The following is a 57,671-nucleotide window of genomic DNA, read 5'->3' as shown; positions in this document are numbered from 1 at the left end:
GGACCTGGCGCCCAACCTAAGCCGTCGCATGGCTTACCAGCAAAACGCTTTGGTCCTGGGTGCAGGCGATTTGATCAGTGACCTGGTGCAATTGCCGCCTGCGTTGCGTCAGCAGTTGACCTCTCCGTATCGAGGGATTGCCTACTCTGGCGGTCCGCTGGCCGCGTGTTACGCCCATGCTGAGACAGCCGAGCCGGTCACTTCGCTGTTTGACCGCAGGGAGGATGCGCAGACGGAGCTTGATCGAGTGATTGCTTTGTACAGCAAGCCTCGGCGCTTCTACGCGGGTCGCATCACCGGTCGCACGGATCTCCAGTTCCGGCCCGGTCAGATTGGCCGGATCACCTATACGAGGTACGGCCTGCAGGCCGGCCGCAAGGTGCTTGTTACCAGCGTGCTGAGCAATCGCGTGACGGGTGACCACACCATTCGTTTCTGGGGGGCATGATGATCATCGGCTATGGGCAACCACAACTGCGAGTAAGCATCGACGGCGCAAATATGGTGGGTGCTTCCGCGCTTGTTGACGGGCGGCCGTCCAGCCTGGCGCGTGTCACTGACGTCACGGAAAGCGCCCGACTTCGCATTGACTGGGACGGCAGTGCCCCGATACGGATTGTCGGCGTCCTGGGTCTCACGTGTCCGGCCGGAACGCTGCTTGTGCTTACAGGCCGCCTGGAAGGCCAGGTTGGTTATGCTCATGACCTTGGGGGCAGCTCTCGCACCCAGGCCGTGACCGAGCTGCCAGATGGGAGCCGGGCCGCCTGGTGGGTGCTGCCCACGGCCGTTGCCGGCCTTGCTGGATTGCAGCTGGAGGTGATGAGCGCGGGCGCCGGCTTCGATGTTGGCGAGTTCGTCGCCATGCCTGCTGTCGAGATACCGCATGAACCGGGTTCCTCGGCTGAACGAATCGACCCCAGCCTGGTCGAGAGGACCCTGGGCGGTGGTCTGAATGTCGTGGCCCGGCGCACTTACCGGCGCATCCGCGCCACGCCGACTGCTGACTATGTCTCCGCCGTAAAAGGCGGCGCACTGGCTGGCGGCATGGATTGGGCCAGGCTCACCCACCGCCTTGCGGGCAGCGCGCGGGTGGCGATGGCCCTGCACTGGCACAATCCCAGTGAGCTGCACCAGGACGCGCTCTACGGCCGCGCAGTAAGCGGTGCAGCTACTCACCGGGCCGGCATCCTTTACGGCTCGGGAGAGTGGGTCTTCGAAGAAGTACCGCCCCAGTAGAGACAGGACGGAGCCTGGTGCCGGGAAGCGCCAGGCCCCGCCATTCACCGCGTGTTGCGTCACGCGTTTCAAGCCGAGGCCCTGCCGCTCTCGCGAGAGCGGGGCAAGCATAGGCACAACCCTTCGCAATACCTGAGACTCTATGACGCTACCGATCATTCCTTGGCCAGGCGGCAAACGCCGACTGATCAAGCACCTCTATCCCCATTTCCCATCCCACGACACCTACGTCGAGGCCTTTGCTGGGGGCGCGGCTGCGCTGCTCATGCGCCCCGTGCCTGCGAAGCTGGAGGTCCTGAATGACATCAACAGCGATCTTGTGACCTTGTATCGCTGCGTCAGGCACCATCTGGAGGAGTTCGTCCGCATGTTCCGGTGGTCCCTCGTAAGCCGGCAGATGTTCGAGTGGGCGGCGATGGAGCGGCCTGAGACCCTGACCGACATCCAGCGGGCGGCGCGCTTCTACTACCTCCAAAAGCTGTCCTTCGGCGGCAAGGTAGAGGGGCAGAGCTTCGGCTTGGTGGCAGGCGGCCACGCCCCTCGCCTCAATCTGCTGAGGATTGAGGAGGAGCTGAGCGCTGTGCACCTGCGCCTGGCCAACGTGGTGATTGAGCGCCTCCCCTGGCAGGAGTGCATCCAGCGGTATGACCGCCCGGAGACGTTGTTCTACCTGGACCCGCCGTACTGGGAGACAGAGGGTTACGGGGTGGACTTCCCGTTCGATCAGTACCTGGCAATGGCCGACCTGATGCGAAGCTGCAAGGGCAAAGTGATCGTTTCGATCAACGATCACCCCCAGATCCGGCAGGCCTTCGCCGGCTTCGACCTGGTGCCGCTCCAGCTGAACTACACCATTGGCGGGGGTAATGGCCGGGACAGACCCTTCGGTGAGTTGATTATCAAGAGCTGGGATGACCGGCAGGCTAGCCTGCTGTGAGGGGCGTTCAAATGGTCTGAGAAAGCCGGACAAGCGGCTTTAGAGCGCCCTTTGAAGCGCGCTAGGGCCTAGGGGTTGGGGTGCCGGATTGGCCCCTCAGCCCTTGTTTCAAACCATCTGTCCGCGTTTCGCAAACCCCGAGTCCGCCTACACCCAGCCCTGCACCCAACAATGACGAGATCCATTCTCATCCACTGCCGGGCCCGCTTCGCCTTGCCGCCGGAACCGCCCGCATGTTGAAGACCTTTCTTTTCCAGCTGCATTGGCTGCTGGGCATCACTGCCGGCACCGTGCTGGCGGTGATGGGCCTGAGCGGGGCCACGCTGGCCTTTGAAGACGAGATCATGCGCGCGGCCAATCCTGCGCTTGCGCAGGTCGTGCAACGCCATGCGGCCGGCGAGCAGCCAGTGGCGCTCACCGAGCTGTTGCCGCGGTTGCAGCAGGACATGCCAAAGCCGTTGCAGCGGCTGCGCGTGGATGCGACCGGGCAGCGCCTGTCGGTGGCGCGTTTCGAAGGCGGCCAGGCGAACTGGCGCTACTTCGATCCGTACACCGGCAACGTGCTCACCGAACTGAGCGGACTGGATTTCTTCGCCTTCGTCGAAGACCTGCACCGCCACCTGGTCAGCGGCGAGCGGGGCAGCCTGATCACCGGCAGCTGCGCGATCGCGCTGGTGTTCTTCTGTCTGTCGGGGCTGTACCTGCGTTGGCCGCGACGCTGGTGGCACTGGCGCACCTGGCTGGCGGTGGAGTGGTCGCGCAGCGGGCGCAGTTTCCTGTGGAGTCTGCATTCAGTGGTCGGCACCTGGGTGCTGCTGGTGTACCTGATGATCGCGTTGACCGGGCTGTGGTGGTCGTTCGACTGGTACCGCAAGGGCGCAACTGCATTGCTGGGCGGCCCCGCCGCCGAGCAGAACCAGCCGCGCACCAGCGGCGGCCCTCTGGATCTGGGCAAGGTGCAGGCCACCCTGTACGGGTTGGAGGGCGTGCGACGCGGTTACATCGACCTGCGCTTCCCGGCCAAGCCAGGCCGTGCGCTGACCGGCCGCGTGCAGGGAAGCAACACGGCGCACGACCGCGCGCAGGACATCCTCCAGCTCGATCCGTCCACAGGCGCCCTGCTCTCCTACGAGCCTTACCGCAGCAAGACCGCGGGCGGCAAGATCATCGTCAGTGTGTTCGCGTTGCACTCGGGCAGCTTCTTCGGCCTGCCCGGGCGGATCATCGTGATGCTGTCCAGCCTGGGCATGCTGGTGTTTTTCATCACCGGCTGGATGTTGTACCTGGACCGCCGCCGCAAGAAGCGCGAGGTGCGTGCCTCACGCCTGCCTCTCGCCGCGGCCATCGGCACCGGACAGCCGTGGCTGGTCGCGTTCGCCAGCCAGAGTGGGTTTGCCGAGCAGCTGGCCTGGCGCGCTGCCGCCCAGTTGCAGGCGGCCGGCCTGCCGGTGCAGGTGCGTCCGCTCGCGCAGGTGGACGCGGCACTGCTGACCACCACAGACAAGGCGTTGTTCGTCATCAGCACCTTCGGCGATGGCGAAGCGCCGGATGCGGCGCGTACGTTCGGGCGACGGGTGTTGGCGCAGTCCACCTCGCTGCAGGGCCTGGCGTACGCCGTGCTTGGGCTCGGCGACCGCGAGTACACACGCTTCTGCGGTTTCTCGCGGCAGGTGGACAGCTGGCTGGCGGCGCAGGGGGCGCAGCGGCTGTTCGCCAGCATCGAGGTGGACCGCACCGACGCCGTGCCGCTGGCGCACTGGCAGCAGCAGCTGGGTGTGCTGACCGGGGTAGAGGATCACACCCCCCTGCCGGCACCCGTTGAGCTGCACCCCTGGGCGCTGGATGCGCGCGCGCAGCTCAATCCGGGCAGTGCCGCCGGGGCGATCTGGCAGGTGTCACTGCGGCCGCTGGCGCACGCCCACTGGCAGGCCGGCGACATCCTGGAGATGGCGCCGCGCCACGCGCGTGCGCATGTGCTGTCGGTGCTGGCCCGCAACGGTCTGGATCCGCAGGCGCCGGTGACGGTCGATGGACGGATCACCGCATTGGTCGAGGCGGCTGCCGCGCGTGTGCTGCCGGAGACAGCGGAAGCGGTGGACGCCGCTGCAGCACCCGATGCTGCCCGCTGGCTGGCGCGACTGCCTGCGCTGCCGCATCGCGAATACTCGATCGCCTCGGTGCCCGGCGATGGTGCCGTGCAGTTGGTGATCCGCCTGACCGATCTGCCCGATGGCCGCCACGGACTGGGCTCGGGCTGGCTGTGCGTGCATGCCAGCGAGGCAGACAACATTCATGCCCGCGTGCGTCGCAACAGCGGCTTCCATCGCCATCCCGAGCACGCCCCGATGCTGCTGATCGGCAACGGCACCGGCATCGCGGGTCTGCGCAGCCTGCTGCGTGAAGCCGATGCGCAGGGCGATCGCGGGCATTGGCTGGTGTTCGGCGAACGCACCCGCGCGCACGACTTCCTGTACCGCGAGGAGATCGAGGCGTGGCAGGCGCAGGGTCACCTCAGCCGTGTCGACCTGGCGTTCTCGCGCGATCCGGACGGCGGCGGCTATGTGCAGGACCGCCTGCGCACCGCACCGGACGCACTGCGTGCGTGGGTGGACCTGGGCGGCAGCCTCTACGTGTGCGGCTCGCTGCATGGCATGGCCGAAGGTGTCGATGCCGTGCTGCGCGAGGTGCTGGGCAACGATGCGGTCGATGCCCTGCTCAACGACGGACGCTACCGCCGCGACGTGTACTGAGCAACGCCGCGCCGCTCAGGGAAACCAGCGGCGCAGATAGCGCGCGGTGGCGCCGTGCCTGGCGCGACTGACCTGGGCCGGCGTGCCTTCGGTCACGATCCTGCCACCCTCCTCACCCGCGCCCGGTCCCACATCGATCACCCAGTCCGCATCGGCCACCACCCGCAGGTCATGCTCGACCACCACCACGGTGTTGCCGGCGTCGACCAGGCCGTGCAGCTGCGTCATCAGCTTGTCCACATCGGCCGGGTGCAGGCCGGTGGTCGGCTCGTCCAGCACATACAGGCTGTTGCCGTGCTGGCTGCGCTGCAGCTCCGTCGCCAGCTTGATCCGCTGCGCCTCACCGCCGGACAGTTCCGTGGCCGGCTGGCCCAGGCGCAGATAGCCCAGGCCGATATCCCGCAGCAGTTGCAGCGGCCGCTGCACCGGCGGCTCGTCGGCAAAGAACGCCAGCGCCTCCTCCACCGTCATCGCCAGCACCTGCGCGATGTTGCGACCGTTCCACTGCACTTCCAGGGTCTTGGCGTTGTAGCGCTGCCCATGGCAGGTGGGGCATGGCGCGTAGACGCTGGGCATGAACAACAGTTCGACGTGGACGAAGCCCTCGCCTTCGCAGGTCTCGCAGCGGCCGGCGGCGACATTGAAGGAGAAACGGCCCACGCTGTAGCGGCGTGCCTTGGCCGAGCGCGTGCCGGCAAACAGACGGCGCACATGATCGAACAGGCCGGTGTAGGTGGCCAGGTTGGAACGCGGCGTGCGCCCGATCGGCTTCTGATCCACGTTGACCAGACGTTTGATCGCCTTGGCCCCGTTCAAGCGGCCACGGGTGCGTTCGATACGGCTGGGCTGCGGCAGGTCGCTGTCGGTCTCTTCGATCACCGGCTCCTGCCCCAGATGCTCGCCGACCAGTTCAACCAGCGCCTGGCTGACCAGACTGGACTTGCCCGAGCCGGAGACACCGGTCACCGCCGTGAACGCGCCGAGCGGGAAGCGCGCGTCCACGCCACGCAGATTGTTGCGATGGACGCCCTGCAGGCCCAGCCAGCCGGACGGCGCGCGCGGCGTGCGGCGCGGGCCGTCAGCGTTCTGGAACAGATACGGCGCGGTGACCGAGGCCTCCACCGTACGCAGCCCCTCGGGCGGACCGCTGTAAAGCACCCGGCCACCGTGCTGGCCCGCACCCGGGCCGACATCCACCAGCCAGTCCGCACGGCGCAGCATTTCCAGATCATGCTCCACCACGAACAACGTGTTGCCGCCGGCCTTGAGCTGGGCGAGCGCGTCGTACAGGGCCTCGCCATCGGCCGGATGCAGGCCGGCGGTGGGTTCATCCAGTACGTACACGACGCCGAACAGGCTGGAGCGGATCTGTGTCGCCAGGCGCAGGCGTTGCAGTTCGCCTGGCGACAGCGTCGGGGTCGCGCGGTCCATCGACAGATAGCCCAGGCCCAGCGACTGCAGCGTGCCGATCCGTTCGACCAGATCGTGCGCGATGCGCTGGGCCGCGATGCGTTTCTCCTCGGAAAGATCCGGCGTGCGGCGCACATCGCTGCCGCCCGCATGCGCGTTGCCACCGGCGGCCACCCGCTTGGCCGTGGCCTGGCGGCCGGCGCTGCGGCTGCGTGTGGCGGTGGCGGCCGCTACCTGGAAATGCCCTTCCGCCGCCGGACGCAACGCCTGCGCCATGGCACTGAGCGGCAGCCGCGACAACGTGCCGATATCCATGCCGGCAAACGTCACCGAGAGCGCTTCGCGCTTCAATCGACGGCCATCGCAGACCGGACATTCGGCGCCGATCATGTAGCGCGCCACCCGCTTCTTCATCATCGCGCTCTGCGTGGTCGCAAAGGTGTGCAGCACATAGCGCCGGGCACCGCTGAAGGTGCCCATGTAGCTCGGCTCCTCCTTGCGCCGCAGCGCGGCACGGGTTTCGGCCGGGGTAAAACCGGCGTAGACCGGCACCACCGGCTGCTCCTCGGTGAACAGGATCCAGTCGCGCTGTTTCCTGGGCAGATCGCGCCAGGGGATATCCACGTCGTAGCCAAGCGTGACCAGAATGTCGCGCTGGTTCTGTCCATGCCACGCCGGCGGCCACGCAGCGATGGCGCGTTCGCGGATGCTCAGCGAGGGATCGGGCACCATGGACTGCTCGGTCACTTCATACACGTAGCCCAGGCCATGGCAGTTCGGGCAGGCGCCCTGCGGTGTATTCGGTGAGAAATCCTCGGCATACAGCATCGGCTGTCTGGCCGGATACGTACCTGCGCGCGAGTACAGCATCCGCAGCAGGCTGGACAGCGTGGTCACGCTGCCGACGCTGGAACGCACGCTGGCGGTGCCGCGCTGCTGTTGTAATGCCACGGCCGGCGGGAGACCTTCGATCGCATCCACATCCGGCACGCCGACCTGATCGATCAACCGGCGCGCATACGGCGACAATGACTCCAGGTAGCGCCGCTGCGCCTCGGCATACAGCGTACCGAACGCCAGCGAGGATTTGCCCGAGCCGGAGATGCCGGAGAACACCACCAGCGCATCGCGGGGGATATCGACATCCACGTTCTTGAGGTTGTGTTCGCGTGCGCCCCGAACGCGCACGAAGGCATCCGGAGCAGTGGGGAGCGACGGCCGGCGCGTGGATTTGTTCATAGATGAACAATAGCGAAGCACAGCGCCGGCTCATTGCCGGTGAAGACCGGTGAGCGCGGCGTTGACGCGCCTGTCAGGCCATGGCCCGCACGCGCGGCGCCGACGGCGGCGGAGTGACGACGAAGGCATCCACCGCCTCGCCCAGCAGCGAGGCCTGGCGATCCAGTGCGCGCGCCGAGGCTGACGCTTCCTCCACCAGCGCCGCATTCTGCTGGGTGCTGCCATCCATCTGCAGCAACGTCTGGCTCACCTGCTCGATGCCCGCCGTCTGCTGCTGCGAGGCCGCGGAGATGCTCGCCATGATGGCGGTGACCCGCTGCACACTGCCGACGATCTCGCCCATCGTCGCACCCGCGCTGTCGACCTGCCGGGTGCCCGCATCAACGCGCTCGACCGAGGCTTCGATCAGCTGCTTGATCTGGCGCGCGGCGTCGGCACTGCGTTGTGCCAGCAGGCGCACTTCGCTGGCCACTACCGCGAAGCTGCGGCCCTGCTCGCCTGCGCGCGCGGCTTCGACGGCGGCGTTGAGCGCCAGGATGTTGGTCTGGAACGCGATCCCGTCGATGACGCTGGTGATCTCCCCGATCCGGTGCGACGACAGCGCGATGTCGGCCATGGTGGTCACCACCTGCGCCACCGATTCTCCACCCCGCGCCGCGACCTCGGCCGCGCGGATCGCCAGCTGGTTGGCCTGCTGCGCCGAGTCCGCATTCTGCCGCACCGTGGCCGCCAGTTCCTCCATCGAGGAGGCGGTTTCTTCCAGATGCGCCGCCTGGCGCTCGGTGCGGTCGGAGAGATCGTGGTTGCCGGCGACAATTTCGCCGGCGGCATGGTTGATCGCCAGCGACGCCTGCTGGATGCGCGCGACGATGTCGGTCAGCTGCATCACCGTGGCGTTGGCGTCGTCACGCAGGCGCGCGAACACACCGTGGAAGTCGCCCTGCATGCGTACGCGCAGATCGCCCTGCGACAACGCCGAGAGCAGCCCCTGCACTCCGGACAGGTTGCTCTGGAAGGTATCGAGCAGGTGGTTGATGCTGAGCGCGAGCGTCTTTACGAAGCCCTGTTTGTCCTCGACCGCGATCCGTCCATGCAGTTCGCCCCGCGCGGCCGCATCGACCAGCGCGGCCACCTCGTTCTCCACAGTGGTTTCCAGCGCGCGGCTGCGCCACTCCACCGCCGCGCCCAGCAGCTGGTCGTGCTCCACGATCGGGGTGATCACCAGCTGATAGCGGATGCCGGCGTGCTCGATCTCCCGGCTGGCACGCTGGCCGCGCTGCAGCATCGGCAACAGACTGGCGAAGGCCGGATGCAGGGCGGCCGCGGGTTGGCCGCTCCAGTCCGCGTGCGTGAGCTGCAGTTCGGTGAGCAGCGCGTGGTTGAGGAAGCCGATCCGCCCTTCACCGTCGAGCACCATCACGCCGGTCTGCGCACTGTCCAATGCCTGGCGGGCGCGGGTGTTGTCGCGTGCCACCGCGCGCTCGGCCTCGATCCGCTCGCGCAGCCGTTGCTGCATGTGGCGCAGGCGCGCGGCGAGCTGGCCGATTTCATCGTGCGGGTTATGGAGCGGCAGGACGGTGTCCAGTCGATCTTCGGCAATGTCCTCGGCGAAGCGGAGCGTATCGGTGATCGGCTGGCGGACCGCCCGCAGCACCAGCAGCAGCGTGGCGATCAGCACGGCCGCCACCAGCAGCAGGGTCAGCGCGAACACGATGCCCATGGTGCTGGCCCGCGCGGCCTGTCGCTCGCGCGCCGCCGCCAATGCCTGCGCCTGCGCCTGTTGCAGCGCCTGCAGCCCGGGGCCGATCTGCGCGGCGCTCTCGGCCAGTGACTGCGCTTCCACATCCAGCCCGATGCGGGCGGCCGTGTAGGCCAGCAGCGCCCCTTGATATGCCTCCATCTGCGTTCGCAGTGCTTCCTGCGTCTCTGCATCCAGGCGCGCCTCTGCCAGGGACAGATCGAACGGCAACTTCTGTTCGCTGGCACGATCGGTGTGCGCCGCGTCACCGGTGAGCAGCAGCAGGCTTTCCTCGCGCCGCATCTTCTGCAGCTGGGCGATCAACACCGGGCGCGCGCCGGCCTCGACACTGGCCTCCAGCGTGGCAGCCGCCGCCTCCAGCTGCGCACGCAGGCCGGCATCGCCACGCCCCATCTCATCCACCCGGGCATTCAATGCGGTGATGCCCTCGGCGAAATCACCCGCGCGCGCGGCCAGCTCGCGTAGTGCCCCGGCGCTACCGGCGTCGTGGGGATCGCGCTGCAGCTCGGCCAGGGTCGCCTGCAGGCGCTGCTGCGCGGCCTGCAACGCCTCGCGATCGCTGCCATCGAACGTGCTGGCATAGCGGGTCTGCAGGCGCCGCGCATCGGCGATCTCGGTCGCCAGCGTGGCCGCCAGTGCGGCCTCCTGCTGGTGCGCGGCGAAGGTTTGGGCTGCACGCTCGGTATCATGGCCCGTCCAGCCGTAGACCACGGCGACCGCCAACAGGCCCAGGCCGCAGATCAGCAGGCTGGCCCTGAGTTTCTGTGCCACGCTGAGGCGACCGAGCGCGGCCAGCCGGGGCGGCTGAGCGAGACGGAAGCCGAACCGATCGCCCAGACGGGCGACGAACAAGGACAGGCGGCGGGGGACGACCGACATCACGTACTCCAGGCGGAAGGACGCACCGGTATCGGCGGGATCACGCTGAACTTGAGGGCCGATCTCAGCGAGCGGCCAGAGCTTCGCCAATGGATCCCGTTGTACCGGCGCCAGACGACGAAGGGATGACGATCAGGGCCCCCGTGCTCACATGGCGCGTGAACGTGCGACAGTGAAGGACGGGACAGCACCTTCACGGCGACTGCGCTGAACTAGGACTGGGATCGCGGCCGGGGGCCGCTGCAGGACCCGGGGTGCGTTACCGCACATCCGGTCGACCACGATGCATGACGCCATACCGCACGGAGAGAGACCGCCATGAATGCCGCCTTCAAGATCTTTCTGCTCGCCGGTGCACTGCTGTACGGCCTGCCGGGGCTGGTGTGGTGGGTGAACCATCGGCGCGCCAAGCGGGCGCGGCTGGCCCAGGGCGTGGTCAGCGTCGAGGCCCGCGCGCCATGAGCGGCGGAACCGGTACGAGCGCGGCAACGCACCTGACCGACGAACAGCGGCAGATCCTGCGCGACATCAACGCCACGCGTCCGGTCAGCGATGAAGCCGCCAACTGGGCCGTCAAGGCCGGCTACGCGGCCCAGGCGGAAGACGGCGACATCGATTTGACCCAGGCCGGTCGCCACGTGGTGGACTCCAGCACGCTGTAGCGCGCTGAACCATGCACAGTGCGTTGACGTGCGCTGAGCAAGCCACGGGAGGGAAAACTGGCGCAACGCCGGTCTTGTATGACAGCAGCACTATCGCCTTGCCCGCTTGAGCCTGTCGGGCTCCCGCTCCGTCCATTCCATCCGGCGGCCAGCAAGGCATACCACCCCTGCTGCGACCGCGAAGCCACCGGTGAGCCAGAGATTGGCGGTCAGACCGAGCCGATCCAGTGCTTGGCCGCCCACCCACGCCCCGGATGCGATCCCGACATTGAAAGCACCGACATAGAGTGCGGAGGCGATTTCCATCGCCCTGGGCACGGCCTTCATCATCCACGTCATCAAGCCCACCGATACCCCGCCGTAGGCCAGCCCCCACGCCAGCAGCGCCATGGCACCGCCCAGGCGCGACTCCCCGATGGTCAGGAACAGCGAGGGCGCCAGCACCAGACCCGCCGCGATCAGCGACACCGTCAGCCTGGTACGTCGTGCTGCCGCGATGCCGGCAAGGAAGTTGCCGGCCATGCCCGCGGCGCCGTAGCCGAACAACAACAGCCCCACCCAGCGCGCGTCGAATCCCGAGACCGACATCAGCAGCGGCCGAACGAAGGTAAAGGCGATGAAGTGCCCGGCGACCAGCAGGAAGGTCAGCAGCAACCCAAGCTGCAGCCCGCGGTTGCCCAGTTGCTGAGCGAACTGGCGCACGCTGGTCGTGCCGGACGGCGGCAGCCCGGGCATCACGGCCAAGTGCAGGGCAAGGACGGCGGCCCCCAGCAGCGCCATGCTGACGAACGCCCAACGCCATCCCAGCAGCTCCCCGATCAGCGCGCCAAGCGGAACGCCCAGCACGGAAGCAGCCGCCACGCCGCCAAAGATGAGCGATGTGGCCAGGCCGACCGATCGCGTTGCCACCAGCCGCACCGCCAGCCCGCCGGCAATGGCCCAGATGCCGCCCATGCACAGCCCGACCAGCACGCGGGCCGCCAGCATCCAGCCCAACGTGGGGGCGAAGGCCGCACCCAGATTCGCGATCACCAGCAGGCCCAGCAGCCCGCACAGCAGCGAGCGTCGATCCACGCTGCCGGCGCTGATCACCACCAGCGGTGCGAACAGCGCTGCCAGCAGTGCGGGCAGCGAGATCATCAGCCCCGCAGCGCCGGTGCTGGTGTCCAGCGCTTCGGCGATCGGGGTCAGCAGGCCGACCGGCAGCATCTCCGTGGTGACGACCGAGAAGGTGGCCAGACTGACCGCGGTGACCGCCCACCACGGGTGGCGCGGTGTGGATTGCGCCTGCATCAGCAGATCCCCGGGTTGCGTGGCTCACGCGAACGCAACACGCAGTGCGCGAACGCCGCCGCCAGCAGCACCGCTCCTCCCGCACACAAGGCAACCAGGTACCCGGCGCGCGGCCCGTGTGCATCCACCCCGTAGCCGCCGATCGCCGCGCCCAGCGCCACGCCCACGTTCAGCGCCGCCAGCAGCCAGGTCATGCCCTCGGTGAGCTGGCCCGGCGGGACCTGTTGCTCGATCAACGACATCGCCACGATCATCGTCGGGGCGAAGAACACACCCGCCGCGAAGACTGTGACGGCGAGTGCGGCGATGCTTCCCACCAGCAGCAGCGGCAAGGTGGTCAATGCGGTCGCGATCCCGCCCAGCAGCAACAGGCGGCGCAGTGGCGTCTGCAGCTTGAGCGCACCGAACAGCACCCCGGACAGGCAGGAGCCGGCGGCATACGCACACAGCACGACGCTGGCGGCGGCGGGCTGCCCCACGTGCGCGGCGAAGGCGACGCTGACGATATCGACGGTGCCCACGATCACGCCCATCGCGACCATCAACACGGCCAGCCACCGCACGCCCGGCAGACGGATGACGGACGCAGCAGGCGCGGCGTTGGGTACCACTGCCTCGATCGGGGGCTCGGTCCTGCGCTGCGCGATCAACGCAAGCGCGCCGATCGGCAGCAGCACAGTAGCGGCGAGGACACCCGCCTGCGGAAACAGCGAGACCGCCAGGCCGATCGATAACGGCGGCCCGACGATGAAGGTGACCTCATCGAACACGGTTTCCAGCGCGTACGCGGTCTGCAGGCGCGGCTGCCCGCGATAGAGCGCGGTCCAGCGCGCGCGCACCATGGCCGACATGCTGGGCATCGCCCCGGCCAGCAGTGCCCCGAGGAACAGCACGGCCGCCGGCGCTTCCCACCATGAAGCCGCCAGCAACATCAGCAGGCCGATTACGCTGACGCCGGTGGCCATCGGCACGACACGGCGCTGTCCATGCCGGTCCACCAGACGGGATACCTGCGGCGACAGCAACGCATACGTCAGCACGAACGTCGCGGCCACCGCGCCGGCCAGTGCATAGCTGCCGCGCACCTGGGCCAGCAGCGTGATGATGCCGATGCCGGTCATCGGCAACGGCAGCCGCGCCAGCAGCCCCGCCAGGGCAAACCCGGTGGTACCGGGCGCAGCGAACAACTCTCGATAGGGACCGGTCACAGCGCGTTTCACTGGCTTTTCCACCTTTACATACACAACGTATGTTTAAAATCCTATATACATACGCTCCGGATGTAAACAGAGATCCGCCCCACCACCAAGGAGATATCGATGGTCCGTCGCACCCGCGCCGAGATGGAGCAGACCCGCGCCACGCTGCTGGCGACGGCCCGCGTGGTCTTCAGCGAGCGTGGCTACGCCGGGACCTCGATGGACGACCTCACCGCGCAGGCCGGGCTCACCCGTGGCGCGCTGTATCACCACTTCGGTGACAAGCAGGGCCTGCTCGCGGCTGTCGTCGATCAGATCGACGCCGAGATGGACGACCGCCTCAAGGCGATCTCCGACGCCGCCGAGGATCCCTGGGCGGGCTTTCGTCTTCGCTGCATGGGGTATCTGGAAATGGCACTGGAGCCGACCATCCAGCGCATCGTCCTGCGCGATGCGCGGGCGGTGCTCGGCGGCGCCTCGCCGGAATCGCAGCGCCACTGCATCGATTCCATGCAGCGCCTGCTCGAACATCTGATCGAGCAGGGCTTGGTCGCCGCGGCCCATCCACAGGCCCTCGCCTCCCTGGTGTACGGCAGCCTCGCCGAGGCGGCGTTCTGGATCGCCGATGGCGACGATGGCGATACCCGCCTCGCACAGAGCGTGGCTGCGCTGGACCTGCTGCTGCGTGGGTTGCGGGCCACCGCGTAGCACTGACCGCTCATCCGGTCAGGCCGCCATTGGATCCGGTCCCTGACCGCAGGTCATATATCGCTCCCTGTGACCGCGAGGCCGACGCGTTCTTCAAAGGCGCGTCCGGCACCGGCGCTTCACTCGGTCGCGCAAGGAAGGCGATCAGCGCGAACAGCGACCAACCCAGCACGTGCAGGAGCCAGAACCTGAGGGTCACCGCATCGATCCGCTGGAGGGAAGCCGTACGCTGCCCGATCCGGCTGGCACGTCCCGCTCAGCGCCGGCGCGACGTCGCGCGCGGCTGCAGCGCGTCCAGGGCGCCTGCGTTGCGGCGCGCCCAGTCGTAGATCAGTTCGATCGGTTCCACGAGTTGCCGTCCCAGCGGAGTCAGCGTGTAGTCCACCGAGGGCGGCACGGTGGGGTACTCGGTGCGCAGCACGATCCCGGCATGCTCCATGTCACGCAGCGTCTGGATCAGCATCTTCTTGGAGACGGCCGGCAGGCTGCGGTGCAGCGCGTTGCTGCGGGCGGTGCCGTCATGGCGCACGGACAGGGTGTGCAACACCATCGAGGTCCACTTGGTGCTGAACAGCTCCAGCACCCGCCGGGGGGCGCAATCCTCTCGCCAGTGCTCTTCGGGGGTACCCGTTTTCATGTGTGGTTACCGTTTGGTGCCTTCTTTCGAGGCGTACCTCGATATCCTAAGGTGTGCGCCTGTAAAGCCATGAAAGAGGCGACATCGTGAGGCAGAAAGCGTTGGTGGTCGGTGCAACGGGCATCGTGGGCAGTGCACTGATACAACGGCTGCTGCAGGAGGGCTGGGACGTCCACGGCCTGGCCCGCCGGCCCGATTCGCTGCCCGCCGGCGCCCACGGCGTCTGCGCCGACCTGCGCGATACGCAGGCCACGCGTGCCGCGCTGTCCGCACTGGCCCCCACGCACGTGTTCATCACCACGTGGTCCCGGCAGGCCAACGAGGCCGAGAACATCCGGGTCAACGGCGCGATGGTGCGCCATCTGCTGGATGCACTGCAGCCGGCCGGCAGCGTGCAGCATGTGGCGCTGGTCACGGGCCTGAAACACTACCTCGGGCCGTTCGAGGCGTACGCGCAGGGCAACCTGCCGCAGACGCCCTTCCGTGAGGAACAACCGCGTCTGCCCGTGGACAACTTCTACTACGCGCAGGAAGACGAGGTGTTCGCCGCCGCCGCCCGCGATGGCTTCCACTGGAGCGTGCATCGCCCGCATACCGTGATCGGCGCGGCGGTGGGCAATGCCATGAACATGGGCACCACCCTGGCCGTGCACGCAACGCTGTGCCGGCAGACCGGGCGCCCGTTCCAGTTCCCCGGCTCCCTCGCGCAGTGGGACGGGCTGACCGACATGACCGATGCCGGGCTGCTCGCGCGGCACCTGCTGTGGGCAACGCAGACACCGGCCGCCGCCAACCAGGCCTTCAACGTGGTCAACGGCGATGTGTTCCGCTGGCGCTGGATGTGGGGCCGGATCGCCGCGTGGTTCGATATCGAGCCCGTGCCGTTCAGTGGTCAGGTTCGTCCGCTCGCCGAGCAGATGGCCAATGATGCCGCGCTGTGGTCGTCGCTGGCCGCCACCCACGGCCTGGCCGCGTCTGACATCCACCAGCTGATCTCGCCCTGGCACACCGATGCCGATCTCGGGCGCCCGCTGGAGGTGGTGACGGACATGTCCAAGAGCCGCCGGATGGGGTTCCTGGATTACCAGCCCAGTGACGATGCGTTCTTCGAGCTGTTCGCACGGCTGCGGGCAGCGCGGTTGATTCCCTGAGGCGCTGCCGCACAGCGCTGGGAGGGTTCCACAGCGATACCCCGCAGCGATACGCTAGGGCGGCCGCCCCCCGCTGACCCCGAGTGCCGCTTGAGCTCTTCTCCTTCCACCGGTACCCACGGCGAACGCGATGCCGAGCGCGTCAAGCTGGCCCTGGCCGCTGGCGCGATCATCGGCACCTGGTTCTGGGATGTCGCCCAGGACAGCCTCACCGTCGACGATGCCCTCGCCCAGGCGCATGGACTGGACCCCGCGCTTGCACGCACCGGGCTGCGCCTGGAGCAGGTGGTGTCTGCCGTTCACCCTGAGGACCGCGCGGGTCTGGCGGAGGCGGTCGCCGAAGCCGTGCGTCGTGGTGGTCGCTATGCCCACCAGTACCGGACCCGTGGCACCGATGGCGCCTATCGCTGGATCGAGGCCATCGGTCGGGTCGACCTGGACGCCGATGGACATGCAATCGGGTTTCCCGGCGTGCTGATCGACATCGATGAACGCAGGCGGGTGGAGGCGGAGCGTGACCAGGCGCAGACCCTGCTGCGTTCATTCGTGGAGGCCGCACCGGGTGTGGTGTACGCCAAGGACCGCCAGGGCCGGATCCTGATCGGCAACCGCGGCACCACGGAACTCATCGGCATGCCGCCCGAGGCCTACGTGGGGCGCACCGATGCCGAGCTGCTCAGCGACCCCGTCCAGGCCGCCATGGTCATGGCCACCGACGAACGGGTCATGGCCAGCGGACAGACCGAGCAGCTCGAAGAAGAAGTGAGCTTTCCCGATGGCCGGCGCGCCTACTGGCTATCCACCAAATCGCCGTTGCGTGATGCCGACGGTACCGTGGTGGGCGTGGTGGGCACCTCGCTGGACATCACCGATCGCAAAGCCGCCGAAGCCCGCCACGTTGAAGTGGAGGAGCGCTATCGGCTGGCGGCCCATGCCACCAATGATGCGATCTGGGACTGGCGCATCTCCGATGGCCACGTCATCTGGAACGAAGCGCTGACGACCCTGTTCGGCCATGCGCTGAGCGAGACCAGTGCGCAGTGGTGGCTGGACCATATCCATCCTGATGACCGCGCGCGCGTGGATACGGACATCCATGCCGTGATCGAAGGCGGTGGCACGACCTGGAACAACGAATACCGGTTCCGCCGCGCCGATGGCAGCTACGCCGCCGTGCTCGACCGCGGCACCGTGCTGCGTGGCGGGATAGGCGAACCGCTGCGGATGATCGGCGCGATGCTGGACCTGACGGTCCGGCAGGAAGCCGAAGCAGCGCTCGCCAAGAGCGAAGAACGCCTGCGTTTGGCCACGGAGGCCGGCGATATGGGCTTCTGGGATGTCGATCTGGTGCGCGATGCACTGATCTGGCCGGCACGGACCAAGGCGATGTTCGGGATCTCGCCCGAGGTCGCGGTGTCGATGCGCGACTTCTACGATGGCATCCACCCCGAGGATCGGCTGGCCACCACCACGGCCTTCGCCGCTGCGGCCGATCCAGCTCAACGCGCCCTCTACGACGTGGAGTACCGCACCGTTGGCAAGGAAGACGGTCTCGTGCGCTGGGTGGCGGCCAAGGGGCGCGGTCATTTCGAAGGGGACCGCTGCGTGCGCGTGGTGGGCGTGGCGATCGAGATCACTGCGCGCAAGCTGGCCGACGCGCGTCTGCAGGAATTGAACGAACATCTGGAAAGCCGCGTTCTCGACGAGGTGGCTGAGCGCACCCGCGTGGAGGATGCCCTTCGGCAGAGCCAGAAAATGGAGGCAGTGGGGCAGCTCACTGGCGGCATCGCGCACGACTTCAACAACATGCTCGCCACGGTGATCGGCCCGCTGGATCTGCTGGCGATGCGCATGGGCGACAGCGATCCGCGCGCCAAGCGCTACATCGACATGGCCATCGACGGCGCCACCCGGGCGGCCCAGCTCACCCAGCGATTGCTCGCGTTCTCGCGGCAGCAGCCCTTGCAGCCGGTGTCATTGGATGTGAACCACTTGATCGCCGGCATGTCGGATCTGCTCGTGCATTCGCTGGGCAGCAGCATCCGCTTGGAGACGGTGTTGGCCGCGCAGGTGTGGTGCACCTTCGCCGATGCCAACCAGCTGGAGAACGTGATCCTCAATCTGGCCGTCAATGCACGTGACGCGCTCCCCGGCGGGGGACGCCTGATGGTGGAGACCGCCAACTGCACGATCACCGCAGATCACCGGACGGCGGCGGCAGACGTTCCCGACGGCGAGTATGTCCGGATCACCGTGGCCGACAACGGCAGCGGCATGCCGCCGGAGGTGATCGCCAAAGCATTCGATCCGTTCTTCACCACGAAGAAGGTGGGGCAAGGCACGGGACTGGGACTGTCGCAGGTGTATGGCTTCGTCAAACAGTCGGCCGGTCACGTGAAGATCCGCTCTGCCGTCGGGCAGGGAACAACGGTGACCCTGTATCTGCCGCGCCTCATTGCGGACATCGCCGCCGCGCCTTCGCCGGCAACCAGCGGTACCGCTCCGCTGAGCGGGGGCCGCGAACGTGTGCTGATCGTGGAAGACGAGCCCGGCGTCCGCCAGTTCTCCATCGATGCGTTGAGCGAGCTGGGCTACCCGGTGCTCGCCGCCGACGGTGCCGCCACCGCGCTTGCCCTGCTCGACAGCCATCCCGACATCGCGCTGCTGTTCACCGATGTGGTGATGCCCGAGGTCAACGGGCGGCAGCTGGCCGATGCGGCCCTGAAGCGGCGCCCGGATCTGAAAGTGCTGTTCACCACCGGCTACAGCCGCAATGCACTGGAGCACGACGGCGTACTGGACCCCAGCGTCCACCTGATCGGCAAGCCGTTCACGCTGGAGGAGCTGGCCCTGCGGGTGCGCGCGGTGCTTGCCGAGGTACGCTGATGGATGGGGTAGTGCACGCCCTTGATCCGGCACGGATCGGGCAGCCTGCTGGCGCCTGCTTACCTGTGCTCTCCCCGACCGCTGTCCTGGCACAGGCCAGCGACCATGACGCGGTAAACCAGGTCATGCAGAAACATGGAGCAGCCAACGCACGTCGCCGGCATCATGAGTTTTCATCTTTCACGCTCACGTACAGCGTAGGCACGGCCTTCATGAAGTCCCCCAATCGTCCCATCTGGATCTGCAGATCATCGGGGATGACGTCGGCCGCAGCGTCGAGCAGTGCCTGGCAGTGCTGCTCGAACGGTGCGACCACGCGACGTCGTGGCGCGAGCATGAAGGAGTAACAGGCCTGGCTCGACCACGGCGGGGGCGCCAGCGCGTAGTGCGAGCTGCCCAAGGCAAACAGCGGCGCGTGGCTCTCGCCTGGCAGCGACAGCGTGATGTCGTTGGCGTTCACCTCGGCCCGGGTGTGGGTGCGCTGGATCGCCCACGCATCGAGTGTGTTGCGGCCCGGCACCGGGCCTACGGTGCCATCCACGGCGCCCGCCAGCAGGGACAGCGCGGCGTCCACGCTCACACCGTAGTGATCCAGCATGTGAGGCTCCAGCGCCATCCACAGCTGTATCGCGCCGGCCACCGGACCATACGCGTGCAGGATGTCTGCAGGTGCCAACGCCGGCAGCAGCGTGGACGGCACCAGGTGCGCGAGTTCCTCCACGCTGCGTGTGGCGCTGGTGACGGTCAGGAACAGATACGGCGCCATCCCCGCCCGCTCGGACTCAAGCATCGGCACGGCCGCCGCCCCCTCCACGGCATTGCCGCGCGCGCACGAGGGCAACAATGCGGTGCCCGCAAGCGCGGCCAACAGCAGGCGCCGCCGCGCCAGAAAATGAGTGTCATCCATGCGCAGAGAATACACGGGGGTAAAAGCGACCCGCTTGACGGGCCGCGTATTTTCTCAATACTGCGCCAATGCTCAGCCAACACTTTCTCTTCTTCTTCGCGATGCTGGGCGCCTTCAATGGCATCGTCGCGGCGTCGGTATTGTGGTGGCGCGCCAAGGGAGAGCCCACGCAGCGCTGGCTGTCGCTGCTGATCCTGATGGTCGGTGTGCGGACCGGAAAATCCGTGGCGTTCCACTTCTGGCCGGATATTCCGCTGGTCGTTCTCCAGCTCGGGCTGACCGCCTGTTTCCTGATCGGCCCCTGCCTCTACTTTCTGGTGCGCTCCAGCCAACGGGAGACTGCCGGGACGGACACGAACGGCCGGTGGCACCTCGCCGCGCTGCTGGTGCTTGCCGTGGCGGTGAATGTCCTGCTGCCCTACACCCGCAACATCGAACTGTGGCGGTACGTCATCACGCCGGGCATCAACTATGCCTGGCTGGGCTATCTGCTGCTCACCACCGTGCAGGTGTATCGCCACCGCGCCCGGCTGCTGGCCTCGCCGTCCGCCCCGCTTCTGCTGGGGGCGCTGGGGGGCATCTGGATCATCTGGATCGCGTACTACACGGCGGGGTACACGTCCTATATCGTCGGCGCGCTGTCCTTCACCTTCGTTCTGGCGGTAAGCGTTCTGGTTGGGCTCCGGCTGCGCTCGGGGCGGGCAACGATCGAGCCCTATCAGGACCGTCGGATTCCCGCGTCCGACGCCGCCGTTCAACTCCAGGCCCTGGCCGAGCTGATGGCGCGCGAGCGGTTGCATCTGGACCCCGCCCTGCCCCTGCCGCGCCTCGCCCGCCGGCTTGGCATGCCCCAGACCCGGCTGTCGCAGCTGCTCAACGACAACAACCAGACCTCGTTCAAGCAGTACCTGACCCAACTGCGGGTGATCGAAGCCAAGGCGATCCTGCAGCAGCAGCCTCCCAAGCCGCTGGATATCGTGGCGCAGGAAGCGGGCTTCCAGTCGATGTCGACCTTCTACAGCGCGTTCAAGAAGTGCGAAGGCGTTACTCCGGCGGCCTACCGCACGGCCGCCACACACTCCTAGAATCGATTTCCGCACTCCGGAAAGACACTGCACGACATTGATTTGAAAGAGATTGGATAGGGTGCTGGCTCCTTCCTGCGAGTCAGCGCCATGCAGTCGTTACGTACCCTCGCCACCTTCGTATTGCTCCTGCTCAGTGTCTGGCTGGGCGGCACCTGCACCACCGACGCGGCGCCGCGGACCACCGTCCCCGCGGCCATGGGACAGCCCGCCAGCGGCCAGCAGGACCGCATCCTGTTCATCCTCGCCAGCGCCAAGGTGCACGGAACTTCCACGCTCCCGGCCAGCGTCAGTTTTGGCGAGGTGGTGCATGCCTGGGATGTCTTCCATGCCGCCGGCTACGCGGTGGACTTCGTGTCACCCGATGGCGGCGCCGTACCCATTCTGGATGACTACGTCAGCGACGACGTGGCGCACCGCCTGGACGATGCCCGGATCATGCGCGGGCTGCGCGGCACCGTCACCCCGGCACAGATCGATCCCACGCAGTACCGGGCGGTGTACTACGTGGGCGGCAGCAATGCCATGTACGGGGTCGCCGAGAACGTGGCGCTGCAGCGCATTGCCATGCGGGTCTACGAGGGCAACGGCGGGGTGATCTCGGCGGTCTGCCACGGCACGGCCGGCATCGTGAATCTCCAGCTTGCCGGCGGCCAGTACCTGGTCTCGGGCAAGCGCATCAGCGGCTACCCCGAAGAGCACGAACGCCAGGATGCGCCCTACTTCAACCAGTTCCCGTTCCTGATCGGCCAGACGGTCGTGTCCCGCGGCGGTGCCTTCCGGACGGTGGAAAGCGATGACCCGCATGTCGAAGTCGATGGCCGGCTGGTGACCGGGCAGAACTACGCCTCTGCCACGCCGGTGGCGCAGGCCGTGGTCGAGGCGCTTCGCATCCACACCGTGCAGGCGTCCAACCAGGCAGCCGCTCAACCCTGATCTCCCACACCCCTGAGGAAACACCATGAAAGTATCGATTCGATCCGTCGGCCTTGCCGCCAGCCTGTTCCTGCTGCTCCCCACCTCGGCCATGGCGCAGAGCACCGATCGTGAGGCGGTGGACAAGGTCATGCAGACCTTCATGCGCGCCTACATCACTGCCGACAATACGTTGGCCAAGGACGTCTTCCGGGCAGACGGGGTGATGATCGGCTACTCCGAAGCCCGTGGCAGCGCGCTGCAGATGCGGACCGGGGAACAGTTCGCCGAAGGCTTCAACGGCACGCCGGCGGCCAACGAGGCCCAGCGCAAGCGCCGCTATGAAATCGTGGACATGGCCACCAACCTGGCGGCCGTCCGCGTGATGCTGGATTACCCCGGCTGGGACGGCGTGGACTACGTGGTTCTGCTCAAGACCGATGGCCAGTGGAAGATCATGAGCAAGTCCTGGACCGGCCAGATCAAGCCCTGAGCTGGAATGCGCGAACCTGACGCCCATCGCTTCCGGGTGTGGACCGGAAGCGATGAAGCGTCCGAAGCATCAGCGCTCGCCGCGCACCCCAGCCAGTGGATCGCCACAACGCGAGGTGGCGTCGCGATGACGCTGTTGCGCGCACTCACGCGCCCCCCTGCCATCGGCATCCACCTGCGACACTCCGCCGCCGCCCTGCCCGCCAAACCGCACCTGCACGCCGATGCTGTTGCTGCGCAGGCTGTTGCGACCCTGCTCGTGACCGAGCAGCAGCGAGAACATCCAGCCGCTGTCCAGCTGCAGATCCACGCCAGCCCCGATGGACAAGGCATCGTCGTTGTAGCTGCGCATTGCCAGGACGTAATCGCTCGCGTTCGGGCGCTGCACATAGTTCATCGTGGCGTCGCTGCGGTTCTCCAGCGCCTTGCGATACTCCACGTTCCAATGCGGACGCCAGCTGACGCGCTCGCCCTGGAAGGCATGGTTGCCCTCGATGCCCAGCGCGACACTGCTGTTGTCGATGTCCTGACGACCGTAGGTCAGATCGAATGCATCCAGACCATGCTCGCGATAGCCATCCAGTCTCGCGCGGTGCCCATCGTAGCGGCCATAGCTGGTCAGCGTGGTGCCGCGGGCACTGCGATGCTCGTAACCAAAGGTAAGTGAGCCGAACCACTGGTCACCCTTGCGCGAGCCGTGCGCCGACGCGCCGACCACCTCATTCCAGCGATTCACATCGAAATCCAGCCGGCCGCTGGCCAGCATGCCGTCGAAGAACACGTGCTGGCCCGCGCGCCACAGGCCGTAGACGGCCAGCGAGCGCTGGTCCGCATCGGTGCTGGACGGGCTGTTGTTGAAGTCGTTGTCCTGACGCCCCCAGCTGCCGGCAAGTCCCAGCAGCACGTTCTCGCCAATGGCCCGATCCGCACCCACCGTGATGCCGCCGGTGTTGAAGTCGAACCCGCCGCTGCCGCGCCCGGCCTTGCCGAAGGTCGCCGTACCGGCTGCCCACGCACCCCAGCCCTCGGGCAGGCGCGGAAGACCGTTGACCATGCTGTCGGCCGCTCTGTTCAGCGGTACCGAGATACCCGGCACACCAAGGCCGCCTGCGTAGGCCAGGGCGACGTTGAAGCTGGAGGCATTGCTGCCGACCCGCACCTGGCGCAGGCGGTCGCGGATGTTGCCCTGCTGCACCTGGGCAAAGCGGATGCTGGCATCGGCCTGCGCCTGCAAGGTGCCGACAACCTGCGCATCGGCGGTCGGATCAGGGCGCGCCGCCACGACCAGCCGGACCTCGATCGACGCTGCTGCGTAACTGCCGCTTGCCGCCTGTGCTGCGGTCAGCACCGCACTGCCCTCACCCACCACGGTCACCCTGCGGCCATTGACCGTGGCGACGGCCATGTTGGAGCTGCTGAAGGTGAACGCGCCGGGGCTGGTGCTCTGCGGCAGGGCCAGCTCGAAGTCCGATTCGCCATACACCTTGCTCAGATCGTCCTGCCAGGTGATCTCCGGGGTGGCCATGCCGATGTTCACCTCCAGCTGCAGCTGCGTTGCGGCGGCACGCAATGCGTCGCCGGCCTGATTGGCGGTCAACACGCAGCGACCGGCCGATACCATCGTCACGGTGTCGCTCTGCACAGCGCACACCGAAGGGGTTGTGCTGGCAAACACAATGGGATTGCCGGAGTCACCGCCGGTGGCGGCGACACGGAAGCTGCCGCCCACGCTGTAGACGGGATCTGCCGGTGTTGCGGTGAAGCCGGTGATGGTCTGTACGGCCGCCGCCACCACGAACCGGTAACTCCGCTGACCGCTGAAGCCATTGGCGTCGGTCACCTCCACGTCGAAATCGAAGGTACCGGCGGACGTAGCTTCACCGGAGATGTCCCCGGATTCGGCGAGCAGCAGCCCTGGCGGCAGGCTGCCGGACCGCAGCGCAAAGCGGTAGGGTGCTGTGCCGCCACTGGCGGTCAGGCGCTGGCGATAGTCCTGCCCGCCATCGGCGGGCGGCAGCTGCGGCTGGTCAAGCACCAGGGTCGGCGCATCCACCACGAGGGTGTAGCTGCGGCTCGCGGTGAACGGCCCCGTGCCGATGCTGCTGTCCGTCACCAACACCGTGAAGCTGAAGGAGCCTGCTTTGTTGGGGATACCGGACAGTTCGCCGCCGGGCGACAACTGCACGCCGGCCGGCAACGCGCCACCGGAGACCGCATAAACGTAGGGACCGGTACCGCCGCTGGCCGACAGAACGTGACGGTAGGCATTGCTGGCCGTGGTCGACGCCAGCGAAGCAGGATCCAGCGCCAGCGTCGGTGCGGACACCGTGATATCTACCGCAGCTGCTGCGGAGGTGGTGTAGGCATCGCTGGCGCGGTAGGTGAAGCTGTCCGGACCTGCATAGCCCATGGCCGGCACGTACTCGATATCCATGCCGTTGACCGTCGCCGTGCCATGGCTGGGGGCGGTGACCACCGCTACAGCGGTCGGTGTACCTGTGATCGGCAGCGTGATCGTGGTTGCCGCCGCACCGTAGGCGACGGTGGCCGTGGCGGGACCGGCAACCAGGGCAGGTGCCGGCGTGACTGCATTGGAGGCCGCTGAAGCCGAACCCGTACCGGCGCCGTTGGTGGCGGTCACCGTGAAGGTGTAAGTGACACCCGGCGTCAGGCCGTTGAAACTCAGCGGCGAGCCGCTCCCCGCGACGGTGGCACCGCCAGGCATCGCGGTGGCGGTGTATCCACTGACCGGCGCGCCTCCAGCGTTGCCGGGTGCGGTGAATGTCACGCTTACCTGGCCGGCGCCGATGACCGTCGCGGTGCCGATGTCCGGCGCGGAGGGGACAACTGCATTGACCGTAAACGTTCGGGTGACCTGGGCCGCCGGCAGATAGCTGCCGTTGCCGGCCTGGTCGGCATGCAGGGTGCAGGTACCTGCACCCACGAAGGTCAGCGTGCCGCCGGTAGTGATCGTGCACACCCCGGTCGTGGACGAAGTGAACGTCGGGGTCAGTCCGGAATCCGCCGTGGCGGTCAAGGTCGGCGTTGTGCCGAAGTTCTGCGTTCCCGGGTTGTTGAACGTGATGAGCTGCGCGGCCTTGGGGGTTACCGCGCTGGACGCCGTCGAGGACGGGCCCGCGCCGGCGGCATTGTCTGCCGTGACCTTAAAGGTGTACGCGACCCCGTTGGTCAACCCGGTAACCACCATTGGCGAGCTCGCTCCATTCACAGGGGCGACGTCGGCCGGACTGACGGTGACCGTGTAGCCGGTGATGCTGGCGCCGCCGGTGAACACAGGCGGCACGAACGCGATGCTGGCCTGGGTATCACCGGCAGTGGCCGACGGAGCGGGAGGGGCGCCCGGCGCCACCGGAGCGACAGTGAATGACTGGCTTGCCTGGGGTGCGGCCAGGTAGCTGCCATCGCCGCCCTGGTCGGCGTTGATGGTGCAGGTGCCTGCGGAAAGGAACGTCAGCGCGCCGCCGGTCGTGATCGTACACACTCCGGAGGTGGCGGATCCGAAGCTGACCGTATAGCCGGCACTGGAGGTGGCGGTCAGGGTCGGCGTGGTGCCGAAGTTCTGCGTGCCGGGGTTGTTGAAGGTGATGGTCTGCGGCGCTGCAGGCATCACACTGTTGGACGCCGCCGATACGTCACCTGTTCCCGCTGCGTTGCTCGCGGTGACGGTGAAGGTGTACGCCACGCCGTTGGTCAAGCCGGTCACCGTGACTGGTGAACCGGCGCCGGTCGCAGTGACCCCGCCCGGGTTGGCTGTCACCGTGTACACGGTGATGGCGCTGCCACCCGTAAAGGACGGTGACGTGAACGAGACCGTGGCCTGGGTGTTACCGGCGGTGGCCGTGCCGATGGTCGGCGTACCTGGCACCACCGCATTGACGGTGAAGGTCTGCGTCACCGTGGTAGCCGCATTCCATGCGGGACTACCCGCCTGATCGGCATCGATCGTGCACACGCCGGCACTGACGAAGGTCAGTGTGCCGCCCGAGCTGACGGTGCACACCCCACCAGTGGACGAACTGAACACAGGAACGAGTCCCGAGGTTGCCGTCGCCGAGAGCGCTGGCGACGTGCCCATGGTCTGAGTGCCCGGATTACCGAACGTGATGGACTGGTTGCCCTTCGGGGTCACCGCGCTGGTCGCGCCGGAGGCTGCGCCAGTGCCGGTTGCGTTGATTGCCTTCACGTCGAACGTATAGGCGGTGCCGTTGGTGAGGCCTGTGACCACGATGGGTGACGTGGTGAATCCGTTGCCACCTGCGGTGGCACCGCCAGGGCTGGCGGTCACCAGATAGCCGGTGATCGCCGAGCCGCCATTATCGGCCGGCGCGGTGAATGCCACGGATACCTGGGCATCGCCAGGCGTTGCTGCGCCGATGACCGGCGCGCCGGGAGCGACAGGCATCGCCACGGTGTGGGTCACACCGGACAGGTAAGGCGCAACACCGGTGTTGCCCGCGGCATCGGCAATGTCCGTCGCGCCATTGAGATTGACCTTGAGCGTCCCCGAACCCGCGATGCTGCCAACGTTGACGTTGACCGACGTCCCGGAACTCGCCGACACACTCACGATACTGCCGCTGGCACTGCCCGTGCCGACGAGTGTGAAATCGTCCGTGGACACATTCGACACCGTCTCATCGAAGGTCACCGTGAATGCCATCGCCGCGTCGCTTGCGGCGGGCGATCCCACCGGCGCGATGCTGTTGACCGAAGCAATGCGATTGTCGACCGTCGCGTTGCTGGTATCGGCCGTGGTGGTGGTGTTGCCGGCATTGTCCGTCGCGGTCAAGGTGACGTTGCGGTTGCCGACCCCATTGATGGCGCCACCGACGATCGTATAGGTTGCCGTCCAGACGCCGCTGCTGTTGACGGCGGTGACAGCGGCGCCGCCACCGAACTGGCTGAAGTTCACGCTGACTGCGCTGATCGTATCGCTGTTGTTATCCCCACCCGCCGTGTTGTTCCAGACGGCAGTGACGGTGTCGCCGAGTTTGTAGGCACCACCAGTTCCCGACGCACCGCTGATGTTGATGTTTGCATTGGACAACGTCGGGGCGATGGTATCCACCGTGGCATTGGTGGTGTCCGCACGGGTGGTGCTGCCACCGCCATTGCTCGCGGTCACGCTGACGTTGCGGTTGGCGGCGTCGATGAAGCCGGCCGTGAGGGTGTACGTCGCCGTCCAGATGCCGGCGCTGTTGATGGCCGCGACGGCCGAACCACCCCCGAACTGGCTGAAGTCGACGGTCACCGCGCTCACGCCGGCATTGTTGTCGCCGCTCGCGCTGTTGTTCCACGTCGCGGTGAGGGTATCGCCGATCTTGTATGCGCCGCCGGTACCGGTCCCGCCACTGATGCTGATGCGTGCGTCGCTGATGGTCGGGGGTGCCGGCGCCTGGCAGGTCACCGTTGCGGTGAAAGTGCCGCCGCCCGTGCCCGACCACAGGTACACCTGGTAGTCGCTGAAATCGGCTGGCACGGTGTGCGTGGCGTTGAGATTCAACTCATTGTTCTGCGCCGCGTAGTTTTCACCCACGTCGGTAACATTGTTTCCCTGCCATAGGGTGAAGCCACCGCCTCCCGCTCCAGCGGTCGCATTGGTACTGCCCGAGGACGTCACTGTGTAGTGGATTCGCTCGCCTTGGGCGACCTGATAGTCCGCTTGATAATCGTCAATACCGCCGCTGACCGTGATGCCGTTCCCCCAGTAGTTTTGAATCGCCTGGCAGCCACTGGACAGCGCCGCCATCGCAGGCGCGGTTACGGCAAGGCCGCAGAACGCTGCGGCGAACAGGGTGAAGCGACGCAGAGTGCGGCGCTGTTGGGATTTGGGACACACACCAGCGGCCCGGCAGGCAGACACGATCAACGACACACGACACCCCTTGTTGCCTTGTAGTGCCTTTCCGCGGAAAGGCCGAAAACAGCACAACCGCCCCGGGAGTACCCCAAGAGCGATTGCCCGCCTGGATAGTTGTGATCCTTCCCCTACCGCTGCCCGGTTCCTTCCAGGCAGGTCACGCGCTGCAATCTTTGTTCCACCCGTGACCGCCACGAACTACACAGCGGTCGCCGAGCCGGCCATCCCACCGGCCGATCGGGCACGCGCTTTGCTCGCCATGCGGAGATATCGGCCACGTTGCCTGAACCTGTAGCGTCGTTCCGATGCTGTCTGGGGGAATGCGTGGCTAACCAGCCCCACGTGTCTCCGCAGCGGCGCCCGAGGCCGCGCGGGCTTGTGCGGCTCAGCATAGTTGGTGGGAGACCGGCCACCATAGATGGTGGCCAGTCTTTACCTAGGGCCAACTCGAAGGGCCTCGAAGGCGCCGGGCGCCTAAGTGAGAGCACCTGTGAGCATCCCAACCGAATCGATTAAACCGGATCGCGGATTAGAACCAACCACCCGCAATCCTTCCAATTTGCCAAGACAATTGATTCTTTTTTTTCTTTAATATCAGCCGCTTGCGAACACAAAGCGCGCGCCTTACTGTAGGCCTACCTGACCTAAGCCCTACGCCTCCCATGGCCGCTATTTCGGCGCTACGACAAGACCTGCTCACACGCTACGGCGCTCTTCTTACCTCAGAAGAAGTCGCGCGCGTGCTCAGGTTTAAGAGCAAAGATGCGCTGATGAAGGCACGCAGAAGGGATGCGCTACCAATAGCGCTCTTCAGCATTCCGGGTCGAAAGGGTCTCTTCGCCACCTCGGCTGACGTTGCGTCATGGGTGGAGAGTCTTGGCGCCAGTCATCCCGCAGCAGAGGAGACAGCGACCGAGGAGACCAAGCAATGACATAGCCACTGAAAAATCATTGGCTAAAAAAGGAAATGCCCCGGCAGCAACCGAGGCATTTCTGGGAACAGCACTTCTCGCGAAGCTGGTCCAACTTTAGCCCCCAACGCATCAGGCCGCAAGTCTCGTCTCCCACGGGCCTGCTTCACCGTGCCTGATCCCAAGAACCCTTACAGCTAGCTGCTGTGGGCGGGGGTGTTATGAAGTTCACTGAAGAAGACCGGAAGGCTTATGCAGCTAATCATCAGCTGACATTTGCCGCAGCCGAGTATGTCGAGAGGTCGAGCATCGGATTAGGCCGGAACATAGGTACCGCCCCGAATCGGCCATCTTTTCTCGTGGAGTTCCCGTCGTTCAAGATGGGCTGCACGATGAATCTGGAGAGTCGGCATGAATACGGTTACGCCGTAGAGCTAGAGCGCGACAGAGACGTCATAGCGTTTTACGAGCAGCCTCCAACGGTGGAGCTCCTGCGCGATACCCCGAAGGGGAAACGCCTGTATCCCTACACGCCTGACTTCATTGTGCTGGGGAAGACAGGGCTACTCGTCGTACAAGTCAAGGAAAGCTCCAAGCTGGAAGATTTGGTGGAGACCAGCCTATCTTGGACGAAATGTGACAACACCTATGTTGACCTGGCCGCTCGAGACCTCTTCGCGTCGATCGGCATCCGCCATGTAGTCATCCCATCCAGCAGGATTTGCAAGCAATTTACCCAGAATCTTCTCACGCTCCGTATGGTCGAGTTGGCTCCCGCGGATCCGGCAGCAGAGCGGGCTGCCCTCGCCCATGTTCTTCAGAGAAGAGTCGTGACGATGTCCGAGGTGATGCAGAAGATCCACACTCAAGATTGCACATCACTATTGCAACTTGTTGCGTCTGGAAGGATCTTTGCTGATCTTTCCAAGCACTCGCTAAGCAGTCCCTCCACTTGTCTGCTCGCAGCGTCACCAGAGCTTCTGAGCATTGAGCTAGTCGAGGAGATCGAGCGCTCAAGGCACGTAGTTCCTTCTAGCGAAGACACGGTGAGCAGAGACCTCATACCAAGCAGCTCGCACCTAGTGAGGGGACTCGCAAACCTGAACTTCCTTAAAGGCGAGATCCGCACAAGAAGTGAGAAGGAGCACGCAAGACGGCTCCGACTTCGACGTGCAGATGGTGAGTCACAGGGAAAATCCGCAATAGCGGCGTTGACACCCCGTTACGCATCAAGCGGAAACAGGACGCTCAAGCGGCCAGCGTCGGTCCTGCAGTTTGCTCGCGAGGAACTCAAGCGTTGCCTAGAAGGCGATAGTAACCCTGGTCCACTTTCGGTGTACCGGCGCTACCAGCTTCACGCGGAACTTCACCATCCGGCTTACCGTCCTGTCGGAAAGACAACGGCTCGGAAGATCATTGCCGAGCTTGAACAGGAAACGGCTGAATCCAGAGGTGGCAAGCGCCTAGCGAATTCAAAGTCATCGCCGTCCTCGGTAGAAGTGAGAGCGCTGAAAGCCATGCGTCCCTTCGAGCTCGCTCAATGTGACCACTATCTAGCAGACATCGAGGTGGTAGTCGGGAGGGCCAACGGCAAGACTTACACCGCGCGTCCGTGGATCACGGTCCTCATCGACTGCTACACCCAATGTGTCCTCGCATTTGGAATGTCACTACGAGCGCCCAATAAAGGCACTAGCTCACAAGTGCTGCGCGACTGTGCACGCAGGCACGGACGTCTTCCCGAAACAATCATCAGCGACAACGGATCAGACTTCACATCTGTTCACTACTCGACAATGGCGGCGCAGCTGAACATCACCATCATGTTTCGCCCGCCTGGAAACGGAAGGTTCGGGGCTGAGGTCGAGCGGTTCTTCGGCAAAGCGAAAACGTTCTGGCTAGACCTCCTTCCAGGAAGCATCAAGACGATTCGCTTCTCACGTTCCATATCCTCACACCAACAACCGTCGGCCAAGGCAGAGCTTAGTTTGATAGATCTTTGGCACGAAATGGAAGCATTCAGTCAGTGGGTCGGGAGGCGTCCATCAGGCGACAGCAGCGAATGCCCTGAGGCAAAGATGCTAAGTGGGCTACGACAATTTCCGTTTAGCGGGATAGAAGCTCAGGTCGACCTCACTTTCTTGGTAAAAATTGCATTGAAGCAGAAGCCCTTGAAGGTCTCGGGAAACACCGGAATCCATGCTGGCGACCTTCACATGTGGCACGACGCCCTCGCAGCTTTCGCGGGGAGAAGCGTGCCGACGCGGATTGATGGCCAGGATCCACGAATCCTCTATGCACTGCTCGACAATCACTGGGTTGTTTGCAAAGCATACGCTGCGCTCCAAGCGGGGCAGCAATCACATGCCGAAGCGATGGCGTATGCGGTGTGGGCGAGAGATGGTTCATCACTGAGAGAGTTGATGAAGGCTGACTCCGATAGGCAGCTCATTGCCGAGATTGAAAGACGCGAGATGTCTCGTAGAGCACACCCTGCGAGAGAGCCCAACGAAGCTCAACTGGCGACAGATCGTCCGACTAGCTGTCCCCCGTCCCTTGGAAGCTTCAAGGCGATTAGCACTGAGCCAATGTCCGTCGAGGATTGGTAGTGGCTGAGCAAGAGAAATCTCTGGCCGAGCAGATTGACATCGTCGTCGCCAAGCGTCTTGGACACAGAATCTACGATGAGACACGACGCTATCTGGAAGCAGCTCGGACCGCAGTGTTGACTGAGGAGGTAGTGATTCTTGTCGGACCGCCCAGGGTTGGCAAGTCTAGTGTTAGCCGACAAGTCTTTGGAGCCCACTCCAAGCAGACTCCTGATGGGCAGGATCATATGCACTCTGTTTACGTCCCGGCTGGAAACGACTCAACAGCAGGAGCCTTCTCAACGAAGGCTTTCCTAAGCGCTTGCCTAAACTCAATCCGCCATCCGCTGTTGAGCACCGACGTCGCTGCACGTGAGGGTCGACTCGGCGACTCTTTTCTTAGCCGAACCACAGAGGGTGCGATGCGTTCGGCGTTCGAGAGATGCCTCGTGGCGAGGCGTACGCAGTTCCTGGTCATAGACGAAGCCCACCATGTGATGAACGCGAAAGGTGGGGAGAGGTCCGCCGGTGCCATCTTGGATTCATTCAAGGTGCTGGCCGCCAGGACAGGAGTTCGCCTTGTTCTCGTCGGTTCTTACGATCTTCTGACCGCGGTCAACTTGGCTCCTCATCTGATCGGCCGATCTCAAACCATCGAATTCCCCCGCTACCGGGAGTCAGAGAGGGACATGATCGAATGGTCAAGGATAGTGCGCCACTACTCGAGCCTCATCCATGAAGACGCGCATGCAATGGACGAGTACATCGAGGCACTTCATGACGGCTCATGGGGCTGCATAGGTGCGCTATCACGATGGATCCGGAATGCCCTAGCTTCCTGCCGATCTGAAGGCCGCTCGATACCCGGACAGGGTGATTGGGCTCGGACCAGGCAGCTTAGCTCAGCGCTTGCCGCGGTTAACGCTGAGATCCGGCGTGGAGAACTCCACTTTTCAGCAAAAATGGACGTCGCCATGCCCGAAGGAGGGCCGACATTGGCAGTGCGAGCGAGCAAGAAACCAGCTCCATTCAAGAGGAAAACACGCCGCAATGAAATCTGATGAAGAGACCACTCCACGCCTACTTCCTTTGGAAATCATTAGGAAGAACACTGGCGATGTCGAGGCACTGCACTCATACGTGCTCCGGCTTGCACGTCTACACAGTGTCACTCCTTCCTACCTCTTCGAGGTAATTGCAAGAAGGTCGGGCCGACACTCGGAGCTTCGTCCTGGAGATAGGATAACGGCAGTAGTGGGCCCGCAGCTGGATCGACCTCGGCCAGTCGAACACTCGGTCGTTCCGCTTCTCACGACAATGGCATCGGAGTGCGAGATTGCTCTGAAGAACTCGACCTTCATGTTCCTATCCAAAGCGCTAAGTCGGACCGTGACTTGCTATTCCCGGTTCAGCAAATGGTGTCCTGGGTGCGTCGCCGATCAGTCTTTAGAGGGGGTCCCGCTTCACCACAAGCTTGTGTGGTCCTTCTCAGCCGTCAAAGCCTGCCACGTCCACCGGATGGGACTCACCAGTCGGTGCTTAGAGTGCAGCGCGAGGCCACTCGGGGGCCCAGCGTATGCTGATTCATGTCGCGCCTGCGGGACACGCTTTGATCAGGTTCATCCTTCTGCTCGCGTAGCAGTTGCCCATGAGGAGTATGCGCTAGATCTAGTCGAACTAGTCGATAGCTCCATGTTCCGGACTGGTGATTACCAAGTGGGAGCGATCAAAAGCTTCATCCATCGACTCGTCTGCTACGTCTGGCTTGAGAAAAGAGAGCGCTACCGGTTCGAAGGGCTGCCACGTCATGAGTTCATGACCTACCTGCGGCGAGAGCAGCCGCCAACCCTCTCCATGGTCAGACGAACGTCAGCGCGCATCGGACTTCCGATCGACAGCCTCCTGCATCCATGGGGTCCTTACACAAGAGACTTCTTTCTCCCCGAGCATGCTCTCCCTTCCCTCTGATTCAACCGCATGCTCAACCTGGGTGAGTGGCCTAGGGTTTTGTAGGCAGTCAGCTTCGCGTGCTCGCAGCAGTTTCCCGGAGCTCACGCGGCAGATTGCGCCCTGGCAATGCAGCCATGCGGCCCGCAACTTGTAGCCACACCAGCCGCAACGTTGCGTCTTTGAGACGTCCAACGGTAGACTTTCAACTAAGGAGACACGTGATTTTCGCGCCAATAACATCCCTCAGAGCAGTGTCAATGGCTGCCTGATTCCGATATCGCGCCATATTTCCCACTACCCATTCAGGCGACCAGATGATGAACAACCTGACTCTCTTTCAACAGATGAGCATCGTTGCCGGGGTGATCGTGCTCTTATTTGTCTCGCTCACGGCGGCAGCGGTTTGGCTTGCTCATCGCCAGAACAACAGGGACTGATGCTTTTCTCAATACAGCATACGTGTGGCACTCATCGCATAGCAGCGGCGCCCTCCCGATCAGCCACCCACTGACTTCTTCGCGCCAATGGCTGCCTTCGATCAAAGAGCGACTTCGGCCGGGAGGACAGTGCGCTGAAGAAATTTCCTACGCGCACTGCGGGAGCAAAGGCGCATTCTGGACTACCAACGATTGCGCAGGTGGTGCGATTGGGGCTCGATATCATCTTCGCGCGTGGTAATCGTCGACCGCATCCTCGAAGTCTTTGAAATGCGCTCCGTACACGAGGAATGAGAACACTTGCCTCAGCTGTGATCTCAGATGAATTGCGTCGTCCCACATGGTTGGCGAGAACGGAAAGTCTCCGAACCGACTTCCTGGGTGCAGCGTTGAGATCCTGCTTTCATAGAACCCCTCAAAGTACTTCTCCAGCTCCCCCGGCGGCTCGTGGTGAAATGGCTCGTAAAAGTTGCGATGGAGCCATCGGGCCGCATCATGGGCCGATGGGTTGGTCACACCTTCCGACTTTAGCTTCCGCTGGACAAGCGAGAACGAAGCATCCAATGAGATAAAAGCGGCAATCACCGACTCCTCGCCAAACTCTTGGTGCCGCCCCAGCATGTCAGACTTCACTAACGCTTGAATACCTCGCATCAATACAAAGTTTGCAGGATCGATTCTTTGGTAGGAGACCTCGAAGCGATCCATCTCGATGTCTTCGTCCAGAAGATCATACGGCTCACTCAACATGCTGACAGGGACACGGGCAATTCTCGGTTGCAAGTGCTTCATCTTTAGCGATAGCAGAAGCCGCTCTTTGATCAATAGGACCGTGCTTAGCTCAGCAAGATCAAGCTCGTTCGTACCAAGCACCAATTCTGGTCCGACCACAGGGTAAAGACTTATCCAAGCACCGTCGAAGGTCTGGCAAAAAAGCAGCGCGCCCAGGACTCTTACTTGAGCAGGCGAAGCCCAAGCGAACTCGGAAAATGGTACATCCTCGTCAATAGACCGCCAGCCCGAGCAACGCACTACGCTGAAGGCGAGATCCGCATCGGCATGGAAGAAGCCGTCACCGCAGAAAAACGTCCCCCGTGGGTAGCTTCCACCTCTCGGGTGGAACATCATCACGCGCAGACGAGGTGTCTGATCATAACCAGAGAATGAAAAGTCCAACTCAAGTTCTTCCGGAGAAAGCATCTACCAAACCCTGTTCTCGCTAGTTCATCCTCGTGACAACCCACTGCACTTCTCAACGATCTCATCCAGTGCGAGCACAAGCTGGCTCGTATCGTAAACTGAATCGCCCAGAATTTCCCAAACGATGGCAAGCCGCCATTTGGCGCCCGCATTTGGCCAGAATCGGCCCCCGTCCTCGTCCTAGACCGGCGTCCTGCTTTATTGTCCGACGGATCCAAGGACTGCCTAGTGTGTGAGGCGACTCAGCGACCCATTACGCTACATCGAGAAGAAGACCTTGCGGTCTTGTTCCTTGTGAAGCTCATGTCTGGCTATGTGATAGGCGGCCGCGGGAACTGTGTCCGATTTCAGAACAAATGGAATGTCATCGTGGCAGATCTCCGCAATCACAGCGCCGAAGTCCTTCTCATAACAGGCTTGCAGGAGACCAAGATCCGTTGAGGGGAAGCTGTTCTTGAATTCTTTGTTGTACTGGGGAGAGAAGTATCTGATCAGCGACGCCTCATAGAGGGCAATGCGCTCATCCTCGGTCGTGTTGTAGAGCTTGTCGATTCCCGCAGCGATTCGTGTGCCGTCATCCTGCTCGGCCGCAAAAGGATTGATGACAGTTAGAAGCTGAGCAGATGGAGCGATGGATAGAAGGAGTAGTGTGAGCGTGCACCCTTCCGGCACGCCTTCCAAGGAGATTCGCTGGAGAGTCTCATGCTTTATTAATCTGTCAATTGCATTTCTGGATCCTTCCTTTCCATATGCTTTCCCGATGTACTTAACATCAAACTCATTGGCGCCGGACTGCTTCCCTAATTGACGTTGAATATCCACCGATCTCGGCCAGTACTCCTTCCCAGCCTTGTCCACGAGGTAGTCCCGCCCATCGGAGCTTCGCAATTCATAGTCCGAAGGTACCTCTCCATGGATGGTGTACTCATCCCCGTGGACGGTGTACCTGAGAGACAGCTTTTCTTTCGAAAGATTGGCACCGATATAGGTAATGCGTGGGACGTACCCGATCAAGTAGATGTGGCAGTCTTTTATCGTGGTATCGAGGGAACGGAGCCTTTCCTTGTCGTAGATGCCGGCAGCTGGCAAGGTGCAGAAGCCCAACGCGTACATGCCGAGCGCGTGCTCGATATCGTACCGGCGACCGCTAAGCTGCTCCTTGAGCGAAATCCCTTCAATTCCATTCTCACAGTCGGTCATGCTTAACCTTTAGCAATATTAGCAATAGGGTGTCGAGGCTTCCTGTCGAGCACTCATCCATGATGCACGGACCTCGAGAGCACCGTCGCCCCCATGAAGAGGTGGATCGGAAACCGAAAAGATGTCGCAGACGGCGGGCAGTCTCCCCAGGTGTCCACTGTCGGCCAAGAGCAGAGGGGAACAGCATGCTGGCTACCTGCAATGCCCTGGGTGATTCACGGAGGGGCTTGCGGATCTGCCTAATCTTCATCTTCGTCCGCATTCTCATGAGAACGGGATTCGTCCGTCAGGGCTTCAAGAAGGCCAGCAAAATCCAGAAATGCCGTGCTGTGGTAGCCGCCCTGGTCTTGTTCAAAAGTGACATAATCCTCCGCATCATCTCCCTCTAACAGCTGGAGTAGGTTGTCTGGAATCTCCCCTTTCGCATGAAGAACCGCCTCCAAATTGAAGGTGAACATTGGGGTTCCTGAAGCGCTGGCATCGTAGAAACGCACTGTAGCTTCCGCAAGCAGTTTGAAATGTTGGTCTGCCTTTACGGTGTCTGGTGCAAAGCCACCCCAACCACGAACGCCAGCCTCATAGCAAAGCAGCCATTGCTCACCCCACAAGCTTAAGCGGTCTCGCAGCGAATCCCAGACAGCGTAGTCGATCCGGCAGGGCAGCAACCCGCTCGCCTCCATGTCTAAAAGAATGAGGCTACAAACGGAACTCCTCATCATTGTCACGGGGGCGACGTTCTCTTGACTGATCATCAATTGATTCTTTTTGGATATCCATAAGCACCAAGCGACCTCACTGTGGTGGTTGAGTGGCGCATGCTCTTTGATGATGGAGTTAACCAGTCGCTCCAGCGGCGCCTTCTTAATTGGATAGCCGATAGCAGTGTACGTTGAAATAATATTTTCGATCTGCTGAAGAGTATTTGGATACGCAATAGCCACGTGGCACAGATGGGCTACGAACGCCTCCCAATTCTCGGGCCTCACGACTATGGAACATGCTCGCTTGATCGCGTACAGCATCACGCTTTCGTCTGTATTTTCACGTGCCAAAAGCTTCGCGAGTTCGAACAAGTGGTGAAGGTCTCGCGCCTGAGCCTTTCCCCGATTTGAAATTGAAAATGCTCTTAGTTGATGACTCCAAAGATCGTCGGATAGCTCAACAGTTTCGCAGATGCGTGTTTTCTCAAAGTTGATCTGAAGTTCATACTGGCTCAATAGCTGAGCCAGTGAGGCCAAGCAAGACTCGGCCGCCTGGCGCGAGTGGAAGAACAGGTAGTAGTCATCAACGAACCTAAAACCGGACAGGCCATCGATCTGGCCGCAAAGTTGAACGTCAACTGCCGACGCGATTGCTTCGGCGATGATGTGGGAGGTATCAGGCCCAATGGGAAGGCCGATAGTTTGACCGTCCTGCAACTGCCTGCATGTCTCATCGAGAAGATTCCCGTATAGCCGGGCGCGACTCCTGTCAGCTTTGGATACTGATTTCGAATGCAGTGCCCACGGGATGGAATGCGTGTAGATGGTAGGGAAGAACCTAGATATATCCGTACGCAGCACATACTTGTAGCCTGCCGATCGATGGAGAAGCGTTTCCGAGTGAAGCCTCATACTCGGTATAGTTGCGCCTCGCAGGGAGCTGTGTTTCATGCGGGGCCGGCTCGCACTCAGCTTACTCTTTCTGTAGTGCTTAAGAAGACTACCCCAGTGCTGCGAGATGTACTCGGAGAGATAGAGTTGGGCTACTGGATTAGTAATTCCCGTCACCCTTCTGCGATGTCCGGCCCGGGCGACACTGAAGGTCTCGACCTTAGATGTTGGTGCCTTCTTTGGATTTTGTATCGGTTGCTTGCCCTGAATGCTTGGGTCTTTCAAGGCACTCCAGCCGGTCAGGAAGTCTCCATAATTCTGTGAGAAATCGCTAGTGTGGAATCCAGGGGGCAGCTGTGTCGGGAAATGGCCTAATTCAATTAGTCGACGGGTCCTGTCCATGGCGTTCAACTCTAGTGGGAACACATCTTGTACTCTCAACCGCCAACGGATGTCACCCTGGTAGCGGCGGGTGGGCACCGAGGCGTCAGATGCCCCGGGGGCATAACCTGGAGCCGTTCCTTCGTTTGGTGCAGATCGCCTCCCAGACCGCATCACCTGAAGGTTGCTGCCCTCCGTCGCCCGCTTTCAGTGACCCAGTTTTCTGCGGCGCGGCATGCGGGATTGTGGTAATTGGTCGCGAGCGACGGCGCTATCGCCATCACTGTCAGGCTACGATAGCTTGCATATGGACACTGACGCCCGGAAAGGACAAGGCAAAAGGCATGCACATTTCCAAACTTACGCTGGTCAATTACCGCAACTTTAAGAACACCAGTCTGACATTTCAGCGTGGCGTCAATACCATCATCGGAGAGAACGGCGCGGGCAAGTCCAACATCCTCCGCGCCATCCGACTGCTCTTGGACGACAACATGGTCCGCGCAGCTTATCGACTGGATGAGTCCGACTTCAGCCGCGCGCTGGGTCAGTGGAAGGGTCATTGGATCATCATTAGCATTGAGTTCGAGGACCTTAGCCTTGACGAATCGGTTCAGGCGCTGTTTTTGCACGGCGCAGCCGGGATCCACTCCGGACCGATTTCCAAGGCCACATACAACCTAATCTTTCGACCCAAGAAGGAAATTCGGCTCAAGCTTGCCGCCCTCAATGACTTGGACTTTGCGGCGTTGAATGCCATCCGGGATGGGATCACCATTGACGATTACGAGACCATCTTCACCGGCCGAAGTAGCGCTGATTTCAGCAATCTGGCGACATATGAACGGATCGTGGGAGACTTCGACTTCTGTCGCTTTGACGACGAAACCGAGTTCCCTGAACTTGGGGCGAAGGTGCCCGGTTTCCTGTCGGTAACCAAAGAGGTGTCACTAACCTTCATCCAGGCGCTTCGAGACGTCGTGGCGGAATTTCACAACAACCGCACCAATCCACTGCTCACTCTTCTAAAGAGCAAGAGCGGCGAGATCAACGCGGCAGCTCTCGTGCCCATCGTGGGTCAGGTGCGCGATCTCAATAGCGCCATCGAAGGGCTCGAGGACGTGCAGTATGTGCGCAAGCACATCCGCGAGACCATCAAGGACACCGCTGGCGAAACTTACTCTCCGGCATCGCTGTCGATCCGATCGGACCTGCCCGAGGAAGCGGAGCAGCTGTTTCAGTCACTGCGTCTGTTCGTCGGAGAGTCGGAGGACGAGTACGAAGGGACTATCAACGAGCTCAGCCTCGGCGGCGCCAATCTGATCTACCTGACACTCAAGCTGCTGGAGTTCAAGTATCAGCGAGAGAAGATGGCTATCGCAAATTTCCTGCTCATCGAAGAGCCTGAAGCCCATATCCATACCCATATCCAGAAGACGCTGTTCGATCGCATCGCCTACGAGGACGCCCAGGTCATCTACACGACCCACTCCACGCAGATTTCCGAGGTGAGCAATGTCAGCAAGGTCAATATCCTGGGTCGGCGTGGGGCGTACTGTGAGGCCTATCAGCCGACGACTGGGCTGGATGCTACCCAAGTGGCTAGTATCCAGCGATACCTGGATGCGGTGCGGAGCAACTTGCTGTTCGCCAAGAGCGTGATCCTAGTGGAGGGGGATGCGGAAGAGATCTTGATCCCTGCGCTCGTGAAGCAGGTCTTAGGCCTGAGCGTGGACGAGTTGGGGCTCAGCGTCATCAACATCCGCAGCACCGGGTTCAAGAACGTCGCGGCCCTGTTCCACGACACCCGGATTCGGAAGCGGTGCGCGATCGTCACGGATCTGGACACGATCTTCTTCGACATCACTCCGAATTCGGCGGATGGCGACCCCATGGCCGCCAGGAAGCGTAAGGCGATCGGATCGCAAATGGCCGGGGCGGTTCGAAAGGTCGCTCTGGACACATTCGAGGCCGGCAACGCTTGGGTGCGGAGCTTCTACGCCACGCACACCTTCGAGGTGGATTTTGTCGGGGCGGGCAACCATGAAGCGATAGTGCGTAGCGTCGAGAAAGTCTATAAGGCGCCAGTGACGATAGCGCAGGCAACGGCCGAGCTTCGCTCGGGCCTCCTTCATCAGAGTGGTTTCCGCACCCTGATGATGGCCGAGCAGGAGGGGAAGGGATGGTTCGCGATCTTGCTCGCCCAAACTCTTGATCACCAAGTCGTGGTGCCGCCCTATATCCGAGAAGCACTGCTGTTCGCGCATGGAGCATTCTCGCGGCCACTTATTGTTCGAATCCTCCACCACCGGATGAATTGCTTGTGGCGCATTGATGCCACCTCGCACCCTCGCCTGACGGCATTTGCCTCGGAGCTTCAGCGGTATCGTGACCTGGAGATCGATCTGCTCACCCTTTCTGCCGCAGCAGCAATCGCGTTGCCGGGCGATGTGGTCCATGACTTCCTGGCCGAGATGCCCTGATGTTTGTCTGGAATGCTACCGAGCTCAATCCCGAGCAAGCGGCCGCCGTCGAGGAGCCGTTGAGCGTTCTTCTTGTTGCGTGTCCAGGAAGCGGGAAGACACGCGCGGTGACATACAAGATTGCTTATGAGCTGTCCCGGCGCAGGGACAAGCGCATTGTCGCGGCCATCACCTATACCCACCGAGCCGCTGACGAGATTCAGGAACGCATCGAAGCCCTGGGAGTTGACACCGCTGCCCTTTGGATTGGGACCATCCATTCGTTCTGTCTCGAATGGATCATCAAGCCATACGGGATCTACGTCCCGGAGCTTGCACGTGGATACACGGTGTTGGATCGACACGACCGGGAGAAGATGCTGGAGCGGCTTTGCGCACCACATCGTGGAGTAACCCCATGGGACTGCGACTATTACTTCGAAGGGGATGAGCGCCGGCTGGGCTGTGCCGAAACATGGAAGCATGACGCGATCAATCAGGTACTGGCGGCCTACTTTCGAGAACTGGTGGAAACAAGGCGAATCGATTTCGAGTTGATCCTCTGGTATTCCCAGGTGCTTATCCGAAGTCGGCCGCAAATCGCGACGTTACTCTCCCAGATCTTCTCGCACGTCGTTGTCGATGAGTACCAGGATACGAAGCGGATCCAGTACGACCTAGTCGGGACTATCCTGCGGGCCGGAGCTGGCAGCACCAAGACGTTCATCGTGGGAGATCCCAATCAAGCGATTTACGGTTCGCTCGGTGGCTACGCCATCTCGGCGGCGGACTTGCGCGCACTCACGGGCATCCCCATCAGGGAGATGGCGCTGCGATTTAACTACCGATCAAGCGACAGGATCATCGGCCACTTCTCCAATTTCAGCGTGCATGACGCGGAGATTGAGGGCGCAGGGAAGATGTCCGGCTATCCGAGCCAAGTCTCTTACAACCAGATAGTCTCGCAGGAAGACCTCAGCAATGAGCTGGTCAGGCTTATCCAAAAGAGCTTGGCCGAAGGCCATGCACCCGAAGAGATCTGCGTGCTCGCGCCGTGGTGGATCTTGCTTGCGTCTACCACTCGAAAGCTTGTGGCGCTGCTCCCCGAGCAGCAGTTCGACGGTCCGGGATTGGTACCCTTCAGCAATGATCCAGATAACTTTTGGTTCAAACTCTCAAAGATCTTGTTGACGGAGTCGTCGCCCCAAATGCTGGTGCGGCGCATGCGATGGGCCAGAGACGTCATCGCCGACCTGAGAGATCTCGGTGTGGACACGTCGAGCATCACCCAAAGGGCGCTGCTGCGGGAGTCCAACTCTCTTAGCATCACAGAAGTGGACGGTCTCACATATCTGGACAAGGCATTCGTCGCTTTGCTTGATCGCCTGAAGATCAACCTTAACTCGTTTCCTGGGCTGCTAGAGCACCGCGAGGCGTTCTTTGCGAGTTCGCAGGCGCGGCTGGAGCGGCTGCAGAACTCGGGTGCTGCCTACATCACTGACTTGTCTTTTTTCCAAAAAGTGTTCCGCGAGCGAAGCGGGATTACTGTGTCGACGATCCACGGAGTCAAGGGTGCCGAGTTCGACGTCGTCATTGCATTTGGGCTTCTTCAGGGTATGGTGCCTCACTTCAGCGATGCCGACGGTGATGTCGCGGCGAGCAAGCTGCTGTATGTCCTGGCTTCGCGTGCTCGTAAGAACCTGCACCTAATCTCGGAGACGGGTCGATCACGTGGCAGACGCGGAGATTACGAGCCCACCGAGACGTTACTCCGCTGTCGGTTCGATTACAGCCAATACTAAAGGCGGCGGTACGCGGCCTAGGATCTCTGCCCTAACACCTCGGGCCACGTCGCGGCGGTCGGCTAAATGCTGGAAAACTGCGCACTGTCCTTCACGGGCTGCCAAGCACACCTCAGTATCGGACCAGAGCCTTCGTGATCTGGTAGGCGCCGCAGAAGCAGCCGGGCGCGGAAGGGAATGGGAGCCAATCTGTCGAACGCGCATGCCTTGAACGACCGTTACTATGCAAGCCCACTAGATCGTTGAATGGGTGCTGTGGGTCGAGAGCGGCGCTGACTGTCCGGAACTGAGAGGTTGGTCGGCTCCAGCTGGAGTCTCTACCTGAGTCCAGCGGATCCCGCTTTGGTCCAGCATCAAGCTTCGCTGGCCGGGCCTGTCTAGATCACCGACTGCAGGGAAGGTGGGTCAGGGAACCCGAGATGCAGCTCTAGCGCGCGCCCTTGGAATCCCGGCAGCAGAGGGCATACACTAGCCGCGGCGCCCGCCTTGCTTGCACACGAGCAAAAACAGGCCGTATCTCCTGATCGACTCTTCTTCTGGCCAGCTGCTGGGGAGTTAAACGTGTGCGCCTGACCCGGATCTGCTTGGCCTTCGAGGACGAGTCATGACCATCAAGCAATACGCGTTTCATGCCCATGTATACCTTCGGGCGCAGGGCCTTGCATCGCTTACCCGCAGCCAGGTCCATGAGCTGCTGGCGGCCGCCGCCGGGTTTGCTACCCATGCCGCGTTCCATCACCAGGCCGCTTGGTGCGACGTCGCTTGGCGCGATACTGGCCTGACGCTGGATGAAGACCAGGTCATCCAGCGGTGCCGGCACTTTGGGATGTCCCCCATGGAAGCTGAGCGAGCAGCTCAAGGCCTCGTCAGCTTCCTCGGCGCATCCGGCTATTCGCCAGTTCGCTTTGAGGAGCTGATTGCCGCGCTCGAGAGCGATGAGTACAAGTGGGCGGAGGCCGACGAGGCTGGCGAGTCGGATTCGGCTGAGGTTCCTGAATGGATGTCGACCCACCTGATCGGGCGAATGCAGCGAGGGATTGATGCGCTGCTCGGCGAGCTCCCCTTGCTGCTCGAAGGGTTGGAGGCGGCGGCAGCGCGCGGGGTAGCCTCCGCGCACCTGGCGACCGCGTACATGCTCAAGCCGTATGGAGGGCTCCCAGAGGAGGATGACCGCCGCTTCGGTCGCGAACTGCGCCGGCGTGGCCAGTGGTCCACCGAGCCAGTGGGCTTCGCGGAAATTGCCGCAGGCGCAGACAGGTTCCTTCCGGTTGTGGCCAAACACCGGTACCACCTCCTTGCGGCTGCACGGGGCGGGGTCAGAAGCGCGATGCTGCTTACCGCGGAGCGTTATGGTGACCCTGGGGCGCTTGGGCTTGAGCCGTCGGATGAAATGGATCCGTACGATATGGCTGATCTGGCCGACGCACACGGTCAACCCGAGCTGGCCTACCATTGGCTGACCGTGCTCGCACGCGAGGGCGAAGTATCCGCCATGCGCGAGCTCATCGAAGACCGGGGCGAGACAGCGTTTCGCGCTTGGGTCTGGATGCACCTCTCGCGCATGCTGGGTCGGGACTTGAGCGAGAATCGACATGAAGCGATCAACGCGGACGGCACACCGTATGACGACGATGTCGGCGGGCCCGCGTATGTCGGGGGCGTCGACGGAATCAAACTGGTGCCACTCGCTGCCGAGGAGAACAGGCGTGCCATAGAAGGGGCTGCTCAGCTATTCGCCGTAATTGAAGAGCGCTACGAACTGGACTGATCATGTCCCGGCATGGGCGGGCGCCCGCTAAGGGAGCTCGCCCGGATTTTCTCGTGTACGAGCGCTTTTGCGGGCGTCCTTAGATTTGTCTCAGGCGTCGAGGTCGGTGGGTTGCCTCGCCATACTCGACCAAGTCTGCTTCCGGCCACTAGCGACCCAATCACCACTAACTATGGTGATCGCGCGTCATAGTTGGTTGGAATCCCCACCAACTATGCTGAGCCGCACAGGGCTGCGGACACCGTGCAACCGCAACGGTCCCGCACAACTTTCAAACATCCGCTTGAAACGCGCGTAACTTCGTCGAACTGGACACGATCCACCAGTTCCGCCAGACTCCGCCCTTTCCTGTTGTTCGGCACCCATGGCGAAACTGCTGGTCCTGCATGGCCCCAACCTCAACCTGCTCGGCACGCGCGAGCCGGGGGTCTATGGGCACACCACGCTGGCGCAGATCGACCAGGCCCTGCTGGCCCGGGCGCAGGCCGCCGGCCATGCCGTGGAGAGCCTGCAGTCCAACGCCGAGCACGTGCTGGTGGATCGGGTGCAGGCTGCCCGCGGTGACGGCACGGCCTTCATCCTGATCAACCCGGCCGCGTTCACCCATACCTCGGTCGCCCTGCGCGATGCGCTGGCCGCGGTGGACGTGCCGTTCATCGAGATCCACCTGTCCAACCCGCATACGCGCGAGCCCTTCCGCCAGCACAGCTATTTCAGCGACAAGGCGGTAGGGGTGATCTGTGGGTTCGGGGCGGACAGCTATCGCTACGCGATGGATGCGGCGCTGACCCGGTTGGCGGCTGCTTCGGCGTGATGACGCTGCCCCGTGTCCTGGCCAGCGTCGCGCTGTGGGGCTGCCTGTGTGGCGGCGCCATCGCCGCGGATCGCAGCGCGGAAGGCATCGACTGTGCGCGGCCCAGCGGCACCATGGAATCGGATCTGTGCGCCTCGGATGTGGCCAGCGCCGCCGATACCGAATTGAACGCGGTGTACGCCCAGGCGCGGCAGCAGTTGCGCAGCCAGGCGGCCGAAGGCGCCTGCACGCACTGCGCCGATGCGGAAAAGCAGCTGATCCTGGCCCAGCGCGCGTGGATGCAGCTGCGCGACCACGATTGCGACGCGGTCTACGCCTTCAACGCCGATGGCACCTCGCGCAATGGCGCGCAGATGCACTGCCTGACCACCCTCGCGCGCGACCGTACGCGGCAGCTGCGCGATTTCTACGAATTGCTTTGACCCGAGCGCACCGCGCTTCCCACCACACTGACACCACGAGCCAAAGAGGCCCCTATGGATCTCCGCAAAATCAAGAAACTGATCGACCTGCTGGAAGAGTCGAACCTCGCCGAAATCGAAATCAAGGAAGGCGAAGAGTCCGTGCGTCTGTCGCGCGCGCCCGTCTCCGGCTACGGCATGGTGCAGGCCCAGCCGCAGATGATGATGGCCCCGGCACCGGCCCAGGCTGCCGCACCGGCGATGCCGATGCAGTCGCCGACCGAAGCCTCCACCGGTGGCACCGCCAAGGCCGGCAACGCCCTGCCCGATGGCCACGTGCTGCGCGCACCGATGGTCGGCACCTTCTATTCGTCGTCCTCGCCGGACAAGCCGGCCTTCGTGTCGGTCGGCCAGGCGGTCAAGGCCGGTGAAACGCTGGCGATCATCGAAGCGATGAAGATGTTCAACCCGATCGAAGCCGATGTTTCCGGCACCATCGTCGCCATCCTGGGCGAAAACGGCCAGCCGGTCGAATTCGACCAGCCGCTGTTCGTGATCGGCTAAGGATTAGTCCATGCTCGACAAAGTCGTTATTGCCAACCGAGGGGAGATCGCGCTGCGCATCCTGCGCGCGTGCCATACCCTGGGCATCCGCACGGTGGCTGTGCATTCCACGGTCGACCGCAACCTCAAGCACGTGGCCATGGCCGACGAGTCGGTCTGCATCGGTCCGGCACCGTCCTCGGAGAGCTACCTCAACATCCCGGCCCTGATCGCCGCGGCGGAAGTCACCGACGCCCAGGCCATCCACCCGGGCTACGGTTTCCTGTCGGAAAACGCCGACTTCGCCGAGCGCGTGGAAGAATCCGGTTTCATCTTCATCGGCCCCAAGGCCGACACCATCCGCCTGATGGGCGACAAGGTGGAAGCGATCCGCGCGATGAAGGCGGCCGGCGTGCCGTGCGTGCCCGGCTCGGGCGGCCCGCTGACCGACGACATCGTGGCCAACACCAAGATCGCCCGTGAGATCGGCTACCCGGTCATCATCAAGGCCTCCGGTGGCGGTGGCGGCCGTGGCATGCGCGTGGTGCATGCCGAAGCCTCGTTGAAGGCGGCGATCGAGACCACCAAGTCCGAAGCCAAGGCCGCTTTCAGCAACGATCAGGTCTACATGGAGAAGTTCCTGGAGAATCCGCGTCACGTGGAAATCCAGGTACTTGCCGATGGCCAGGGCAACGCCATCCACCTCGGTGAACGCGACTGCTCCATGCAGCGCCGCCACCAGAAAGTGGTGGAAGAAGCGCCGGCACCGGGCATCACCGCCGAGCTGCGCGAAGAGATCGGCAAGGTCTGCGTGGAAGCCTGCATCCGCATCGGCTACCGCGGCGCGGGTACCTTCGAGTTCCTGTTCGAAGACGGCCGCTTCTACTTCATCGAAATGAACACCCGCGTGCAGGTGGAACATCCGGTGACGGAGATGGTGACCGGCATCGACCTGGTCTGCGAGCAGCTGCGCATCGCCGCCGGCCAGAAGCTGACTATCAAGCAGAGCGACGTGGTGCTGACCGGCCACGCGATCGAGTGCCGCATCAACGCCGAAGACGCTGAAACCTTCGTGCCGAGCCCGGGCCAGATCACCGCGTTCCATCCGCCGGGTGGCCCCGGTGTGCGTGTGGATACCCACATCTACAGTGGTTACCGCGTGCCGCCGAACTATGACTCGATGATCGGCAAGCTGATCGTGCACGGCCCGGATCGCGAGACCGCGATCGCGCGCATGCGCGTGGCGCTGAGCGAACTGGTCGTGGACGGCATCAAGACCAACGTCGCGCTGCAGCAGCGCATCATGCGCGACAAGGGCTTCCAGGCCGGTGGGCAGAACATCCACTACCTGGAAAAGCGCCTGGCCGAACGCAAGAACAAGTCGATCGCGTTGACCTGATCGGTTTTTCCACGCGGCATGCAGGACAGCAGAAAGGCGGGGATCTCCCCGCCTTTCTGTTTGCGCGAACCGCGCTGCCAGAGGACACCAACGCGGTAGGGCCAACCCGTGGTCGGCGTACGCGTGACATGCCGCCTGATACCGCCGCCACGCATGGCGTGGCGCTACAGGCGCGCGCTTACGGCTTGGCGGTATCAGCCGCGGTGACCTGCGAATGCTTCACCGGCTCCACGCCCAGCGACGAGGTGGGGTCCACGATCACCATCGTCTCGGTGGACCCATCCGGCCACACCACCTGGAAGGTACTGCCGCTGGGCAGCGAAGCGAACGGCATGCCACTCTGCGCGCGATACACCGCAGCGACCTGACTGGCGCCGGCACGACGCACTTCGGCATCGGCCTTGACCGAGGTCAACTGTACTTTGGACAGGCTTCGGTAACGATCGTCATAGGTGTCGATCATCACCAGACCCACCGCCCCGGCCGAGTACGCAACAAACAACGCCACCCAGAACCAGAATTTGGCACCGTGCAGGATTCGACGGTAATTCATCGCCCATTCCTCTGCTTGACCAGCTCTTCGACCAACACGTTCATTTTCCCCGCACCTTGCCGCGATACCGCGGCGTCATACACGAAAGTGGCAAAGTCCTGCCCACCGTCCTGCGAACAGATCCCTCCGTTCGCGCAGAAATTGTTCATCAGCACACTATCCGACCCGCACGCCATGCCCAGTTCGCAGGCCGCCAGCCGCCAGGCCAGTTCGCTGAACTGATCGCCGGCCACCATGCCGCTCATCGCACTGTCGCCACTGGCACGCTGCCCCATGCCCGGCGCCAGTGCCATGAAGGCTTCCGGATCACGCGACTCCATCACCCGCTCGACCAGCCCGCGGCGGTAGTCCGGTGCGGTTTCCAGTGGATGGCCTTCGGCGAACAGCGATGCCTCGGCCGCCAGGTTACCGGCCTTGGCGGCCTGCAGACGCTGACGCATGATCAGGGACCGGCCCAGATTGTCGCTGCTGACGAAGCCGGCGCAACGGCGCGAAACACGCTGGCGCGCGGTCACCATCGATACAGACGCTTTCATGCCCAGCCCGGTCAACACGTCGTTGTCGAGTTGGTAGCCCCCCGGATCCATGGCGTACGTGGCGCAGTAATCGTACACACGGCTGACCATCCACCCGGCCTCGGCATTGCCGTTGGCGGCCTGCAGCTGCAGGCGCTGCGCATAGGCAAACAGATCGGTATCGCCTTCGATATCGGCGCGCAGGTCCAGCGGCAGGCCAGAGGCCACGGCCGTGCCACGTTCGCTGCCAAGCAGGCGCCGGGCGAGCTGCCGCGCTTCGGCCGGCACCGCGGTGGGCCCGCTGCCGGCCTGCGGCTCATCCAGATGCGACGCGGCCTGATCGGTATGCAGTACCCGATCGCCCGCGCGGTAGCCCACCACCCCGAGCAACGCCAGGGCTGGCACGACCAGCAACCAGGTTTTGAGGGTGGGCACGAGCGCCATGGGCAGGACGTCAGAGGCTGTCAGCGATAGACGGCAGAAATGCAAGTTTAGCAAGCAGCCGCAACGCTGTCTGAACGGGTCGTCGGCCGATCTTACCGGCCGGCGAGACGGCCTCCCCGCGGTACCGCCGGGACCCGCGGCCCGCACTGGTCTAACATGCACGGTTTTCCGCCGGTCCCTGCCCCCATGCCCTTCCTGGAACTCACCCTGCACTGCACCGAAGCCACCCAGCCGCGCTATGAGAATGCGCTGGACGACGTGGGCGCGCTGGCGGTGACCCTGCTTGATGCCGATGCCGACACCAGCAACGAGCGCGCGATCCTGGAACCGGGCGTGGGCGAGACCCCGCTGTGGAACGATCTGGTGCTGACCGCGCTGTTCCCGGGCGATACCAACGCGCTGGCCCTGCTGGCCGCGCTGGATGCCTTCGATCCCGGCCTGGACTGGGCCAATGCCAGCTTCCGCGCCGTGGCCGACGAAGACTGGGAACGCGCCTGGATCGACCAGTTCCAGCCGATGGCCTTCGGTGAGCGCACCTGGATCGTGCCGTGGAACCATGAACTTCCAGAGGCCGCGCAGGCCGAGGATGCCGCCGTGGTCCGTCTGGATCCGGGTCTGGCGTTCGGTTCAGGCACCCACCCGACCACGGCCCTGTGCCTGCGCTGGCTGGACGGCCTGGCCGCCGAGGGGGCGCTGGCCGACAGCACCGTGCTCGATTTCGGCTGCGGCTCGGGCATCCTCGCCCTGGCGGCGCTGAAGCTGGGTGCCGCGCGCGCGGTCGGCGTGGACAACGACCCGCAGGCAGTGCTCGCCACCGGTGACAACGCCGAGCGCAACGGCCTGCAGGAGCGCGTGCAGGTCTATCTGCCGGACGACGAGCCGCAGGCAACGTATCCGGTGGTGGTGGCCAACATCCTCGCCTCGGCACTGGATGCACTGGCCGATGTGCTGGCCGCGCGCGTCGCCCCGGGCGGCCGCATCGCGCTGTCGGGCATCCTGCATGGGCAGGAGGGCGAACTGCTGGAACGCTATGCCCCGGCCTTCGAACAGCTGGCGGTGGCGCAGGACGGCGACTGGATGCGCATCACCGGCGTCCGCCGTGCTTGAATAGCCCGACTCCTGCCCGGTCCCGTGCCCATGTCCGAGCCTTCGATGCCGCCGCGACGCCCGATCGCCACGTTCCTGCGTCCGTCGCCGGAGGCGTCGGCCGATCCGGCTGATCGCCCGGCCGCGCCGTCTGACCCAGCGCCTGCGCCGTCAGCCACGCCTGTGGACGATCGCATCGCACCGCTGGCGGTGGAACAGGTGATCGATGCACAGCCGGTGCACGAACCGGAGCCGTCCCCGCCAGCACCGGGAGTCGAATTCGAATTCGAACGCGTACCCGAATCCGCGCGGGCGTTCGCCGGTGGAACCGCGCCAGCGGCTGCACCGCTCGCTGAGACGGCGGCGCCATCGCCAGCGCCGCCGGATGATGACGACACCCGCACGGGAGTCGCGCGCAGCACCGCCACGGCGGCCCTGCCGCCGCCCGAGGCGATCACCACACCGAGCTTCCTGCGCCTGCCCGGTGCGCGCCTGCGCACGCCGCGCTGGCAATGGGGCATGGTCGCCGGGCTGGCCGCCGTGCTGCTGGTCCAGATCGCCGTGGCCGACCGCGCCCGGCTTGCCGCCGATGCGGGCAACCGCCCCTGGATTGCCGCGCTATGCGGCGCGCTGCGCTGTTCATTGCCAGCCTGGCGCGAGCCGGCGGCCTTCAGCATGCTCAGCCGCGATGTGCGCCCGGTTCCGGGCCAGGCCGGCGCGTTGCAGGTGCAGGCCAGCATCCGCAACGACGCACGCTGGGCCCAGGCCTGGCCGTCGCTGCGACTGTCGCTGTCCGATGCCGATGGCCGTGTGATCGGCACCAATGTGTTCGCGCCGGCCGACTATCTGGACCGCGCCACGGACCCGGCCGCTACGCTGGAACCGGGGCAAAGTGCGCAGATCGCCTTCCGCGTGCGCGAGCCTGCCGCGTCTACCGTCGCATTCACCTTTGAGTTCCTCTGAGGCGTCGCCGGGGGGCCCGGAGCGTGGCAGGCGACCGACGCACGCGCTAGACTGGCCCCATCACCCTTCCGCCGTGGGCTGTTGTCCGCCCCGGCTCTTGCACCGGGAAACTCCTTGAACGCTGTCCTTTCTCGTCCTGACAACAGTCGTGGCGCGCCCAAGCCACCCCTGCGCGAACACGTGGCCCAGTCGGTCAGGCGCTACCTGCGGGACCTGGATGGCTGCGATGCGGACGATGTCTACGAGATCGTGTTGCGCGAAATGGAAATCCCGCTGTTCGTGGAAGTGCTCAACCACTGCGAAGGCAACCAGAGCCGCGCCGCGGCGATGCTGGGCATCCACCGCGCCACCCTGCGCAAGAAGCTGAAGGAATACGGCATCGCCACCTGATGCCGGTGGGCAGGCGCGTAGTGCCTGGCGGGAGAAGGCCGGATCGAGCAGCGCTCGGTGCCGGCCTTCGTCGTTTCTGGGGCCATGCCAGCGCCACTGGCCTTACAATATGCCCCCGCTCCGCTTCGATCTCCTGCCCCCATGAGTTCCGATCTGCTGCCCGTGCGCCGGGCCCTGCTGTCCGTTTCCGACAAAACCGGTCTGATCGACCTGGCCCGCGCCCTGGCGGCGCGCAACGTGGAGCTGCTCTCCACCGGCGGTACCGCCAAGGCGATCCGCGAGGCCGGCCTGGCAGTGAAGGACGTTGCCGACGTCACCGGCTTCCCGGAAATGATGGATGGCCGGGTCAAGACCCTGCACCCGATGGTGCACGGCGGCCTGCTCGGCCGTGCCGGGCTGGATGACGCGGTGATGGCCGAACACGGCATCGGCGCGATCGATCTGCTGGTGCTGAACCTGTATCCGTTCGAGGCGGTCACCGCCAAGGCGGACTGCGCGCTTGAAGATGCCGTGGAGAACATCGACATCGGTGGCCCGGCGATGTTGCGTTCGGCCGCGAAGAACTTCGCCCGCGTGGCGGTGGCGACCGATCCGTCGCAGTACGCCGAACTGCTGGCCGAACTGGACGCCAACGACGGCAAGCTCTCGGCGGCCAAGCGCTTCGCCCTCTCGGTCGCCGCATTCAACCGCGTGGCCCAGTACGACGCGGCGATCAGCAATTACCTTTCTGCCGTGACCACCACCGACACCGCCGTGCCGGTGCGTGCGGAATTCCCGGCGCAGATGAATTCGAACTTCGTGAAGGTGATGGATCTGCGCTACGGCGAGAACCCGCACCAGAGCGGCGCGTTCTACCGCGACCTGTACCCGGTGCCGGGCACGCTGGCCACGTTCCAGCAGCTGCAGGGCAAGGAACTGAGCTACAACAACCTGGCCGATGCCGATGCGGCGTGGGAATGCGTGCGTCAGTTCGACGTGCCGGCCTGCGTGATCGTCAAGCACGCCAACCCGTGCGGCGTCGCCGTGGGTGCCGGCAACGGCGATGCCTACGAGCTGGCCTACGCAACCGACCCGACCAGCGCCTTCGGCGGCATCATCGCCTTCAACCAGCCGCTGGACCTGGCCACCACGCAGGTGATCCTGGACCGCCAGTTCGTTGAAGTATTGATCGCCCCGGATTACGAGCCGGCGGCGTTGGAATACGCCACGAAGAAGGCCAACGTGCGTGTGCTGCGTATTCCGCACGGCGACGGGCGCAACAACTACGACACCAAGCGGATCGGTTCGGGCCTGCTGATGCAGAGCGCCGACAACCGCGGCATGAGCCGCGACGAACTGACCGTGGTGAGCAAGCTGGCGCCGACCGACAAGCAGTTCGCCGATCTGCTGTTCGCCTGGAAGGTGGCCAAGTTCGTCAAATCCAACGCCATCGTCTACGCCAAGGACAACCGCACCATCGGTGTCGGCGCCGGCCAGATGAGCCGCGTCTACTCGGCGCGCATCGCGGGCATCAAGGCCGCCGATGCGAACCTGGTGGTGGAAGGCTCGGTGATGGCCTCCGATGCGTTCTTCCCGTTCCGCGACGGCATCGACGCCGCCGCTGCGGCCGGCATCAAGGCGGTGATCCAGCCGGGTGGCTCGATGCGCGACAACGAAGTGATCGCCGCGGCCGACGAACATGGCCTGGCGATGGTGTTCACCGGCGTGCGTCACTTCCGCCACTGATGCCCGGATCGACACGGATGTCTCCACGGCAACGCCCGCCTTGCAGCGGTGGTGATCGCCACTGCTGCAGGGTTGGCTGGCTGTACACCGGCCAGTGAACCCGCACCGCCGCAGCCAGTGCCCGATGCGGCCGCGGCGAAAGCCGCCCCGCACGCCCACGTCAGCCGCACGGAGCGCCTGCAGGCCTTCCTGACCGAGCGCTACGGCAAGGCCGCCAGGCTCTCAGGGACATGGCGTGGCAGCTGGACCCAGGACGGCGACACCCGCCTCACCGATTGGCATGTGTGTGCCGAGCAACCGGTGGTGACCGGCGACAGCTGGCAGCAGCTGTTGGCTGTCTGCGGCTCACCCCTCGAGAATGCCCACCCGGACCCGGGCGCGATCGACTTCTTCGTGCTGCGCCCCGAGGCGGACCGCTTTGCCGTGGCCGCCGAGCTGACCGGGCAGAACTTCGGCAGCCAGGGTGAACCCGGCACGGTGCAGATTCTCCGCGCCGGCAGCGACTTCTACGGTTTCCGCATCGAGCATGGCTGGTTCGGCCAGGGCTATTCGCTGATCACGCAGACGCTGGTGCTGCCTGGCCCGAGTGGGCTGGTGGAGGCCGGCGGGGTGCGCAGCCATATCGACAACAACGCGGCCTACGACTGCGACGATGCCGATGCGGAACCGGAGTGCCAGGCGCGGCTGTTCAACCTCGATTTCACCTTGTCCTTCGACAGCCGCGATCCGGCGGCGCGACAGTGGCCGCTGGTGATCGAAGAGACCGGCCTGGGGTGTGGCGGGCAGCCGGTGCGGCGCGAACATCGCTTCACCCTGGACCCGAAAGCGTGGACGTATGCGTTCCCCGAGGCGCTCCAGCGCGAAGGGTGCGAGTGATCCGTTCGTGGGCACTGGCAGGTGTGGCGCTCGCGCTGCTGGCCGGCTGCGAGCGCACACCTGCGTCTTCCGAACCCGCCAAACCACAGCGTGTGCTCAACACGACGCCGCAGCCGGAAGACATCGTCCGGGTCAGGGGCGATCACACCCAGCGCCTGCTGGCCTTCCTTCGCACGCGCTATGGCGACAAGGCCGTCCTGGATGCGCCGTGGAAGGATGCGTGGGAGGACACCGAGGTCGAGGCATTACGCCCGGTCACCCGCAGCGTGTGCGCGCGTGACACGGTCACGGCCGACGATCATGAGCAGACCCTGCTGGCGGTGTGCCAGACCCTGGACGACGCAGCCACGGTCGAGCCGGGCCGGGTCGATCTGTATGTGCTGCGCGTGGGCAAGGACGACGAAGAGGCCAACCGCGGCGGCATGTTCGCCCCACTGCCGGCCAAGGATCCGCTGCTGGTAATGGCCCAGCGCCTGCAGGGCCCATACGGGCGCCACGGCGCACCGGGTACGGTCCAGATCGCGCAGCTCGGCCCGCAACGCCGTGCCTTCCTCATCACCCATGAGGAACACCGGCGCGGCCATCGGCGCGCCTGGCGCAGTTACATCGCCGAGCACAACCATCGCCTGCGCGATGTCGCCCAGTACCGCGATCACCTCGACAATCTCGCCCTGCACGGCTGTGACGGCAATCCGGCCGACTGCGGCAAGGGCGTGTTCGCGGTCGATTTCAGCACGACGGTGGGCGACAGCAACGCCGTGGATGGCTACTGGCCGCTGACGGTGCGTGCCAGCGGCCACGACTGCACGGGCCCGGCGACCGAGTTCTACCACCTCATCTTCGATGCCCGGCAGCGCGCGTATCCGGTGCCGGAAGACCTCCAGCGCGACGGCTGCGCCGACAGCTGAGGCCGTGGGTTGCCACGGCAACCGACCGTCTGAATGCACCCGCCGCCCGCACCGCGTAAAATCACGTTCCTGCCCTCTTACGCGAGAACTGCATTGAAGATCCTGGTCATCGGCGCTGGCGGCCGCGAACACGCCCTGGCCTGGAAGCTGGCCCAGTCCGCGAAGGTCCGTGAGGTCATTGTCGCCCCCGGCAATGCAGGCACCGCCACCGAGCCCAAGTGCCGCAACGTGGACGTCAAGGTCACCGATCTGGACGGCCTGCTGGCACTGGTGGGCACCGAAGGCATCGGCCTGACCGTGGTCGGCCCGGAAGTGCCGCTGGTGGCCGGTGTGGTCGATCGCTTCCGCGCCGCCGGGCACCGCATCTTCGGGCCCACCGCCGCCGCCGCGCAGTTGGAAGGCAGCAAGGCGTACGCGAAGGACTTCCTGGCCCGCCACAAGATCCCGACCGCGTTCTATGCCGTGCATACCGACATCGACCCGGCGCTGGCCTACCTGCGTGAGAAAGGCGCACCGATCGTGGTCAAGGCCGATGGTCTGGCCGCCGGCAAGGGCGTGATCGTGGCGATGACCCTGACCGAGGCCGAGGACGCGGTGCGCGACATGCTCTCCGGCAATGCCTTCGGCGATGCTGGCGCACGCGTGGTGATCGAAGAATTCCTGGATGGCGAAGAAGCCAGCTTCATCTCGATGGTGGACGGTAAGACGGCACTGCCGATGGCGACCTCGCAGGACCACAAGCGCGTCGGCGACGGCGACACAGGCCCGAACACCGGCGGCATGGGCGCGTACTCGCCGGCCCCGGTGGTGACCGACGAAGTGCATGCGCGCGTGATGCGCGAGGTGGTCAACCCGACCGTGCAGGGCATGATCGCCGACGGCATTCCGTTCACCGGCTTCCTCTATGCGGGCCTGATGATCGATGCCAGCGGCGCGCCGAAGGTGATCGAGTTCAACGTGCGCTTTGGCGACCCGGAAACCCAGCCGGTGATGCTGCGCCTGCAGTCGGACCTGGTGGATCTGGTCGAAGCGGCGATCGATGAGCGCCTGGACACCGTGGAGGCGCAGTGGGATCCGCGCCCGTCCCTCGGCGTGGTGATGGCCGCCTCGCCGTATCCGGAAACCCCGATCACCGGCGACGTGATCCACGGCCTGGAAGCGGTCGCCGCGACGGCCAAGGTGTTCCATGCCGGCACCACGCTGGACGCGCAGGGCCAGGTGCTCAGCGCCGGCGGCCGCGTGCTGTGCGTGGCGGCATTGGGCGGCACGGTGGGCGAGGCACAGCGCAACGCCTACGCCGGCATCGGTGCGATCCACTGGGCCCATGAGTTCCACCGCCGCGATATCGGCTGGCGGGCGATTGCGCGCGAGCAGGGCTGACCTGGCACGGTCGGGGCCACGACCGATCGAAGCACTGCCCTGAGCGCCAGAAAGCAAAAAGGCCCGGCATCAAGCCGGGCCTTCTCGTGTGATCACGCCAGTCACTGCATCACGCAGTAAACAGCGCCTTCATCTTCTTCAGGGCGTTCGCCTCGACCTGGCGGATGCGCTCGGCGGACACGCCGTACTCATCGGCCAGCTCCTGCAGCGTCACCTTGCTGTCCGCGTCCAACCAGCGACGGCGGATGATGTCGCGCGAACGCGCATCCAGCTCGGCCATGCCTTCGCGCAGCAGCTGCAGCTGATTGTCTTCGCTGTCCATCCGCTCATACGCCATCGAAGGATCTTCTTCGTTGGCCCGCAGGTAGGCCGCCGGCGACGGCGGTGCATGATCGTCATCGTCATCACTGGAGAGATCGAAACCGATATCGCGACCCGACAGGCGCGACTCCATCTCGAGCACTTCGCGCTCGGACACGTTCAGGTCCTTGGCCACCGCGCTGACTTCGGCCGCGTTCATCCAGCCCAGGCGGGTCTTGGACTTGCGCAGGTTGAAGAACAGCTTGCGCTGCGCCTTGGTCGTGGCGACCTTGACGATGCGCCAGTTCTTGAGGATGAACTCGTGCATTTCCGCGCGGATCCAATGCACCGCGAACGACACCAGGCGAACGCCCATGTCCGGGTCGAAGCGCTTCACCGCCTTCATCAGGCCGATGTTGCCTTCCTGGATCAGGTCGCCCAGCGCCAGGCCGTAGCCGTTGTAGCCGCGGGCGACATGCACCACGAAGCGCAGGTGGGAATGGACCAGTTCGCGCGCGGCGTCCAGATCCAGCTCGTCGCGGAAGCGGCGGGCCAGATCCTGCTCGTCATCGACCGACAGCACCGGGATCTGGTGCACGGCACCGATGTAGGCGTCCAGCGAACCGAGCGCACTGGGAATCGGGAGATTGTTTGCCACAAGGGCAGTAGAGGTGTTCTGGCTCATAGCACTCATCTTAGCAGTCCCGGAATTGGACTGCTAAAGGGGAAAGAAGTTCCAGCGTTCTGTTGATGGGATGCTGGTACAGATTGCCCGTCTAACGTACCGCGAAATGATGACAGTGGCGAGAGCCCGGGAACGAGGCAACAAACCCCATTAAATCAAAAGGATACGATGATGAATCGGGGGATATCGCGTGTTTTCTGGCTGAACAGCCCGCCGGAAACGCCCATTCATCCTGGAAAGGTTGCCGGCAGTTCAGCCAGGCATGGCCTGGCCCTACCCCTGCCCCCACCGGAGCCGACCGCCAACACCGCGATCCCCGGTAGTGCCCCCCCCAGCGGGGCCGGGCCCCACCCCCCCCCCCCCAGTAAATCC

The 57,671-nt window shown here is 64.1% G+C and carries 41 protein-coding genes (1 of these 41 running past the window's edge); 28 read left to right on the top strand and 13 right to left on the bottom strand.

Going from position 1 to position 57,671, the window contains the following annotated elements; all coding sequences use genetic code 11:
• From QMX81_RS03315 to QMX81_RS03300, 4 genes are all read left to right on the top strand, one after another.
• Positions 1–448: the 3' portion of a hypothetical protein gene (locus QMX81_RS03315; protein ID WP_282258481.1), read on the top strand. 1,526 nt of this gene lie to the left of the window's left edge; 448 of the gene's 1,974 nt are visible here — the last part of the coding sequence; its start codon lies off the left edge, out of view; the stop codon is at positions 446–448.
• Positions 448–1,236, top strand: coding sequence for a hypothetical protein (locus tag QMX81_RS03310; protein ID WP_282258479.1), 789 nt, complete (start codon positions 448–450; stop codon positions 1,234–1,236). Before QMX81_RS03315 ends, QMX81_RS03310 begins: the two co-directional genes overlap by 1 nt.
• A gap of 142 nt (positions 1,237–1,378) precedes the next feature.
• Positions 1,379–2,173 (top strand): DNA adenine methylase, encoded by a 795-nt coding sequence (locus tag QMX81_RS03305; RefSeq protein WP_282258476.1) that lies wholly within the window; start codon positions 1,379–1,381, stop codon positions 2,171–2,173.
• 233 nt (positions 2,174–2,406) lie between these two features.
• Entirely contained in the window at positions 2,407–4,923 is a 2,517-nt protein-coding gene (locus QMX81_RS03300; RefSeq protein WP_282258474.1) for a sulfite reductase flavoprotein subunit alpha, read from the top strand.
• Positions 4,924–4,938: 15 nt separating this feature from the next.
• On the opposite strand, the gene QMX81_RS03295 is transcribed toward QMX81_RS03300, so the two are convergent.
• Together QMX81_RS03295 and QMX81_RS03290 are read right to left on the bottom strand one after the other, a co-directional pair.
• A complete protein-coding gene (locus QMX81_RS03295) occupies positions 4,939–7,572 on the bottom strand; it encodes an excinuclease ABC subunit UvrA (RefSeq protein ID WP_282258472.1) in 2,634 nt (877 codons plus the stop codon).
• A 73-nt stretch (positions 7,573–7,645) separates the two neighbouring features.
• Complete coding sequence (locus QMX81_RS03290; protein ID WP_282258466.1) at positions 7,646–10,210, bottom strand: methyl-accepting chemotaxis protein; 2,565 nt, start codon at positions 10,208–10,210, stop codon at positions 7,646–7,648.
• Between the two features lie 318 nt (positions 10,211–10,528).
• Here QMX81_RS03290 and QMX81_RS03285 point away from each other — a divergent pair, with 318 nt between their 5' ends.
• Together QMX81_RS03285 and QMX81_RS03280 are read left to right on the top strand one after the other, a co-directional pair.
• On the top strand, positions 10,529–10,672 hold the full coding sequence (locus QMX81_RS03285) for a hypothetical protein (protein WP_179459899.1): 144 nt from the start codon (positions 10,529–10,531) through the stop codon (positions 10,670–10,672).
• Positions 10,669–10,872, top strand: coding sequence for a hypothetical protein (locus QMX81_RS03280; RefSeq protein WP_121040354.1), 204 nt, complete (start codon positions 10,669–10,671; stop codon positions 10,870–10,872). The genes QMX81_RS03285 and QMX81_RS03280 overlap by 4 nt, the downstream gene beginning before the upstream one ends.
• 90 nt (positions 10,873–10,962) lie before the next feature.
• On the opposite strand, the gene QMX81_RS03275 is transcribed toward QMX81_RS03280, so the two are convergent.
• The gene (locus QMX81_RS03275; protein ID WP_282258456.1) at positions 10,963–12,165 is read right to left on the bottom strand and encodes an MFS transporter; all 1,203 of its coding nucleotides are present in this window, start codon (positions 12,163–12,165) and stop codon (positions 10,963–10,965) included.
• On the bottom strand, positions 12,165–13,373 hold the full coding sequence (locus QMX81_RS03270) for an MFS transporter (RefSeq protein WP_282258569.1): 1,209 nt from the start codon (positions 13,371–13,373) through the stop codon (positions 12,165–12,167). Before QMX81_RS03270 ends, QMX81_RS03275 begins: the two co-directional genes overlap by 1 nt.
• Positions 13,374–13,484: 111 nt before the next feature.
• On the opposite strand from QMX81_RS03270, the gene QMX81_RS03265 reads away from it, so the two are divergent.
• On the top strand, positions 13,485–14,072 hold the full coding sequence (locus tag QMX81_RS03265) for a TetR/AcrR family transcriptional regulator (RefSeq protein WP_121040359.1): 588 nt from the start codon (positions 13,485–13,487) through the stop codon (positions 14,070–14,072).
• Between the two features lie 256 nt (positions 14,073–14,328).
• Here the strand turns inward: QMX81_RS03265 and QMX81_RS03260 are convergent, their stop codons facing one another.
• Positions 14,329–14,709 carry a helix-turn-helix domain-containing protein gene (locus QMX81_RS03260; RefSeq protein ID WP_121040361.1) on the bottom strand — a complete coding sequence of 127 codons (381 nt, stop codon included), beginning with the start codon at positions 14,707–14,709 and terminating at the stop codon, positions 14,329–14,331.
• A gap of 83 nt (positions 14,710–14,792) precedes the next feature.
• Here QMX81_RS03260 and QMX81_RS03255 point away from each other — a divergent pair, with 83 nt between their 5' ends.
• Both QMX81_RS03255 and QMX81_RS03250 read left to right on the top strand, forming a co-directional pair.
• A complete protein-coding gene (locus QMX81_RS03255; RefSeq protein ID WP_282258567.1) occupies positions 14,793–15,860 on the top strand; it encodes an SDR family oxidoreductase in 1,068 nt (355 codons plus the stop codon).
• A 90-nt stretch (positions 15,861–15,950) separates the two neighbouring features.
• Positions 15,951–18,746 (top strand): PAS domain-containing protein, encoded by a 2,796-nt coding sequence (locus tag QMX81_RS03250; protein WP_282258451.1) that lies wholly within the window; start codon positions 15,951–15,953, stop codon positions 18,744–18,746.
• A 163-nt stretch (positions 18,747–18,909) separates the two neighbouring features.
• Here the strand turns inward: QMX81_RS03250 and QMX81_RS03245 are convergent, their stop codons facing one another.
• Positions 18,910–19,653, bottom strand: coding sequence for a hypothetical protein (locus QMX81_RS03245; RefSeq protein WP_282258449.1), 744 nt, complete (start codon positions 19,651–19,653; stop codon positions 18,910–18,912).
• 68 nt (positions 19,654–19,721) lie between these two features.
• Between QMX81_RS03245 and QMX81_RS03240 the strand changes: the two genes are divergently transcribed.
• From QMX81_RS03240 to QMX81_RS03230, 3 genes are all read left to right on the top strand, one after another.
• Complete coding sequence (locus tag QMX81_RS03240; RefSeq protein ID WP_282258447.1) at positions 19,722–20,738, top strand: helix-turn-helix domain-containing protein; 1,017 nt, start codon at positions 19,722–19,724, stop codon at positions 20,736–20,738.
• 90 nt (positions 20,739–20,828) lie between these two features.
• Entirely contained in the window at positions 20,829–21,674 is an 846-nt protein-coding gene (locus tag QMX81_RS03235) for a type 1 glutamine amidotransferase domain-containing protein (protein ID WP_152150987.1), read from the top strand.
• A gap of 25 nt (positions 21,675–21,699) precedes the next feature.
• The gene (locus QMX81_RS03230) at positions 21,700–22,146 is read left to right on the top strand and encodes a nuclear transport factor 2 family protein (RefSeq protein ID WP_121040371.1); all 447 of its coding nucleotides are present in this window, start codon (positions 21,700–21,702) and stop codon (positions 22,144–22,146) included.
• A 69-nt stretch (positions 22,147–22,215) separates the two neighbouring features.
• On the opposite strand, the gene QMX81_RS03225 is transcribed toward QMX81_RS03230, so the two are convergent.
• On the bottom strand, positions 22,216–28,005 hold the full coding sequence (locus tag QMX81_RS03225; RefSeq protein ID WP_282258441.1) for an autotransporter domain-containing protein: 5,790 nt from the start codon (positions 28,003–28,005) through the stop codon (positions 22,216–22,218).
• A gap of 1,153 nt (positions 28,006–29,158) precedes the next feature.
• Here QMX81_RS03225 and QMX81_RS03220 point away from each other — a divergent pair.
• Positions 29,159–31,546, top strand: coding sequence for a DDE-type integrase/transposase/recombinase (locus tag QMX81_RS03220; RefSeq protein ID WP_282258439.1), 2,388 nt, complete (start codon positions 29,159–29,161; stop codon positions 31,544–31,546).
• Complete coding sequence (locus QMX81_RS03215; RefSeq protein WP_282258437.1) at positions 31,546–32,586, top strand: ATP-binding protein; 1,041 nt, start codon at positions 31,546–31,548, stop codon at positions 32,584–32,586. Before QMX81_RS03220 ends, QMX81_RS03215 begins: the two co-directional genes overlap by 1 nt.
• 1,548 nt (positions 32,587–34,134) lie before the next feature.
• Here QMX81_RS03215 and QMX81_RS03210 read toward each other — a convergent pair.
• From QMX81_RS03210 to QMX81_RS03200, 3 genes are all read right to left on the bottom strand, one after another.
• Entirely contained in the window at positions 34,135–35,112 is a 978-nt protein-coding gene (locus QMX81_RS03210; RefSeq protein WP_282258436.1) for a hypothetical protein, read from the bottom strand.
• Positions 35,113–35,370: 258 nt separating this feature from the next.
• Positions 35,371–36,312, bottom strand: a complete 942-nt coding sequence (locus QMX81_RS03205; protein WP_282258435.1) for a hypothetical protein — start codon at positions 36,310–36,312, stop codon at positions 35,371–35,373.
• 239 nt (positions 36,313–36,551) lie between these two features.
• On the bottom strand, positions 36,552–38,306 hold the full coding sequence (locus QMX81_RS03200) for an RNA-directed DNA polymerase (protein ID WP_282258433.1): 1,755 nt from the start codon (positions 38,304–38,306) through the stop codon (positions 36,552–36,554).
• Between the two features lie 323 nt (positions 38,307–38,629).
• On the opposite strand from QMX81_RS03200, the gene QMX81_RS03195 reads away from it, so the two are divergent.
• From QMX81_RS03195 to accC, 7 genes are all read left to right on the top strand, one after another.
• Positions 38,630–40,768 (top strand): AAA family ATPase, encoded by a 2,139-nt coding sequence (locus QMX81_RS03195; RefSeq protein WP_282258431.1) that lies wholly within the window; start codon positions 38,630–38,632, stop codon positions 40,766–40,768.
• Entirely contained in the window at positions 40,768–42,549 is a 1,782-nt protein-coding gene (locus QMX81_RS03190; RefSeq protein WP_282258429.1) for an ATP-dependent helicase, read from the top strand. Before QMX81_RS03195 ends, QMX81_RS03190 begins: the two co-directional genes overlap by 1 nt.
• A 604-nt stretch (positions 42,550–43,153) precedes the next feature.
• A complete protein-coding gene (locus QMX81_RS03185; RefSeq protein ID WP_282258427.1) occupies positions 43,154–44,317 on the top strand; it encodes a hypothetical protein in 1,164 nt (387 codons plus the stop codon).
• 364 nt (positions 44,318–44,681) lie between these two features.
• Positions 44,682–45,131: a type II 3-dehydroquinate dehydratase gene (gene aroQ, locus QMX81_RS03180; RefSeq protein ID WP_282258425.1), complete on the top strand. Its 450-nt coding sequence runs from the start codon at positions 44,682–44,684 to the stop codon at positions 45,129–45,131.
• Positions 45,131–45,553 (top strand): lysozyme inhibitor LprI family protein, encoded by a 423-nt coding sequence (locus QMX81_RS03175; RefSeq protein ID WP_152150981.1) that lies wholly within the window; start codon positions 45,131–45,133, stop codon positions 45,551–45,553. The genes aroQ and QMX81_RS03175 overlap by 1 nt, the downstream gene beginning before the upstream one ends.
• A gap of 54 nt (positions 45,554–45,607) precedes the next feature.
• The gene (gene accB / locus QMX81_RS03170) at positions 45,608–46,096 is read left to right on the top strand and encodes an acetyl-CoA carboxylase biotin carboxyl carrier protein (protein ID WP_121040377.1); all 489 of its coding nucleotides are present in this window, start codon (positions 45,608–45,610) and stop codon (positions 46,094–46,096) included.
• Between the two features lie 10 nt (positions 46,097–46,106).
• Positions 46,107–47,474 (top strand): acetyl-CoA carboxylase biotin carboxylase subunit, encoded by a 1,368-nt coding sequence (accC, locus tag QMX81_RS03165; RefSeq protein ID WP_121040379.1) that lies wholly within the window; start codon positions 46,107–46,109, stop codon positions 47,472–47,474.
• 178 nt (positions 47,475–47,652) lie between these two features.
• Here accC and QMX81_RS03160 read toward each other — a convergent pair whose 3' ends face one another.
• Both QMX81_RS03160 and QMX81_RS03155 read right to left on the bottom strand, forming a co-directional pair.
• Positions 47,653–48,027, bottom strand: coding sequence for a hypothetical protein (locus QMX81_RS03160; protein WP_121040381.1), 375 nt, complete (start codon positions 48,025–48,027; stop codon positions 47,653–47,655).
• Positions 48,024–48,986 carry a hypothetical protein gene (locus QMX81_RS03155; RefSeq protein WP_121040383.1) on the bottom strand — a complete coding sequence of 321 codons (963 nt, stop codon included), beginning with the start codon at positions 48,984–48,986 and terminating at the stop codon, positions 48,024–48,026. The genes QMX81_RS03160 and QMX81_RS03155 overlap by 4 nt, the downstream gene beginning before the upstream one ends.
• Before the next feature lie 186 nt (positions 48,987–49,172).
• Here QMX81_RS03155 and prmA point away from each other — a divergent pair, with 186 nt between their 5' ends.
• The 7 genes from prmA (at position 49,173) to purD (ending at position 56,314) form a co-directional block, all read left to right on the top strand.
• The gene (gene prmA / locus QMX81_RS03150) at positions 49,173–50,093 is read left to right on the top strand and encodes a 50S ribosomal protein L11 methyltransferase (protein WP_152150977.1); all 921 of its coding nucleotides are present in this window, start codon (positions 49,173–49,175) and stop codon (positions 50,091–50,093) included.
• A 30-nt stretch (positions 50,094–50,123) separates the two neighbouring features.
• The gene (locus QMX81_RS03145) at positions 50,124–51,035 is read left to right on the top strand and encodes a DUF3426 domain-containing protein (RefSeq protein ID WP_282258414.1); all 912 of its coding nucleotides are present in this window, start codon (positions 50,124–50,126) and stop codon (positions 51,033–51,035) included.
• Between the two features lie 114 nt (positions 51,036–51,149).
• On the top strand, positions 51,150–51,425 hold the full coding sequence (fis, locus tag QMX81_RS03140) for a DNA-binding transcriptional regulator Fis (protein ID WP_038685853.1): 276 nt from the start codon (positions 51,150–51,152) through the stop codon (positions 51,423–51,425).
• A gap of 141 nt (positions 51,426–51,566) precedes the next feature.
• Positions 51,567–53,150, top strand: coding sequence for a bifunctional phosphoribosylaminoimidazolecarboxamide formyltransferase/IMP cyclohydrolase (purH, locus tag QMX81_RS03135; protein ID WP_282258408.1), 1,584 nt, complete (start codon positions 51,567–51,569; stop codon positions 53,148–53,150).
• A 51-nt stretch (positions 53,151–53,201) separates the two neighbouring features.
• Entirely contained in the window at positions 53,202–54,026 is an 825-nt protein-coding gene (locus tag QMX81_RS03130; protein WP_282258406.1) for a hypothetical protein, read from the top strand.
• The gene (locus QMX81_RS03125; protein ID WP_282258404.1) at positions 54,023–54,934 is read left to right on the top strand and encodes a hypothetical protein; all 912 of its coding nucleotides are present in this window, start codon (positions 54,023–54,025) and stop codon (positions 54,932–54,934) included. The genes QMX81_RS03130 and QMX81_RS03125 overlap by 4 nt, the downstream gene beginning before the upstream one ends.
• Positions 54,935–55,027: 93 nt before the next feature.
• Positions 55,028–56,314 carry a phosphoribosylamine--glycine ligase gene (gene purD, locus QMX81_RS03120; RefSeq protein ID WP_282258403.1) on the top strand — a complete coding sequence of 429 codons (1,287 nt, stop codon included), beginning with the start codon at positions 55,028–55,030 and terminating at the stop codon, positions 56,312–56,314.
• 109 nt (positions 56,315–56,423) lie between these two features.
• Here purD and rpoH read toward each other — a convergent pair whose 3' ends face one another.
• The gene (gene rpoH / locus QMX81_RS03115; protein ID WP_019183519.1) at positions 56,424–57,299 is read right to left on the bottom strand and encodes an RNA polymerase sigma factor RpoH; all 876 of its coding nucleotides are present in this window, start codon (positions 57,297–57,299) and stop codon (positions 56,424–56,426) included.
• Positions 57,300–57,671: the final 372 nt, after the last annotated feature.

The sequence above is a fragment of the Stenotrophomonas sp. PS02301 genome (assembly GCF_029959485.1).
GTDB lineage: Bacteria > Pseudomonadota > Gammaproteobacteria > Xanthomonadales > Xanthomonadaceae > Stenotrophomonas > Stenotrophomonas maltophilia_Z.
The sequence above is the reverse complement of the archived record's forward strand: the minus strand, read 5'-3'. Positions and strand labels throughout refer to the sequence as shown.

Coding starts and splice junctions, on each gene's coding strand:
- QMX81_RS03155 (WP_121040383.1), bottom strand. CDS start 48,986: ATGGCGCTCGTGCCCACCCTCAAAACCTGGTTGCTGGTCGTGCCAGCC.
- QMX81_RS03210 (WP_282258436.1), bottom strand. CDS start 35,112: ATGCTTTCTCCGGAAGAACTTGAGTTGGACTTTTCATTCTCTGGTTAT.
- QMX81_RS03295 (WP_282258472.1), bottom strand. CDS start 7,572: ATGAACAAATCCACGCGCCGGCCGTCGCTCCCCACTGCTCCGGATGCC.
- QMX81_RS03220 (WP_282258439.1), top strand. CDS start 29,159: ATGAAGTTCACTGAAGAAGACCGGAAGGCTTATGCAGCTAATCATCAG.
- prmA (WP_152150977.1), top strand. CDS start 49,173: ATGCCCTTCCTGGAACTCACCCTGCACTGCACCGAAGCCACCCAGCCG.
- QMX81_RS03300 (WP_282258474.1), top strand. CDS start 2,407: ATGTTGAAGACCTTTCTTTTCCAGCTGCATTGGCTGCTGGGCATCACT.
- QMX81_RS03200 (WP_282258433.1), bottom strand. CDS start 38,306: ATGGACAGGACCCGTCGACTAATTGAATTAGGCCATTTCCCGACACAG.
- QMX81_RS03160 (WP_121040381.1), bottom strand. CDS start 48,027: ATGAATTACCGTCGAATCCTGCACGGTGCCAAATTCTGGTTCTGGGTG.
- QMX81_RS03310 (WP_282258479.1), top strand. CDS start 448: ATGATCATCGGCTATGGGCAACCACAACTGCGAGTAAGCATCGACGGC.
- accC (WP_121040379.1), top strand. CDS start 46,107: ATGCTCGACAAAGTCGTTATTGCCAACCGAGGGGAGATCGCGCTGCGC.
- QMX81_RS03280 (WP_121040354.1), top strand. CDS start 10,669: ATGAGCGGCGGAACCGGTACGAGCGCGGCAACGCACCTGACCGACGAA.
- aroQ (WP_282258425.1), top strand. CDS start 44,682: ATGGCGAAACTGCTGGTCCTGCATGGCCCCAACCTCAACCTGCTCGGC.
- QMX81_RS03230 (WP_121040371.1), top strand. CDS start 21,700: ATGAAAGTATCGATTCGATCCGTCGGCCTTGCCGCCAGCCTGTTCCTG.
- QMX81_RS03290 (WP_282258466.1), bottom strand. CDS start 10,210: ATGTCGGTCGTCCCCCGCCGCCTGTCCTTGTTCGTCGCCCGTCTGGGC.
- QMX81_RS03235 (WP_152150987.1), top strand. CDS start 20,829: ATGCAGTCGTTACGTACCCTCGCCACCTTCGTATTGCTCCTGCTCAGT.
- QMX81_RS03265 (WP_121040359.1), top strand. CDS start 13,485: ATGGTCCGTCGCACCCGCGCCGAGATGGAGCAGACCCGCGCCACGCTG.
- QMX81_RS03145 (WP_282258414.1), top strand. CDS start 50,124: ATGTCCGAGCCTTCGATGCCGCCGCGACGCCCGATCGCCACGTTCCTG.
- QMX81_RS03305 (WP_282258476.1), top strand. CDS start 1,379: ATGACGCTACCGATCATTCCTTGGCCAGGCGGCAAACGCCGACTGATC.
- QMX81_RS03245 (WP_282258449.1), bottom strand. CDS start 19,653: ATGGATGACACTCATTTTCTGGCGCGGCGGCGCCTGCTGTTGGCCGCG.
- QMX81_RS03190 (WP_282258429.1), top strand. CDS start 40,768: ATGTTTGTCTGGAATGCTACCGAGCTCAATCCCGAGCAAGCGGCCGCC.
- accB (WP_121040377.1), top strand. CDS start 45,608: ATGGATCTCCGCAAAATCAAGAAACTGATCGACCTGCTGGAAGAGTCG.
- QMX81_RS03195 (WP_282258431.1), top strand. CDS start 38,630: ATGCACATTTCCAAACTTACGCTGGTCAATTACCGCAACTTTAAGAAC.
- QMX81_RS03205 (WP_282258435.1), bottom strand. CDS start 36,312: ATGACCGACTGTGAGAATGGAATTGAAGGGATTTCGCTCAAGGAGCAG.
- purH (WP_282258408.1), top strand. CDS start 51,567: ATGAGTTCCGATCTGCTGCCCGTGCGCCGGGCCCTGCTGTCCGTTTCC.
- QMX81_RS03275 (WP_282258456.1), bottom strand. CDS start 12,165: ATGCAGGCGCAATCCACACCGCGCCACCCGTGGTGGGCGGTCACCGCG.
- QMX81_RS03285 (WP_179459899.1), top strand. CDS start 10,529: ATGAATGCCGCCTTCAAGATCTTTCTGCTCGCCGGTGCACTGCTGTAC.
- QMX81_RS03260 (WP_121040361.1), bottom strand. CDS start 14,709: ATGAAAACGGGTACCCCCGAAGAGCACTGGCGAGAGGATTGCGCCCCC.
- QMX81_RS03185 (WP_282258427.1), top strand. CDS start 43,154: ATGACCATCAAGCAATACGCGTTTCATGCCCATGTATACCTTCGGGCG.
- rpoH (WP_019183519.1), bottom strand. CDS start 57,299: ATGAGCCAGAACACCTCTACTGCCCTTGTGGCAAACAATCTCCCGATT.
- QMX81_RS03175 (WP_152150981.1), top strand. CDS start 45,131: ATGACGCTGCCCCGTGTCCTGGCCAGCGTCGCGCTGTGGGGCTGCCTG.
- QMX81_RS03240 (WP_282258447.1), top strand. CDS start 19,722: ATGCTCAGCCAACACTTTCTCTTCTTCTTCGCGATGCTGGGCGCCTTC.